54 protein-coding genes (1 of these 54 running past the window's edge) are annotated in these 57671 nt (G+C 67.1%); 28 read left to right on the forward strand and 26 right to left on the reverse strand.

The window, feature by feature from the left end:
• The coding region (locus A5622_RS22145; protein WP_066864706.1) for an SRPBCC family protein at positions 1-428 on the forward strand (428 nt) is incomplete at its 5' end.
• Positions 412-957, forward strand: coding sequence for a TetR/AcrR family transcriptional regulator (locus tag A5622_RS22150; RefSeq protein WP_066881244.1), 546 nt, complete (start codon positions 412-414; stop codon positions 955-957). The genes A5622_RS22145 and A5622_RS22150, both read left to right, overlap by 17 nt.
• Here A5622_RS22150 and A5622_RS22155 read toward each other — a convergent pair.
• The gene (locus A5622_RS22155) at positions 929-1501 is read right to left on the reverse strand and encodes a TetR/AcrR family transcriptional regulator (protein WP_066881246.1); all 573 of its coding nucleotides are present in this window, start codon (positions 1499-1501) and stop codon (positions 929-931) included. The genes A5622_RS22150 and A5622_RS22155 overlap by 29 nt on opposite strands.
• Positions 1502-1603: 102 nt before the next feature.
• On the opposite strand from A5622_RS22155, the gene A5622_RS22160 reads away from it, so the two are divergent.
• Positions 1604-2524 carry an SDR family NAD(P)-dependent oxidoreductase gene (locus A5622_RS22160; RefSeq protein WP_066864715.1) on the forward strand — a complete coding sequence of 307 codons (921 nt, stop codon included), beginning with the start codon at positions 1604-1606 and terminating at the stop codon, positions 2522-2524.
• Here the strand turns inward: A5622_RS22160 and A5622_RS22165 are convergent.
• The 3 genes from A5622_RS22165 to A5622_RS22175 form a co-directional block, all read right to left on the reverse strand.
• Positions 2521-4059 carry an NAD(P)/FAD-dependent oxidoreductase gene (locus A5622_RS22165; RefSeq protein WP_066881248.1) on the reverse strand — a complete coding sequence of 513 codons (1539 nt, stop codon included), beginning with the start codon at positions 4057-4059 and terminating at the stop codon, positions 2521-2523. The two genes, A5622_RS22160 and A5622_RS22165, sit on opposite strands and share 4 nt — an antisense overlap.
• A gap of 153 nt (positions 4060-4212) precedes the next feature.
• Positions 4213-4941: a TetR/AcrR family transcriptional regulator gene (locus tag A5622_RS22170; RefSeq protein ID WP_156748738.1), complete on the reverse strand. Its 729-nt coding sequence runs from the start codon at positions 4939-4941 to the stop codon at positions 4213-4215.
• A gap of 80 nt (positions 4942-5021) precedes the next feature.
• Positions 5022-5804, reverse strand: a complete 783-nt coding sequence (locus tag A5622_RS22175; protein ID WP_197497871.1) for a helix-turn-helix domain-containing protein — start codon at positions 5802-5804, stop codon at positions 5022-5024.
• A gap of 75 nt (positions 5805-5879) precedes the next feature.
• On the opposite strand from A5622_RS22175, the gene A5622_RS22180 reads away from it, so the two are divergent.
• Positions 5880-6347 carry a glyoxalase/bleomycin resistance/extradiol dioxygenase family protein gene (locus A5622_RS22180; RefSeq protein WP_066864725.1) on the forward strand — a complete coding sequence of 156 codons (468 nt, stop codon included), beginning with the start codon at positions 5880-5882 and terminating at the stop codon, positions 6345-6347.
• A 63-nt stretch (positions 6348-6410) separates the two neighbouring features.
• Here A5622_RS22180 and A5622_RS22185 read toward each other — a convergent pair whose 3' ends face one another.
• The 8 genes from A5622_RS22185 to A5622_RS22220 form a co-directional block, all read right to left on the reverse strand.
• Complete coding sequence (locus A5622_RS22185; protein ID WP_066881250.1) at positions 6411-7385, reverse strand: AraC family transcriptional regulator; 975 nt, start codon at positions 7383-7385, stop codon at positions 6411-6413.
• A 279-nt stretch (positions 7386-7664) separates the two neighbouring features.
• Complete coding sequence (locus A5622_RS22190) at positions 7665-10541, reverse strand: RND family transporter (protein ID WP_369829251.1); 2877 nt, start codon at positions 10539-10541, stop codon at positions 7665-7667.
• Positions 10517-10960 carry an MmpS family transport accessory protein gene (locus A5622_RS22195; protein WP_066864734.1) on the reverse strand — a complete coding sequence of 148 codons (444 nt, stop codon included), beginning with the start codon at positions 10958-10960 and terminating at the stop codon, positions 10517-10519. The genes A5622_RS22190 and A5622_RS22195 overlap by 25 nt, the downstream gene beginning before the upstream one ends.
• Positions 10961-11031: 71 nt before the next feature.
• On the reverse strand, positions 11032-11934 hold the full coding sequence (locus A5622_RS22200; protein WP_066881254.1) for an SAM-dependent methyltransferase: 903 nt from the start codon (positions 11932-11934) through the stop codon (positions 11032-11034).
• A 160-nt stretch (positions 11935-12094) separates the two neighbouring features.
• Positions 12095-14260, reverse strand: coding sequence for a class 1b ribonucleoside-diphosphate reductase subunit alpha (gene nrdE / locus A5622_RS22205; protein WP_066881256.1), 2166 nt, complete (start codon positions 14258-14260; stop codon positions 12095-12097).
• Complete coding sequence (gene nrdI, locus A5622_RS22210; RefSeq protein WP_232003020.1) at positions 14230-14751, reverse strand: class Ib ribonucleoside-diphosphate reductase assembly flavoprotein NrdI; 522 nt, start codon at positions 14749-14751, stop codon at positions 14230-14232. Before nrdI ends, nrdE begins: the two co-directional genes overlap by 31 nt.
• A 32-nt stretch (positions 14752-14783) precedes the next feature.
• Entirely contained in the window at positions 14784-15023 is a 240-nt protein-coding gene (locus A5622_RS22215; RefSeq protein WP_064877378.1) for a redoxin NrdH, read from the reverse strand.
• A gap of 505 nt (positions 15024-15528) precedes the next feature.
• Entirely contained in the window at positions 15529-16116 is a 588-nt protein-coding gene (locus A5622_RS22220; protein ID WP_066864743.1) for an NAD(P)H-dependent oxidoreductase, read from the reverse strand.
• 59 nt (positions 16117-16175) lie between these two features.
• Here A5622_RS22220 and A5622_RS22225 point away from each other — a divergent pair, with 59 nt between their 5' ends.
• Together A5622_RS22225 and A5622_RS22230 are read left to right on the forward strand one after the other, a co-directional pair.
• Positions 16176-16784 (forward strand): TetR/AcrR family transcriptional regulator, encoded by a 609-nt coding sequence (locus tag A5622_RS22225; protein WP_066864746.1) that lies wholly within the window; start codon positions 16176-16178, stop codon positions 16782-16784.
• On the forward strand, positions 16781-17818 hold the full coding sequence (locus A5622_RS22230) for a DNA polymerase IV (protein ID WP_066881334.1): 1038 nt from the start codon (positions 16781-16783) through the stop codon (positions 17816-17818). Before A5622_RS22225 ends, A5622_RS22230 begins: the two co-directional genes overlap by 4 nt.
• Here A5622_RS22230 and A5622_RS22235 read toward each other — a convergent pair.
• Both A5622_RS22235 and A5622_RS22240 read right to left on the reverse strand, forming a co-directional pair.
• Positions 17753-18682 carry an SDR family oxidoreductase gene (locus A5622_RS22235; RefSeq protein ID WP_066881258.1) on the reverse strand — a complete coding sequence of 310 codons (930 nt, stop codon included), beginning with the start codon at positions 18680-18682 and terminating at the stop codon, positions 17753-17755. The genes A5622_RS22230 and A5622_RS22235 overlap by 66 nt on opposite strands.
• 30 nt (positions 18683-18712) lie before the next feature.
• Positions 18713-19348 carry a TetR/AcrR family transcriptional regulator gene (locus tag A5622_RS22240; protein WP_066881260.1) on the reverse strand — a complete coding sequence of 212 codons (636 nt, stop codon included), beginning with the start codon at positions 19346-19348 and terminating at the stop codon, positions 18713-18715.
• Between the two features lie 114 nt (positions 19349-19462).
• On the opposite strand from A5622_RS22240, the gene A5622_RS22245 reads away from it, so the two are divergent.
• The gene (locus tag A5622_RS22245; protein ID WP_066881262.1) at positions 19463-20941 is read left to right on the forward strand and encodes a cytochrome P450; all 1479 of its coding nucleotides are present in this window, start codon (positions 19463-19465) and stop codon (positions 20939-20941) included.
• Between the two features lie 112 nt (positions 20942-21053).
• Here the strand turns inward: A5622_RS22245 and A5622_RS22250 are convergent, their stop codons facing one another.
• Positions 21054-21560 carry a homocitrate synthase gene (locus tag A5622_RS22250; RefSeq protein WP_066881263.1) on the reverse strand — a complete coding sequence of 169 codons (507 nt, stop codon included), beginning with the start codon at positions 21558-21560 and terminating at the stop codon, positions 21054-21056.
• A gap of 249 nt (positions 21561-21809) precedes the next feature.
• Between A5622_RS22250 and A5622_RS29355 the strand changes: the two genes are divergently transcribed.
• Complete coding sequence (locus tag A5622_RS29355) at positions 21810-22031, forward strand: hypothetical protein (RefSeq protein ID WP_156753051.1); 222 nt, start codon at positions 21810-21812, stop codon at positions 22029-22031.
• Between the two features lie 850 nt (positions 22032-22881).
• Here the strand turns inward: A5622_RS29355 and A5622_RS22255 are convergent.
• The 3 genes from A5622_RS22255 to A5622_RS22265 all read right to left on the reverse strand — a co-directional run bounded on the left by A5622_RS22255 (position 22882) and on the right by A5622_RS22265 (position 26689).
• Positions 22882-23874 (reverse strand): sensor histidine kinase, encoded by a 993-nt coding sequence (locus A5622_RS22255; RefSeq protein WP_066881265.1) that lies wholly within the window; start codon positions 23872-23874, stop codon positions 22882-22884.
• A gap of 141 nt (positions 23875-24015) precedes the next feature.
• The gene (locus A5622_RS22260; protein WP_066881267.1) at positions 24016-25473 is read right to left on the reverse strand and encodes a FadR/GntR family transcriptional regulator; all 1458 of its coding nucleotides are present in this window, start codon (positions 25471-25473) and stop codon (positions 24016-24018) included.
• A gap of 22 nt (positions 25474-25495) precedes the next feature.
• Complete coding sequence (locus A5622_RS22265; protein ID WP_066881269.1) at positions 25496-26689, reverse strand: thiolase family protein; 1194 nt, start codon at positions 26687-26689, stop codon at positions 25496-25498.
• A 56-nt stretch (positions 26690-26745) separates the two neighbouring features.
• Here A5622_RS22265 and A5622_RS22270 point away from each other — a divergent pair, with 56 nt between their 5' ends.
• On the forward strand, positions 26746-27081 hold the full coding sequence (locus A5622_RS22270) for a Zn-ribbon domain-containing OB-fold protein (RefSeq protein WP_066864776.1): 336 nt from the start codon (positions 26746-26748) through the stop codon (positions 27079-27081).
• A 3-nt stretch (positions 27082-27084) separates the two neighbouring features.
• Here A5622_RS22270 and A5622_RS22275 read toward each other — a convergent pair whose 3' ends face one another.
• Positions 27085-29274: an acyl-CoA dehydrogenase gene (locus A5622_RS22275; RefSeq protein WP_066881271.1), complete on the reverse strand. Its 2190-nt coding sequence runs from the start codon at positions 29272-29274 to the stop codon at positions 27085-27087.
• Positions 29275-29406: 132 nt separating this feature from the next.
• On the reverse strand, positions 29407-30174 hold the full coding sequence (locus A5622_RS22280) for an SDR family NAD(P)-dependent oxidoreductase (RefSeq protein ID WP_066864782.1): 768 nt from the start codon (positions 30172-30174) through the stop codon (positions 29407-29409).
• 112 nt (positions 30175-30286) lie between these two features.
• Between A5622_RS22280 and A5622_RS22285 the strand changes: the two genes are divergently transcribed.
• The 5 genes from A5622_RS22285 (at position 30287) to A5622_RS22305 (ending at position 36917) form a co-directional block, all read left to right on the forward strand.
• On the forward strand, positions 30287-31816 hold the full coding sequence (locus A5622_RS22285) for an ATP-dependent DNA ligase (protein ID WP_066881273.1): 1530 nt from the start codon (positions 30287-30289) through the stop codon (positions 31814-31816).
• Positions 31817-31870: 54 nt separating this feature from the next.
• Positions 31871-34132: a carbon starvation CstA family protein gene (locus A5622_RS22290; protein ID WP_066881274.1), complete on the forward strand. Its 2262-nt coding sequence runs from the start codon at positions 31871-31873 to the stop codon at positions 34130-34132.
• 101 nt (positions 34133-34233) lie between these two features.
• Positions 34234-34536 carry a hypothetical protein gene (locus A5622_RS22295; RefSeq protein WP_156753052.1) on the forward strand — a complete coding sequence of 101 codons (303 nt, stop codon included), beginning with the start codon at positions 34234-34236 and terminating at the stop codon, positions 34534-34536.
• Positions 34537-34719: 183 nt separating this feature from the next.
• Positions 34720-36237 (forward strand): Hsp70 family protein, encoded by a 1518-nt coding sequence (locus tag A5622_RS22300; RefSeq protein ID WP_066881279.1) that lies wholly within the window; start codon positions 34720-34722, stop codon positions 36235-36237.
• Between the two features lie 14 nt (positions 36238-36251).
• Complete coding sequence (locus tag A5622_RS22305) at positions 36252-36917, forward strand: nitroreductase family protein (protein ID WP_066881281.1); 666 nt, start codon at positions 36252-36254, stop codon at positions 36915-36917.
• Between the two features lie 11 nt (positions 36918-36928).
• Here A5622_RS22305 and A5622_RS22310 read toward each other — a convergent pair whose 3' ends face one another.
• Complete coding sequence (locus A5622_RS22310; RefSeq protein WP_066881283.1) at positions 36929-37885, reverse strand: LLM class F420-dependent oxidoreductase; 957 nt, start codon at positions 37883-37885, stop codon at positions 36929-36931.
• Positions 37886-37966: 81 nt separating this feature from the next.
• Here A5622_RS22310 and A5622_RS22315 point away from each other — a divergent pair, with 81 nt between their 5' ends.
• The 5 genes from A5622_RS22315 (at position 37967) to A5622_RS22335 (ending at position 44366) form a co-directional block, all read left to right on the forward strand.
• Positions 37967-39781, forward strand: a complete 1815-nt coding sequence (locus A5622_RS22315) for a glycoside hydrolase family 15 protein (protein WP_232003021.1) — start codon at positions 37967-37969, stop codon at positions 39779-39781.
• A 141-nt stretch (positions 39782-39922) separates the two neighbouring features.
• Positions 39923-41131 carry an acetyl-CoA C-acetyltransferase gene (locus tag A5622_RS22320; RefSeq protein ID WP_156753055.1) on the forward strand — a complete coding sequence of 403 codons (1209 nt, stop codon included), beginning with the start codon at positions 39923-39925 and terminating at the stop codon, positions 41129-41131.
• A 2-nt stretch (positions 41132-41133) separates the two neighbouring features.
• Positions 41134-41910, forward strand: coding sequence for an enoyl-CoA hydratase/isomerase family protein (locus tag A5622_RS22325; RefSeq protein WP_066881285.1), 777 nt, complete (start codon positions 41134-41136; stop codon positions 41908-41910).
• A complete protein-coding gene (locus A5622_RS22330; protein ID WP_066881340.1) occupies positions 41907-43049 on the forward strand; it encodes a CaiB/BaiF CoA-transferase family protein in 1143 nt (380 codons plus the stop codon). Before A5622_RS22325 ends, A5622_RS22330 begins: the two co-directional genes overlap by 4 nt.
• Positions 43050-43070: 21 nt before the next feature.
• Complete coding sequence (locus A5622_RS22335; RefSeq protein WP_066881287.1) at positions 43071-44366, forward strand: acyl-CoA dehydrogenase family protein; 1296 nt, start codon at positions 43071-43073, stop codon at positions 44364-44366.
• A gap of 13 nt (positions 44367-44379) precedes the next feature.
• On the opposite strand, the gene A5622_RS22340 is transcribed toward A5622_RS22335, so the two are convergent.
• Complete coding sequence (locus tag A5622_RS22340) at positions 44380-45063, reverse strand: MspA family porin (protein ID WP_066881289.1); 684 nt, start codon at positions 45061-45063, stop codon at positions 44380-44382.
• Positions 45064-45234: 171 nt separating this feature from the next.
• On the opposite strand from A5622_RS22340, the gene A5622_RS22345 reads away from it, so the two are divergent.
• Positions 45235-45480 carry a hypothetical protein gene (locus A5622_RS22345; protein WP_066864812.1) on the forward strand — a complete coding sequence of 82 codons (246 nt, stop codon included), beginning with the start codon at positions 45235-45237 and terminating at the stop codon, positions 45478-45480.
• A 14-nt stretch (positions 45481-45494) separates the two neighbouring features.
• On the opposite strand, the gene A5622_RS22350 is transcribed toward A5622_RS22345, so the two are convergent.
• The 4 genes from A5622_RS22350 to A5622_RS22365 are packed head-to-tail and all read right to left on the reverse strand — an operon-like array spanning position 45495 to position 48681.
• Positions 45495-46460 (reverse strand): phosphotransferase family protein, encoded by a 966-nt coding sequence (locus A5622_RS22350; RefSeq protein WP_066881290.1) that lies wholly within the window; start codon positions 46458-46460, stop codon positions 45495-45497.
• Positions 46457-47263: an SDR family NAD(P)-dependent oxidoreductase gene (locus tag A5622_RS22355; RefSeq protein WP_066881291.1), complete on the reverse strand. Its 807-nt coding sequence runs from the start codon at positions 47261-47263 to the stop codon at positions 46457-46459. Before A5622_RS22355 ends, A5622_RS22350 begins: the two co-directional genes overlap by 4 nt.
• A 60-nt stretch (positions 47264-47323) precedes the next feature.
• The gene (locus A5622_RS22360; protein ID WP_156753053.1) at positions 47324-47761 is read right to left on the reverse strand and encodes a DoxX family protein; all 438 of its coding nucleotides are present in this window, start codon (positions 47759-47761) and stop codon (positions 47324-47326) included.
• Positions 47758-48681, reverse strand: coding sequence for an alpha/beta hydrolase (locus A5622_RS22365; protein WP_066881292.1), 924 nt, complete (start codon positions 48679-48681; stop codon positions 47758-47760). Before A5622_RS22365 ends, A5622_RS22360 begins: the two co-directional genes overlap by 4 nt.
• A 57-nt stretch (positions 48682-48738) precedes the next feature.
• Between A5622_RS22365 and A5622_RS22370 the strand changes: the two genes are divergently transcribed.
• From A5622_RS22370 to A5622_RS22405, 8 genes are all read left to right on the forward strand, one after another.
• The gene (locus A5622_RS22370) at positions 48739-49062 is read left to right on the forward strand and encodes a multidrug efflux SMR transporter (RefSeq protein ID WP_082994660.1); all 324 of its coding nucleotides are present in this window, start codon (positions 48739-48741) and stop codon (positions 49060-49062) included.
• Positions 49063-49316: 254 nt separating this feature from the next.
• Positions 49317-51761 (forward strand): glycogen/starch/alpha-glucan phosphorylase, encoded by a 2445-nt coding sequence (locus A5622_RS22375; protein ID WP_066881344.1) that lies wholly within the window; start codon positions 49317-49319, stop codon positions 51759-51761.
• A gap of 176 nt (positions 51762-51937) precedes the next feature.
• The gene (locus A5622_RS22380) at positions 51938-53428 is read left to right on the forward strand and encodes a hypothetical protein (protein WP_066881296.1); all 1491 of its coding nucleotides are present in this window, start codon (positions 51938-51940) and stop codon (positions 53426-53428) included.
• Positions 53429-53459: 31 nt separating this feature from the next.
• Entirely contained in the window at positions 53460-53672 is a 213-nt protein-coding gene (locus tag A5622_RS22385; protein WP_066881298.1) for a hypothetical protein, read from the forward strand.
• A complete protein-coding gene (locus A5622_RS22390; protein ID WP_066881300.1) occupies positions 53669-54094 on the forward strand; it encodes a hypothetical protein in 426 nt (141 codons plus the stop codon). The genes A5622_RS22385 and A5622_RS22390 overlap by 4 nt, the downstream gene beginning before the upstream one ends.
• 205 nt (positions 54095-54299) lie before the next feature.
• Positions 54300-54743 (forward strand): MmpS family transport accessory protein, encoded by a 444-nt coding sequence (locus tag A5622_RS22395; RefSeq protein WP_197497969.1) that lies wholly within the window; start codon positions 54300-54302, stop codon positions 54741-54743.
• Complete coding sequence (locus tag A5622_RS22400) at positions 54740-57568, forward strand: RND family transporter (protein WP_066864837.1); 2829 nt, start codon at positions 54740-54742, stop codon at positions 57566-57568. Before A5622_RS22395 ends, A5622_RS22400 begins: the two co-directional genes overlap by 4 nt.
• 54 nt (positions 57569-57622) lie before the next feature.
• Positions 57623-57671 carry the start of a TetR/AcrR family transcriptional regulator gene (locus A5622_RS22405; RefSeq protein ID WP_066864840.1) on the forward strand. Its footprint extends 569 nt past the window's final position, so the window shows 49 of its 618 coding nt (coding positions 1-49); it begins with the start codon at positions 57623-57625; the stop codon falls past the right edge of the window.

Genomic DNA, 57671 nt, shown 5'->3' on the forward strand with positions numbered 1-57671 from the left:
TCGAGATCGACGCACCGCCCCGACTCGTCTGGGACGTCTTCACCGACGTCGAGCACTGGCCGGACTGGACCGCCTCGGTCACCTCCCTGACCGGGCTGGACGGCGCGGCCCTCGCCGTCGGCAGGCGCTTCGCGATCAAGCAGCCCGGCATGTCGAAGCTGAAGTGGCGGGTCACCGAGCTCGACCCCGGCAGGTCCTGGACCTGGGTGCAGCGCTCGCCCGGAGTGCGGGTGCGCGCACGCCACGACGTCATCGCCCAACCCGGCGGCCGCACGCTGGTGCGCCAGCAACTCGACCAGGGCGGCGCGCTGGGGGCCCTCGTCGGGCGGTTGATGATCAAGAAGACCAAGCGCTTCCTCGACCTGGAAGCCCAAGGCCTCAAGGCCCGCGCCGAGCAGCTCAGCCGCGCCGATGGCGCGCACCCCTGACACCGGGCGGCGCCAACAGCTCCTCGAGGCACTCGTCGCCGAGTTCGCCACCGGCGGCATCGGCGACCGGTCCCTGCGCGAGGTGGCCGCCGCAGTGGGCACCAGCCACCGAATGCTGTTGCACCACTTCGGCTCTCGCGAAGACCTGCTCCTGGCAATCGTCGAGGCGGTCGAGCACCGGCAGCTGGGTGTGCTGTCCGAACTGCCGACCGGCCCGGCCGAGGGCTTCGCGGCGATGTGGGCCGACCTGCGTCGACCCGAGCTGCGCCAAGCCGAGCGCTTGTTCTTCGAGTGCTACGCCCGCGCCGCCCAGGGCGAAAAGCCTTTTGCCCGAATGGTTCCCGGGGCCGTCGAGAGTTGGCTGGCCGAGGTCGACGCGATCGCCGAGGCTCCGGTCGATCCCGCCTTGGCCCGGCTCGGGTTGGCCGTCGCACGCGGCCTGCTGCTGGATCTCGTCGCGACCGACGACGAGGCCGGCGTGGATGCGGCCGCGCAGGCTTTCATCCGGCTTTTGGCAACACCGAAATAAGCGTGTCGACGAGTTCCTCGGCGCTGGTGTGCCACTTGTCCAGATCCATGTGGCCACTCAAGTCGAGGCCCGTAATGCCATGCGCGCTCGTCAAAATGAGCGCCCCGTAGCGCGGGGCCTGCTGCGGACCGGTGATGCGACCGACCATCTGAAGGAACAGCTCCTGCGTGCGTTGGGCCGCCTGCATCGCCGCGGTCGGGTCACCCGCCGGCGGGGTGAACATCAGGCGGTAGAGATGCGGGCGGGTGCGGCCGATGTCGATCAGCGACAGCAGGGCCGACCGCAGACATTCCTGCGGCGAATCTTCGCTACCCACCAACGCTTCGAGCGCGTCACCCAGTTCGCGCAGTGCGTTGGTGGCCAACTCGGCGAGCAGAGACTCCTTGTCGGCAAAGTGCCGATACGCCGCCGAGCGCGACACGCCGCTGCGGGCGCCGACCTCGCGCAGCGTCACCGCGTCGACACCGCCGAGGTCGAGCAACACCCCCGCCGCCTCGACCAACGAACGGCGCGTCGCCGCCGCGCTTTCGGCCCTTGTCGTCACCCGCAGAGCATAAGCCGGTCGTTGGGTTGACAATGTCAACTCGACTGCTAGTTTGAGATGACAGCGTCAACTCAAACTAGGTCCCCTCGATCGGAGAACCCCATGATGTCGTCGAATCGCGCCAACCGTAATGAGCTGATCGTCGTCACCGGCGCCTCGACCGGCATCGGCGCGGCCACCGCTCGAGAATTGGCCCGCAAGGGTTTTCATGTGCTGGCCGGTGTGCGCCGCGACGCGGACGCCGAGGCGCTGCGCGCACAAAACATCGAGCCGCACATCCTGGACATCACGATGGAAACGGACGTGGCCGCCATCGCCGACCGCGTCGCGCGCGATCCGCTGCGCCGTCCCCTGCGCGCGCTGGTCAACAACGCCGGCATCGCGGTCAATTCTCCAGTCGAAACGCTGCCGATCGACCAGTGGCGCCGGCAATTCGAGGTAAACCTCTTCGGCCACATCGCGATGACCCAGAAGCTGTTGCCGGCCCTGCTGCTCAGCGGAGGCACCGTCGTCAACATCAGCTCGGTCGGCGGCAAGGTGGTGTTGCCGACGTATGGCGCGTATGCCGGTTCGAAGTTCGCCCTGGAAGCCGCCAGTGACGCGTTGCGGCGGGAGGTCGCCGAACTCGGCATCAAGGTGGTCGTCGTCGAACCCGGCGCGGTCAAGACCGAGATGGCCGAGCGCGGCATCAGCACCGCCGAGGGCCTGATGGCCAGCCTGACCGAGGCGCAACTCGCCCGCTACGGCGATCTCATCGGGGCCGTCACGGCGCAAGCCCGGTCGTTCGGCGAGGAGGGCGTTTCGGCCGAACACGCCGCGAAGGTGGTCGCCAAGGCCGCGACCGCACCGCGTCCACGCACGCGCTACACCATCGGACGCGACGCCGCAATCCTGTTGTGGATCAACCGCGTGGTGTCCGACCGGGGGCTGGACCGCATCGTGCGGCAGAACCTGCGATCCTTCGCCAGGAAGTCGCAGGCCCGCGAACAACGCAGCGCCGCAACAACTTCGGTCGGCCTTTAGACCGCCGCCCGTGCGCCCGTGTTGACGCCGTAGAACTGGTATTCGTCCGGCTTGACCGAACGGGTCGCCCGCCAGTACTCCCAGGTGTAGCCGCCCCAGAGCACGGTGTTCTTGCCGTGCTCGTCCAGATACCAGCTGCTGCAGCCACCGCTGTTCCACACCGAGGGGCCCAGCCTGCGCTGCAGCTCGGCGTTGAACTTGTCCTGGGCGGCGCGGGTCGGGGCCAGCGCCTGGGCGCCCAGCTTGTCGCAGGTCGCGATCGCGTCCGCGACGTAACGGATTTGGGATTCGATCATGAACACCACCGAGTTGTGTCCCAGCCCGGTGTTGGGTCCCAGCAGGAAGAACAGGTTGGGCACGTCGGCGACGGTGATGCCGCGGTGCGCGCCGATGCCCTCGCGGTTCCAGCGGTCCACCAGGTCCTCGCCGTGCAGCCCCTTGATCTGGACGTAGGTGTAGGAGTCGGTGACGTGGAAGCCGGTGGCGTACACGATCACGTCGGCGGGCCGGTGGGTGCCGTCGGCGGTGACGATGCCGTCGGCGGTGATCCGCGAGATGTGGTCGGTGACCAGTTCGGTCTTCGGGTCCGCGACCGCGCCGTAATAGGTGGAGGAGTTCAGGATTCGCTTGCACCCAATGCGGTAATTCGGGATCAGCTTGCGCCGCAACTCCTTGTCCTTGACCGCTCGGCGAATGTTGTATTTGCAGTAGGACTCGATGAACTTGAGCAGGTTCGGCCGCTTGGTCATGCCGAAGGCCAGCGCTTCCTGCCCCCAGTAGATCGCGAGCCGCACCAGCGCGCGCAGCCCGGGCACGTTCTCCATGGCCCGGCGCACCGCCGGCGGAATCTCGGGGTTCGACCGCGGCACCACCCACGGCGGAGTGCGTTGGTAGAGCTGAAGTTCGGCGACCTTCCCGACGATCTCCGGCACGATCTGGATCGCACTGGCGCCGGTCCCGATGACGGCCACCCGCTTGCCGGTCAGGTCGACGCTGTGGTCCCACTCGGCGGAATGGAAAGCGGCGCCGGCAAACTCGTCGCGGCCTTCGATGTCGGGCATGGACGGGATGTGCAGCGCGCCCGCACCCGAGATCAGGAACTGGGCGACGTATTCGCGCCCGTCGGCGGTGAACACGTGCCAGCGGTTCTCGTCATCGTCCCAATGGGCCCGATCGACCAGCGAGTCGAACTCGATGTAGCGACGCAGCCCGTACTTCTCGGTGACGCCCTTGAGGTAGTCCCAGATCTCGGGCTGAAAGGAGAACGGGTTCTTCCAGTCGGGCTTGGGCTCGAACGAGAACGAATAGAGGTGCGACGGGATGTCGCAGGCGCACCCCGGATAGCTGTTGTCCCGCCAGGTGCCGCCGATGTCGCCGGCCTTTTCCAGGATGACGAAGCCGACGCCCTGCTTTTGCAGCGCGATCGCCATCCCCAGACCGGAGAACCCGGTCCCGATGATGAGGGCGCGCGTGTGCACGGGCTTCGAGGCGCTGGCCGCAGGGGTTGTCTCGGTTTGTGTCACGACGTCGGTCACGGTCGATCGGTCCTTCTATCCAGGCGTGTCGCGGGTCGGCGTCAGCCGGCGTCTTCGGCTGCGGCCCCGGCCGGCGCAGATACCCAGTACCCAGGGTATCGGCTTGGACGAGTGTTATCGATGGCCGCGGCGGTTGTCAACGCGGAACTGCGCTCAGCCCACGGCCGGCTTGACGGTCACCATGTCGTGAATCGGCAGGTCAGGATTCATCGTGATGCCCAGCGCCTCGGCGGTCCCGACGATGACCCCCATCATGATGGTGGTCAGGTGCGCGACGAACTGCTCGCGCGACATCAGCCGGGGGCTGTCCGGCTCGGGGCCCAGCCACCACTCCGTGGCCGACGCCGCGCAGCCGAACGCCGCGTTGCCGGCCAGTTCGACCGCCGCGTGGTCGAGTTCCATCTCGCGCAGCTCGTTGTCGAACATGTCGGCCACGGCCAGGGTGATGCCGCGTCCCTCGTCCAGGATCTGGGGGCTGGCCGCCGAGCGGCCCTGGATGAAGACGCGCAGCACGTTGGGGTGCTTGTCGACCAGGATCACGTACTCCTCGACGCTGCGCCGGATCACCTCACGGGCCGAGTCCGTTTTCAGGTCGATGGACGCGAAGATCGCGGCCCACAGCATGTCGCGTAGCCGCTCCCCGATCGCCTGGAACAGGTCCGACTTGTCGTGGAAGTGCCGGTAGATCTTCGGCTTGGCGGTGCCGGCCTCCTCGGCGATTTCCCGCACGGACAGTTCGGGGCCGAGCCGGTCGATGGCGCGGAAGGCCGCGTCGACGATTTCGCTGCGCACTTTCTTGCGGTGCTCGCGCCAGCGCTCGCTGCGCGCGTCGACCTTGGCCCCAGGCTTGACAGCCGGGTGGGGTCTAGGAGGCCGAGGAATTCTCACCACATCAAGCACTGTACCGCGCGACGGGCGCTGACCTGGGCAGACTGCCCGATCAAACGGCTGGGCGTGCCCGTTCAGGCGTATCGCTGGGCGTACTCACCGGGACTGCAGCCGAGCATCGAGCGGAAGTCGTTGGTGAAGTGGGCTTGGTCATACCAGCCGAGGCGAACCGCCAGATCGGCCAGATCGACGGATCGATCGGTCTCGATTGCCAACGCCGCCTGCTGCAGGCGGTAACGGCACAGGACCCATTTGACCGGAACCCCGACGTAGTGGCGGAAAACCCGCTGGGTGGTTCGCACGCTCCACGGTGAGCACGCCATCACGTGCTGTACTCGCTGGATGGCGTCGTCGTCACGGATCCGGTCTAGCAGCGCGTTGAGTGACGTATAGGTCGGGTCGGGGTCGGTGCGTGTCCCGATCATGGCGTCCAGTTGCGCGGTCGTGCCATCGATATCATCGTCGAAAAGCGCTGGGCTGTCGAATAAGTCGTCATCGACGCACACAACCCGGCCGGTCAGCGCGCTTGCATCGCGTCGGAATCGGGCGGTGAATCCGCCCGGCCGGAAGCGCGCGCCGACCACCGCGCCGCGTCCCGACAACTCGATGGCGAAGATCCGCTGAACCACGCCGTGCACCAAGGTGGCCGGCAGGGTGAACCCATGGCGGGGTGAGTCGGTGCCCCACTCATGGGTGAGATTGATCGATGGGAAAGTGATGACCAAGCTTTCCTGCGGGGTCCGCCCGGTCAGGTCCCAGCGCACCGACCAGAAGTGCTCGACGAATTCGGCAGCCGCCACCGAGGGCACCGTGCGGTCGAGCTCGAATATCGAGCCGGTGGCAGCCCGCCCGACCACACCGGGCTCCGGCGCTCCCGCCGGTGGCGTGTTTTTACAAGCGTCCACGCGACGAATCTAGCCAAGCTGAACGACATGAATCCCGAACCGATCCCCGAGGGCTACACGAGTTTGACCCCTTTTCTCGTTGTCGACGGAGCCGCAGCCGCCATCGAGTTCTACACCGACGTCTTCGGCGCGGCACTCGTCGAGAAGATGCTCGGGCCCGATGGCACGGTCGCGCACGCGGAGTTGGACTTCGGGCGCGGCAGGTTGCAGCTGTCCGACCCCAACCCCAGCTATCAGCTTGAAGCCCCGAGCCGCACCGAGGCGGTCACCCACTCGATCGCGCTCTACTGCGCGGACGTCGACGCCGTGCTGGCGCGGGCCCAGAACGCGGGGGCCACACTGCGGGAGGCGGCCCAGACCTTCGTCACCGGCGACCGGTTCGGGTCCATCACAGACCCGTTCGGGCAGCGGTGGTCGATCATGACGCGGGTCGAAGACATCGACTCAACCGAACGCGAACGCCGGCTGGCCAACTGGGGCGCCGAGAACCTTTGATCGGTCGCGGTCCTCGAGCATGCAGGACACGCAGCCCTCGACTTCTGTTCCGCCGATGCGTCGCTACGGCCCGCGCAGTACCTCGCTCGGTGAGCGGCCGAACTCCCGCCGGTAGTCGGCCGCGAACCGGCCGAGATTGCCGAAACCCCAGCGGTATGCGACGGCGGCCACCGTCGTCCCGTCCTCGACTGATGACTGCCTGAGCTCCGCGTGCGCTCGCGCGAGGCGGATCGACTTCAGGTGTGCCATGGGAGTCGTGTCCAGGTGCCTACGAAAGGCCTCCTGGAGGGCACGAGTGCTCAACCGTGCTGCGGCCGCGACGTCACCGATCCTGATGTCCTCAGCGGCCGCGTCCTCGAGGTAGGCGATCGCACGCCGAACGGCCGGAGGTTCGACGCGGCCACTCGGACCCGCATCGGCCGCCGGAAAAATGCCGGCGTAGGCCTCCACGATGCTCGCTATCAACATGCGACGTATCTGGGCGGACAGCAATGTCTCGGACGTGAGGAGCCCGTTCGGTCCGGCGTTGCGGAGCAGGAACTGCATCACCTTCGCAACGGCCACCGTTCCCGCCCGGGAGGCGTGCCGGTCCAACGGGAATCGGACCGCGGCCGGCTCGTCCGTGCCGGTGAATTCACCAACCGCCGCCTCGAACTCGGTGCGGCCGATCCGCACATGGAAGAGGTTGCAGTTCTCTTCCCAACGCAACTGATACGCGGTGTGCGCGTCCAGCACGACATGTTCGCCGGGCACCAGCAACCGTTCCCCACTCGCGGCACGGGCCGCAAACCGCCCGCTGATCTGCTGGGAAACCAGGACGAAGTCGTCGAACGTCGACGATTCCATCAGGGTTGTAGCCGACCCATACGAGAGGGCGTAGACGCCTAGCCCAGTGGTGCCGCCCTCGGCGTGCCGGGCCCGGAACGCCGATAACCTGCCTTTTACAGCGAGGCGATGGGGACAGTAGACAGACGCGACTTGAGTTCTCGCGTCGTCCGGATCCGAGGTGTCGATCCGGATGCGCAGGCCGTCGATCATCAGGCTGTGGCCCGTTCGTGGATCGCCGTCGCCATTTCAAGCACGCTCAAGCCCCGCCCGACGGCTGACGTCGTCGGTTTCGCCGGCAGGCGCGGAGGGCGCCGCGACGAGGGAAAGGCCGCGGAGGCCGGCGGCGCGGTCGCGCGCGCAATCGCCTGCAAGCGGTGTCACCTCGTTCACGCTCGTCGTTTGGTAAGGGCCAATCAAGCCTGCACCAGCGCAGCGCGATTCACCCATGGCTATCGAGCCGTTGTGCCCACGAAATGCGACACCCTGACGTCAAGGAACAGCCGCGTATTCGATCGGCATCACCGGACGCCCGGTGGCGGCGCGCGCCGGCCTGGAGCGGACCAGTCGGGGCCACCAGAAGAAGGGTCCGAGGAGCCGGGCAAGCGCGGGGGTGACGAACGAACGCACGATGAGAGTGTCGAGCAGCAAACCGATCCCGATCGTCGATCCCATTTCCCCCACCGAGACCAGCTTCCCGGAAACCATCGCCATCATGGTGACGGCGAAGACCAGGCCCGCGGTGGTGACCACCTTGCCCGAGTTGGCGACCGCTCTGATCAGACCGGTGTTCAGGCCCGCTCGGCTTTCTTCGAGGTAGCGGGCGATGAGCAGCAGGTTGTAGTCAGAGCCGACCGCAACCAGGATGATGAAGGTGAGCGGCAGGCCAAGCCAGCTCATCGGGATGCCGAGCACGTGCTGCCAGATCAGGACCGACAGGCCGAACGCTCCCGAGTAAGAAAACGCGACGGTTCCGATGATGACCAACGCCGCGATCACGCTTCGTGTGATGAGCAGCATCACCAGGAAGATCAACGCGAATGCTGCGGTGGCCGCGATGATCAGGTCCGTTTTGGCCGCATCCTGGATGTCCCAGTACGTCGTCGCCGCGCCGCCGAGATAGACGCGGGCGCCACTGAGGGTGGTGCCCTTCAGCGCCTCCTGCGCGGCCGCCAGATAGGTCTGGTCATGCTGGATGCCTTGCGCAGTGAGCGCCTCACCGTCGTGGTAGATCATGTATCGCGCGGCTTTGCCGTCCGGAGACACGAAGTATTTCAGGTCGATCCGGAAAGAGGGATTCGCGAAGGCGTCTGGTGGTAGGTAGAAGAATTCGTCGTTCTTCGCACTGTCGAAAGCGTAACCCAGGTCCATCATCTGGCGGCTCAGCTCGTCGAGTTGGGCCAACTGGGGTTCGATCGTGCTGTGCTCAGCCAGGATGACCCGGTGGAGTTGGTCGAGCTCATCGACGTTTCGGCTGAGTAGTTCGACCAGTTGTGGCAGCACCGAGTCCTGGATCAGTGCAGCTTGAAGATTCTTGTCCATCTGCTCGTCCAGCTGGTCGAACTTGTCGGTCGCGTCGAACAGCGATCGCAATGACCAGCAGAGCGGGATGTCGAAACAATGCTTCTCCCAGTAGAAGTAGCTTCGGACCGGACGCCAGACGTCGTCGAACTCGGCGATGTTGTCCCGCAGCGCATCCGTGACGTCTTTCATGCCCTGGGCGGCGTTGGCGGCGAGATGCGTCGCGCCGGCCTGTTGTGACGTCAATTGCTGCTGATGACGCATCAGTTCGGTCATGCGACTCGTGATGTCGGCCATGTCGGTCAGCCGGGTGTTCAGGTCGGTGAGGAACGGCACGAGCTCCTTGATCTTCGTTCCCATCGAGCCCATTGTGTAGGTGAAGGATGAATGCTCGAGCGGAGTCCCCAGCGGCCTGGTGACGCTCTGGATCAACCCCACGCCCGGAGTGTGAAAGACGCTGCGCGCCACCCGATCTAATGCGATCATATCCGTGCTGTTACGCATATCGTGATCGGACTCGACCATGAGCATGTCGCCGTTGAGCCTGCTGACCGGGAAGTGCCTGTCGCTCGCGGCATATCCCAGCTTCGACGGGCTGTCATCGGAGATGTAGATGCGGTCGTCGTAGTTGGGCCGGTAGCTGGGCAACGTCAGCGATCCCACAAGCACCACCAGGCAACTTGCCAACAGGACCCGGCCAGGCCACCGGACGGTAACCGTGCCGATCTTGCGCCAAATGCCGGCGCCTCCTTGGCGTTTCGGTTCGAATACCCCAAATCTGCTGCCGAGTGCCAGCACGGCCGGCCCGAAGGTCAGGGCGGCGCTGACCGCGGTGAGCATTGCCACGGCACAGGGGATCCCACAGGTGTTGAAGTAATTGAGCCGGGTGAATTTGAGGCAGAACGTCGCGCCGGCAACCGCAAGACCAGACCCCAGGATGACGTGCGACACGCCGTTGACTGCGGAATAGTATGCGGTTTCCCGGTCTTCGCCAGCGTGGCGTGCTTCGTGATAGCGGCCGATCAAGAAGATCGCGTAATCGGTGCCCGCGCCGAGGATGAGGGATACCAAGAGGTTCGACGCGAACTCCGATATCCCGATGAGCTTGTGGAAGGCCAACAAGGACACCAAGCCCCGCCCGCAGTTCAGTTCCAGCATCACCATGAGCAGGACGAGCAGCGCGGTCGAGACCGAGCGGTAGACGACCAGCAGCATCACGGTGATCAGGACGATGGTGACGAACATGATCATGATCAGGCTCTCGTTACCGGCTTCGAGCATATCCGCCGACAGCGGTGCCGAACCCGAGACGTAGACCTTCAGACCGGGCGGGGTTTTGTTCTGCGAGACCAGGTCTCGCACCGCCTTGATCGACTCGTCCGAGACCGCCGAGCCGAGGTTGCCGGCGGTCCGTACCAGCGTGTAGGACGCCTTTCCGTCGTTGCTCTGCACCCCCGCGGCGGTGGTTCCCTGCCCCCAGAGGTTCATCACGTATTGAACGTGTTTGTCGCGCCGTAGTTTTGCGACCAGATCGTTGTAGAACACATGGTCGCCTTCGTCCAACTTGTGTTCGCCTTCCAGCACGACCATCACCAGGCTGTTGCTGTCGGACTCTTTGAATACCTGCCCGATGTGGATGAGTGCTTGTGACGATGGCGCGTCGACCGGGACCAGCGGACCCCGGTTCGCTTCGGTGACCGGCTCCAGCTGCGGAACGACCGTGTTGAGTACAACCATGAGGGCGATCCACGCGAGCACCACGGGCACGGCGAACCTGCGAATGGCCTTGGCGAAGAACGGCCTTCGCGTGTTGTCACTATGGTTCATGCGGACAGCACCTGGCACCATACGCCGGCATGGTCACCGGTTGCCGTGTGTTCGGAACGCACCTGCCCGTCGACAGTGATACGGCAGCCGATGTTGCCGCCTGCCACCTGCGCGGCGATATCGGCGGTGGCCGTCGTCAAGACCGTTACTTCGGTGTGTGTCCACGGCAGCGCCGCGAGGTCGACCAGTACGGGGCGGGAGTTCACGTCCCAGTAGCTGGCCCTTCCCCACCCCGCGAGATCGCCGAAAATGTCGTATTCGATGCGTTTGGGATTGAACTGGGCTATCGAGAATTTGTTGCCCGGACTTCGAGTTCGGTCCTGGGAACCGAAGATCCCGTGTGCGGAGTCGATGATGAATGCCGCCAGGACAACCACGACGGCCACCAGGGCGGGCAGCCAGAGCCTGCTGACCAGCCGCCGACGTACGGACGCGACCATGAGTGTGACCCCTCCTGCGGGCCAAGGAAAGACATGCGGGGATGACAGTGAACGCAGCTGCGACGAAACCGCTAGGTGCGCAACCCGCTGAGCATCCGGGTGAAACTGGCAAGCTCGGCGAAGCCGTCCCCGGTGGGAGCGGATCGCCCGGCGGCCCGAAAGACGGTGTCGAGATCCGCACTGCTTGCCTTCCAGCCACGCTCGGCCAGATACGCCACCGGATCGGCGTGCTTTCCGGCGAAAGTCAGGTCGCGCATGTCTATTTCGGGGTCCCGCTCATTCCACATCGCATGGTGCATTCGCAGGTTATCGCCAAGCGCGTCGGCCCGGGGGCTGTCGATGTAGTCGGCCCCGAGCCGGCTGCCAGGGGCACTCAAGGCGGTGATCGCGTCGAGTATCTCGTCGTGTGTCTCGGGCGGTAGGTACCCGATGAGTAGGCCCTCGACGATCCAGACGGTCGGCTGAGCGCCATCGAAACCCGCTTGCCGCAATGCCGTTGACCAGTCCTGGCGCAAATCGATGCCTAGGCAGTGGTGCCCGTCTGCAGGCGGCCAGCCCAATCCGGTCAGGACGCTGCGCTTCCACTCGATTACCCGCGGTTGGTCGACTTCGTAGATGGACATCGCCGACGGCCAATCCAACCGGTAGGCGCGACAATCCAATCCGGCGGCCAGGATCACGGCTTGCCGAATGCCCGACTGACACGCGTCGAGGGCGAAGTCATCGAGGCTGCTACTGCGCATCCCGAAGTAGGCGGGCATCCAGGCGACATCGAGGTCGGAGAAACTGATTGTGCCGTCGACTATTTGGGTGAACAATCGTAGTCCGACCGCCCGGACCAATACCTCGGCGAACGGATCCCTGATTACCGGGTCGGTTTGCTTGCTGGCGACCGCCCGTGCCGCGGCCACCATCGTCGCCGTCGCGCCTACGCCGGTCTTGAGGTCCCAACTATCGTCACGGGTCCGTGGCATGATCGCCCCTTTGCATCATCTGGCCCCCGAACGAATCTGCGTCGCTCGGGTCGCTGTCTGATGCAAAGTTAGGGCGGCTACGACAGCCGGTCTACCCGGATTACGCGGGCGGTGGCCGGAAAACGCGGTGGCGCCCGGCTTTACACCGGGCGCCGGGGCGCTAGAGCATGCAGGACACGCAGCCCTCGACCTCTGTTCCCTCCAAAGCCATCTGGCGCAGCCGGATGTAGTACAGCGTCTTGATTCCCTTGCGCCAGGCGTAGATCTGCGCCTTGTTCACGTCGCGGGTGGTGGCCGTGTCCTTGAAGAACAGCGTCAGCGACAGGCCCTGGTCCACGTGCTGGGTGGCCGCGGCATAGGTGTCGATGATCTTCTCGTAACCGATCTCGTAGGCGTCCTGGTAGTACTCCAGGTTGTCGTTGGTCAGATACGGCGCCGGGTAGTAGACACGGCCGATCTTGCCTTCCTTGCGGATCTCGATCTTGCTCGCCACCGGGTGGATCGAGCTGGTCGAGTGGTTGATGTAGCTGATCGATCCCGTCGGCGGGACGGCCTGCAGGTTCTGGTTGTAGATGCCGTGCTGCTGCACCGACTCCTTCAGGCGCTGCCAATCCTCCTGCGTGGGAATGCGAACGCCCGCCTCGGCGAAGATCTCGCGCACCCGCGGGGTGGCCGGTTCCCACACCCGCTCGGTGTACTTGTCGAAGAACTCACCCGAGGCGTACTTCGACTTCTCGAAGCCGCCGAACTTGCTGCCCCGCTCGATCGCGATGCGGTTCGAGGCGCGCAGTGCGTGGTAGAGCACGGTGTAGAAGTAGATGTTGGTGAAGTCGATGCCTTCTTCGGAGCCATAGTGGATGCGCTCGCGGGCCAGGTAACCGTGCAGGTTCATCTGGCCGAGGCCGATCGCGTGGGACTCGTTGTTGCCCTGCTCGATTGAGGGCACCGAGGTGATGTGGGTCTGATCGCTCACCGCCGTCAGCGCCCGGATCGCGACCTCGATGGTCTGCGCGAAGTCGGGCGAGTCCATCGTCTTGGCGATGTTCAGCGACCCCAGGTTGCACGAAATGTCCTTGCCCACTTTGGCATACGACAAGTCATCGTTGAACACCGACGGCGTGGAGACCTGCAGGATCTCCGAGCACAGGTTCGAGTGGGTGATCTTGCCATCGATCGGGTTGGCCCGGTTCACCGTGTCCTCGAACATGATGTAGGGGTAGCCGGATTCGAACTGCAGCTCGGCCAGCGTCTGGAAGAACTCCCGGGCCTTGATCTTGGTCTTGCGGATGCGGGCGTCGTCGACCATCTCGTAGTACTTCTCGGTCACCGAGATGTCGGCGAACGGCAGGCCGTAGACCCGCTCGACGTCGTACGGCGAGAACAGGTACATGTCCTCGTTCTTCTTGGCCAGCTCGAAGGTGATGTCGGGAATCACCACGCCCAGGCTCAGCGTCTTGATGCGGATCTTCTCGTCGGCGTTCTCGCGCTTGGTGTCCAGGAACCGGTAGATGTCCGGGTGATGCGCATGCAGGTACACCGCGCCGGCGCCCTGCCGCGCGCCGAGCTGGTTGGCGTAGGAGAAGGAGTCCTCGAGCAACTTCATGATCGGGATGACGCCAGAGGACTGGTTCTCGATGTTCTTGATCGGGGCGCCGTGCTCGCGAATGTTGCTCAGCAGCAACGCAACTCCCCCGCCACGCTTGGACAGCTGCAGCGCGGAGTTGATCGATCGCCCGATCGACTCCATGTTGTCCTCGATGCGCAGCAGAAAGCAGCTCACCGGCTCGCCACGCTGCTTTTTGCCCGAGTTCAGAAACGTCGGGGTGGCCGGCTGGAATCGCCCGTCGATGATCTCGTCGACCAGCTTTTCGGCCAGCACGGTGTCGCCGGCGGCCAGCGTCAGCGCCACCATGACCACGCGGTCCTCGAAGCGCTCCAGGTAGCGCTTCCCGTCGAACGTCTTCAGCGTGTAGGAGGTGTAGTACTTGAACGCGCCCAGAAACGTCGGGAACCGGAACTTCTTGGCGTAGGCCCGGTCCAGCAGCGTCTTGACGAAATTGCGGCTGTACTGGTCGAGAACCGCGCGCTCGTAATAGTTCTCCTTGATCAGGTAGTCAAGCTTCTCGTCCTGATTGTGGAAGAACACCGTGTTCTGGTTGACGTGCTGCAGGAAGTACTGATGCGCGGCCTCGCGGTCCTTGTCGAACTGAATCTTGCCGTCCGCGTCGTACAGATTCAGCATCGCGTTGAGCGCGTGGTAATCCGTCTCCCCCGGCAACGCGTGGGCTCCGGTGGTTACAGGCTCTGCAGCGACGGTTGGTGGCACGTCTGTTCCTTCCAAAAATTGGCTAAGCCCGCGCGGACGGCATCCACGTCGTCCTGGGTTCCCATGAGTTCGAAGCGGTAGAGGTACGGAACGCCGCACTTGCGCGAGATCACGTTGCCCGCGTAGGCGAATTCGGCACCGAAGTTGTTGTTGCCCGCGGCGATGACGCCGCGGATCAACGACCGGTTGTGCTCATTGTTCAAAAAGGCGATGACCTGCTTGGGCACGTAACCGCCGGCGTTGAGGTCCGGGGTGGCCCGGCCGCCGCCGTAGGTGGGCAGGACGAGGACGTAGGGCTGGTCTACCTCGATGCGGCCGTGCAGCGGAATCCGCGTGGCGGGGATCCCCAGCTTCTCGACGAAGCGGTGGGTGTTCTCCGACACCGAGGAGAAATAGACCAGTGGCGATGCCGCGGACGCGGCAACCAGGTCCCGAGCCGCGCGCAGCGGGTCGCCACTCGTCCAACCTGGGTTGCGCCCCCTGCCGTCCATGGCACCGCAACCTCCTTACCTGACGTCTTGCCTTACGCGCTCAGTTCCGCCGCCGATAGCGCCTTGATGCGGTCCGGTCGGAAACCCGACCAGTGGTCGTTGCCGGCCACCACGACGGGAGCCTGCAGGTATCCCAGGGCCATCACGTAGTCACGCGCCTCGGCGTCCAGCGAGATGTCGACCTTCTCGTAGGCGATGCCCTGCTTGTCGAGCGCCTTGTAGGTGGCGCTGCACTGCACGCATGCCGGCTTGGTGTACACGGTGATGCTCATAGAATGCCGCTCCTTTGCGGAAGAGGGGGACCCAATGGACTGGCAACTACTTTTGGACTGCGTCTTTGCTAGGTTCAGCGATCCGCCAGGCCCCCTGATTCCCGTCGTACGGCGGGCGAGGTCGAACGACCTGTGGGTGCCGATTTCGGGGGGTTCGCCGAGCCTGGCTGGCTCGGCGGCCCGGGGATCTGCCGGTGCTCGAAACACTACACCTAGTGGGTGACAAGTTGTCGAGATACAAGATGTTCGGAATAACAATTTTGAAATTCCCTGGTCGTGAGCCTTGTCGCGGAAAAATCCGGACACCCGCTCGGCGTGTCGCAGATCACACGCCGGGGCGGGGGTTCCGATAGGGATTGGTATAGCAGCGGCCACCGACAACACCGCCGGCGGCGACGAACCCATCCGCAGCCAGCAAAGCCGCCAGGCGGACCTGGCGGCTTCTGCTATTCGGTTAGGGCAACCGCGCTGGTCGCCCGGCGAGCGGCTTGTTGACTTCTGCCAATCAGTCGACTTCGGCGGCCAGCTTGCCGACCACGTCGCGCACGTTCGCCGTCACCTCGGGGTGCTCGCCGGGCGCCTTGCCCGCCAAGGTCTTGAACGGCACCGACAGTTTGATCGCCTCGACCACCCGTGCGCCGGCGATGCCGAAGGACTTGCGGGTGTCGTCGTGCGCCCACACCCCGCCGTACTGGCCGAAGGATCCCCCGATGACCGCCAGGGGCTTGCCTTTCAGCGCGCCGTCGCCGAACGGGCGCGACAGCCAGTCGATCGCGTTCTTGACGACGGCCGGGTAGCTGCCGTTGTACTCGGGAGTCACCACCAGGGCGGCGTCGGCATCGGCGGCCGCGGCGCGCAGCGCGGTCACCGGGGCCAGCGGCGGCGCGCCGGTGTTCATCGCGTCGTCGATCTCTTCGTTATAGAAGGGCAGTTCCGCGAGGCCTTCGAAGATCGTGACGGTCACGTCGTCGGCGGCGACCTCCCGCGCCAGTTCGGCGATCTGGCGGTTGATCGACGCGGCCCGCAGGCTTCCCACTAACGCCAAGATTTTGATTGCCACTGTTCCCAGGTTCCCTTCGATCGTTGCGTACATCCTCGCACTGCCTAACCGGACTGTAGTCCACTTTATTCCGGCGGCGTTAAAGTGCAGGGGTGAGCGAGCGGTCCGGTGAGTTGCACGTGTGCGCGCCCCAGGTGGTGCACCAGGAACGGGGCGACGCGGCGCGCAACCGCGCCCTGCTCCTCAAGGCTGCCCGAAACCTGGTCGCCGAGCGCGGCGCCGACGCCGTCACCACCGACGACATCGCCGCGGCCGCCGGGGTGGGCAAGGGCACGCTGTTCCGCCGCTTCGGCAGCCGGGCCGGTCTGATGATGGTGCTGCTCGACGAGGACGAACAGGCCGTTCAGCAGGCGTTCCTGTTCGGTCCGCCGCCCCTGGGCCCCGGCGCGCCCCCGGCGGACCGGCTGGTCGCGTTCGGCCGCGAGCGGATCCGTTTCGCTCACGACCACTGCGAACTGCTGTCCGCCGCCAATCGCGACCCGCAGAACCGGCACAACGCACCGGCGATGGTGTTACGCACGCACGTGCGGATGCTGCTCAAGGCGGCCGATTCCACCGGCGACCTCGATGCCCAGACCGACGCATTGCTCGCGCTGCTGGACGTCGATTACGTCGAACATCAACTGGCCGAGGGCGGTCACACGCTGGCGACGTTGGGCGACGCGTGGGAGAGCCTGGCACGCAAGCTGTGCGGGCGGTGAACGCCACGGATTGGGTCCTGCACGTCGACCTCGATCAGTTCCTGGCCTCGGTCGAGTTGCGCCGCCACCCCGAATTGGCCGGGCTGCCGGTCATCGTCGGCGGCAGCGGCGACCCGAACGAACCGCGCAAGGTCGTCACCTGCGCCTCGTACGAGGCCCGGGAGTTCGGTGTGCGGGCGGGCATGCCGCTGCGCGTGGCCGCCCGCCGCTGCCCCGAGGCCACCTTCCTACCCTCGGATCCGGCCGCCTACGACGCGGCCTCCGATCAGGTGATGGGGGTGCTGCGCGATCTGGGCCATCCGGTCGAAGTGTGGGGCTGGGACGAGGCCTATGTCGCGGTGACGGCACAGGACCCCGCCGAGGTCGCCGAGCAGATCCGCAGCGTCATCTCCTCGGAAACCGGGCTGTCCTGCTCGGTCGGCATCAGCGACAATAAGCAGCGCGCCAAGGTCGCCACCGGATTCGCGAAACCGGGCGGCATTTTTGTGCTGACCGATGCGAACTGGCTGCCGGTGATGGCCGAGCGCCCCGTCGACGCGCTATGGGGCGTGGGCCCCAAGACGGCGAAAAAGCTTGCCGAACTTGACATCACGACGGTCCGGCAACTGGCCCACTGCGACGCCGAGCTGCTGACGGCGACGTTCGGCCCGCGCACCGGGCTGTGGCTGCTGCTGTTGGCCAAGGGCGGTGGCGACAGCCACGTCAGCGCCGAGCCGTGGGTGCCGCGCTCGCGCAGCCACGTCGTCACCTTCCCGCGCGATCTCACCGATCGCTCCGAAATGGACACGGCCGTAACGGATTTGGCCGAACAGGCGCTGACGGACGTGCTGGCGGCGGGCCGGGTCGTGACCCGGGTGGCGGTCACCGTACGGACCGCGACCTTCTACACGCGCACCAAGATTCGCAAGCTCGCCGCGCCCAGCACCGACCGCGACGTCATCGTGGCCGCGGCCCTGCGGGTGCTCGACCTATTCGAGCTCGACCGGCCGGTCCGCTTGCTGGGGGTGCGCCTCGAGCTGGTCATGCCGGACTAGCGGCGGGCCGGGCCGCAGCGCCTTGGTGAAGATCACGTTCACCTGGCGCATCGCCACGCTATAGGGCCACCACGCAAGCCTTTTGAAGGCGTAGAACGCGCGGATGTCGGCCGAGGTGTAGATCAGGTATCGGTTCTTGGCCACCCCGGCCAGGATCTTGTCGGCGGCCTTCTCCGGCGACACGGCATGGCCGGCGAATCGGCGCACCCACCGCGCGACGTTGGGGTCTTCGCGGTCCACGCCCGCGATCTCCACGGTGTTCACCAGCGGGGTGTTCACCGCGCCGGGCACCACCACCGACACGCCTATCCGGTGGCGGGCCAGGTCGAAGCGCAGCACCTCCGACAGGCCGCGCAGCCCGTACTTGCTGGCGCTGTAGGCGGCATGCCAGGGCAGGGCCACCAGCCCGGCCGCCGAGGACACGTTGACCAGATGCCCGCCGCGCTTGGCCGCCACCATCGGCGGGACGAACGTCTCGATGACGTGGATCGGGCCCATCAGGTTGATGGCGATCATCTTGCTCCACTGCTCGTGGGTGAGCCGGTCGACCGTGCCCCACGCCGAGACGCCGGCGATGTTCAGCACGACGTCCATGCTGGGATGTGCGGCGTGGATGTCGGCGGCGAACGCCGCCACCTGCTGGTAGTCGGCGATGTCCAGGGCCCGATGCTCGGGGACCTGAGCGCCCAGTGCGCGCGCGTCGGCGACCGTCTGCTCCAGGCCGTCGCGATCCCGGTCGGTCAGATAAAGTTCGGCGCCCTGCGCGGCCAGCCGTAACGCCGTGGCACGCCCGATGCCGCTGGCCGCACCGGTGACCAGGCACCGCTTCCCCGCGAAAGACCGCCCGGATCCCCTCTGCGCCATGGCGGTGACGATACCGGCGGTACCACCGCGCTAGGGACGGCCCGCCCACAGCGCGTGCAACCACAGCCGCTCGAGCACGCGCACCCGCCGGTCCCGATCGCTGTCGGCTCCGGCCAGCACCGGGTCGCCGGTCAACATCAGCGCGGTGGTGCCGGCCAGGGTGCGGATCAGGGTCGGCAGGTCGTCGCTGATCGGATTGGCGGTTCCGGCCTTCATCTCGGCCTCCACAATCGCGACGATCTGGCCCAACACCACCTCGAACTGCTGGTCCAGCAGGTCGCGGATCTCGACGTCGGTGTGGCGGGCCTCGTTGCAGGCGGTCATCAGCGGGTCGTTGTGCGCGTAGACCGCGGCCGCGCTGCCGACCATCCGCTTGGCGAACTCCTCGGGCGACTCCCCCGGCTGGCGTGGCGCGAAGTACTGCGTGAGCTCTTCGAGTTCCTCGGTGGCTTCGGCCATCAGTTGCGCCAGCACCGCGTATTTGGAGTCGAAATAGAAATAGAAGCCGGACCGGGCCACCCCGGCCCGCAGGCTGATGGTGCTGACCGACAGCTCCGCAAAAGGCTTTTCCTGCAGCAATTCACGCACCGCAGCCACGATCGCCTGGCGTTGCTTGTCGCCACGCCGTCGGGCGCCCGGCTCGGGAGTGGCGGGGTCGCTGGTCACTCCCTGACCTTGCACCACGCCGCCCGAAAAGCAAACTTGACAGCCGTCAAGTTTTTCAGCGAAGGTTATGAATCAGTGACGGCCGTCACCGGGAGGGCACGCAAAGGAGCGTTTATGACCGCCACCATCAGCACCCCGCAGTACCTGTTGGATCAGGCGCGGCGCCGGTTCACCCCGACACTGCAGACCATCCCGGGGATGGGGGCGATCGAGAAGCGTCTGCTGGCCCACGAGTGGCAGACCAAGATCCTGGCGGAACCGCCGGCGGGCAGCGACCTCAAACCCGTGCTGGGCGACGCCGGGCTGCCGATCCTCGGCCACATCATCGAGCTGTTCCGCGGCGGTCCGGACTATGCGTTGCACCTCTATCGAAACCACGGCCCGCTGATCTATCTGGACTCGCCGATCATGCCGGCGGTCACCGCGCTGGGACCCGACTCCACCCAGGCCGTCTTCTCCAACAGGAACAAGGACTTCTCGCAGAAGGGCTGGCACCCGGTGATCGGGCCGTTCTTCAACCGCGGCCTGATGATGCTCGACTTCGATGAGCACATGTACCACCGCCGGATCATGCAGGAGGCCTTCACCCGCAGCCGGCTGACCGGATATGTCGAGCACATCGATCGGGTGGCGACCGACATCGTCGCCAACTGGCCGACCAATGACGCGCGGTTCCTGTTCCACCCGGCGATGAAGGAGCTCACCCTCGACATCGCGTCGCTGGTGTTCATGGGTCACGAGCCGGGGTCCGACCACGACCTGGTCACCAAGGTCAATCAGGCGTTCACCACGACGACGCGCGCCGGCGGCGCCATCATCCGCCAGCCGATCCCGCCGTTCAAATGGTGGCGGGGCCTGAAGGCCCGCAAGTTGCTGGAGGACTACTTCGTTGAGCGGGTCCGAGATCGCCGCAACGCCACCGGCAACGACATGCTCACGGTGCTGTGCCACACCGAGGACGACGACGGCAACAGCTTCACCGACTCCGACATCGTCAACCACATGATCTTCTTGATGATGGCCGCCCACGACACGTCCACCTCGACGACCACCACGATGGTCTACAACATGGCGGCCAATCCGCAGTGGCAGGAGCGGGCGCGCGAGGAGTCGGCCCGCCTCGGCGACGGGCCGCTGGACATCGAGTCGCTGGAGAAGCTGGAAACGCTCGAACTCATCATGAACGAGTCGCTGCGCATGGTGACTCCGCTGCCGTTCAACATGCGGATGGCGGTGCGCGACACCGAGTTGCTGGGACACTACATCCCGGCCGGAACGAACATCACCATCTGGCCCGGCATGAACCACCGGCTGTCCGAATTGTGGACGGAGCCAGACAAATTCGACCCGGAGAGGTTCGCCGAACCGCGCTCGGAGCACAAGAGGCACCGGTATGCGTTCGCGCCGTTCGGCGGTGGCGCCCACAAGTGCATCGGCATGGTGTTCGGTCAGCTGGAGGTCAAGACCGTCGTGCACCGGCTGCTGCGCCGCTACCGGATGGAGCTGGCCCGGCCCGGCTACCAGCCGCACTGGGATTACGGCGGCATGCCGATTCCGATGGACGGCATGCCGATTGTGCTGCGCCCGCTGTAGAGCGTCCCCCGGCGGCGGTGGCCGCCGTCGGGGTAGGGACGGAGTTTCATGTGCGCTATCACCGGCGCTAGCGCACATGAAACTCGCCCCGTGATCGCCGAGAGCGGCCGCCTCACTCGAGAGCGAAAAGCCGGTTGGCGCAAGCGATCACCGCGCGCAACGCGGACTGCGTCGCATCGTCCGACCAGCCCATCGCCCATTCGGTGCGCGCCCCGTCGCCACCGCGGATGAACGTGGCGATGCCGGTCGCCGACCGCATCTGATGAAATCGGACGATCTCGACCGTCGTCCCGCACTCATGCAGCATCGCGGTCAGCGCCGCGATCGGCCCACCGGCGGCGGCGGTGAGCGTGCTGATGCGATCGCCCACGGCGATCACCGCCCGGAAGTCGCGGGCCTGCGGGCCCAGCCGGGTCGCGACGCGACCTGCGTCGGCGGCTTCCCAGTGGCCGAGCCGCAGTGGGCCGGTGTTGCGTCCGTAGGTCGCGACGAAGCCCTCCCAGGACATGGTGTCGGCCTGTTCGCGCAGGCCGCGGGGCAACGCGACGCCGAAGCGTTCGCCGAACCACGCGCTGGCGGGGTGGAAAGAGTGGCGCTGATGGCGCTCGGGAAAAGTCATCGTGCCGGTCTTCGCTGGCCTGCTGGAGCGACCGACGGCAGTAGCTTTCCGACCCACAGCGGGGGGTCGGTCAGGATCAGACCCCGCTGCGGGTGCTAGCTACTACGAAACGCTCGAAAAGACGCACGAGCGTTGACATTAGACCTCGGGGCGCCGCACCCGCAACTCCCGCCCGACCACAAACGAACCGTACAAAAAAATATAGAAATTAATCCTAAAAGTTTGGTTTACCCATGTTTAACAGGGGGTATGACGGCGATCGACAGTCAATTAGACGGCTGTTCAACTACCCCTCACATGGAAGGCACGATCATGAAGGCGAAGAGCACCAAGAAAACCCTCAAAGCTGCCGTCGCGGCCCTCGGGGTGATTGGGGCGATGGTGTTGCCGGCCGGGTGCGCGACCACGGCGGCGGGCGGTGATGGCGTCATCGGCGGTTCTGGGGCCTGCGGCAGCCTTATCTGTCTGTAGCGGGACTGCGAGAACGTCGCCTTACGCTGGGCTGGCTGGCTGCATTTCCACCGGGTGCTCGTACCACGCCGCCCACGAATCCAGATCGTCGGTTCGGGGTGGCCGAAGGTGGTCCCCCTGGCAGCCCAGCGGATAGTCGTTGTCCCCCTGCGATAACCGCCTTACGTCACGTCGGGCGATCAGGGTCGGCGGCATCACCCTTCCCTGACCGATTACTAGAAGCAACCCACTAGGCCGCCGCCTGCGCGGGAGGTTCCCAGTGGGCCGTTTGATTTACCCGTTCTGCGTGACGGATTAAATAGGCCTCGCCTTTTTCGCGCGGGCTGGATATCGCAATTGCGACTTCACTATCGCATGCACGATGTGCTCTATGCCATTTAATCGATGCCGGCATTAACGGTACATTCGACCGTTTACGATGTCTAAGCGCGCCGTCTCATATGGCAACGGCCCCTCGGAAGCTGTTGCCGCAGTACACAATTGGATTGGATATGACACTCGCCAAGCGGAACCGCGGCAATAATGAATATTTCTTTACGTCTGCCGAATGATCGTTATAGCATCTATTCGTTGGTCAACCCACAGACCAAGTATGCCCTGGATGGAAGGACCTGATATGAATTCAATGAGGACGAAAAAGGTTTTTAAAGTTGCCGCAGCTGCCGCGGGATTTGTCGTGCTGTTGTTCGGACCGACCGCATGCTTGGAGACCGCGACTACCGGAGGTGCCACCGGCGGAGCCCCGGCTGCCGGAGGCACCTGCATTTTGGTGGTGTGCCTCTGACCGAAAAACGAGCGACCCGCTGGGACTGACGTCTCGGCGGGTCGCTTTTTGCCTGGACCCCTACGGCTAGCCGGCCGGTCCTGCGGCGGGCTCGAACCGCAGATACGCCTGGATCGTCGTACCGGTCCGGGTGGTGTGGGTGCGCACCAGATCCGATATGGCGTTGACGAGGTACAGACCGCGACTCGCGGGACCGCAGGGGCCCGGGTCCAGGCGGCCCACCAGCGGGTCGTCGAGTCGTCCGGAGTCGCGCGCCTCGCAGACCAGATGGCCGTCGTCTTTCCAGAAGGCCAACCGACAGGCGCCCCCGGTGTACATCAGGCTGTTGGTGGCCAACTCGGTGGCGACCAGTTGCAGATCTTCGATGCTTTCCTGGGACAGCCCCATCCAGCCCGCGTAGTCGACGGCAAAGGACCGGGCGGGCCGAAGGTCCGCCGATTTGCGGACCATGTACGTGACGGCCCCGGGACCGGCGGCCAGCGGCCGGTTGCAGCGTTCCAGGACGTCGCCGGGGGCATACGCCGGGCTGTGCTGCAGCGCACCGGATTCCCACAGCAGCGGATGGGTCGCGCGCGCGTCCGCCAGCACCTCATCGTCGAGCTGGCTGGCGTCGTACAGGCACAGGCTGGTCGCCGGGTAGCCGTCCATGGCCTCGTTGACCAGAGCCTCGTGCTCGATACAGGCGACGAACTCCTCATCGCTGCGGCCGGGCCACGCGAGCTGGCTGACGATCCGCACGCGCTGCTCCGGGTGCTCGTCGATGAACGCGCCCTCCGTCGCCATGAACCGGCTCGGATTGCGTGCCACCTCGGTGACGTCGACCATGCGCACGCCGGCGGGCAGCTGGTCGCCGCCGTACAACGCATCGCGCAGCACCTCGAGCGGCTCGGGCGGCACGGCAAGCAACACCGCCTCGTCCAACGCCAAACCGTCGCCGACGAAGCGGCCCACCAAGTCCACAAACTCCTGCTGAGAGTGGTAAATCCCTGCGGTGTGGACGAAACCGTATTGTCTGGTTTCGTTACCCGCCGTCACTTCAGCGCTCTCGCTTTCGATCACTTACGCCAACCCCCTGCTGGATCGGCTGACGCCTTTCCCCCGTGTCAGTACCCAAGTCGGGCCTTCGCTATACCGCGCAACGGATCACATTTAGGTTCACCTCATATGGCGGGGCCGTTTCGACGGCCGCCGCCGCGGCGGCTACAGCCACCAGGAGGCGGCGGCGTCGAGATGACGGCGGAGGCGATAGCAGGCGACGCTGTCGTCGGCGGCCTCGACCGCCTCGACGATCCGCAGGTGGGCGTGGTGCACGGCGAGCACGTCGGACCAGGTCGGCAGCGCCTGTCCGGTGCTCGACCAGTGCCGCCGGAACAACTCGACGATGATCCGCAGGAACAGATCCAGCATTGCGTTGCCGGCGAGTTGCGCGAGGCCGACGTGGAAGTCGAACTCCTCCGCGATCGCCCGGCGCACCTCGTCGGCCGTCTGTCGGGAGTTGTCCGGCAACCCGTGCCGGTGGGTGGCCAGAAACGCCGCGACGTCGGATTCGCCGAGCCGCTTGACGACCTTGGTGACGTTGTCGATCTCGACGGCGTCGCGGACGCAGCGCAGGTCTTCGCGGCTCGGATCGCGGTATTGCAGGTACAGCGCGATCGTGTCGATGCTGGCCTGTGCGGCGGGTTCGGCGACGACGAGCCCGCCGCCGGGGCCGCGGCGCATGTGGGCTATCGAGTGGTATTCGAGCAGCCGTACCGCTTCGCGCAGCACCGCGCGGCTCACCCGGTAGCGCTCCAGCAGAGCCGTCTCGGTGCCGAAGACCGAACCCACCTGCCAACCGCTGGCGGCGATGTCGTCACCGATGGTGGCCGCGAGCAACTCGGCCAGTTTGCCCCGGGGCGCCTCAGAATCGAGTCGCCGGCGCGTCGCACGCCCCGGGCCGCCGTCGCCGGCGTGATGCCGCTGCAGCCAGCCGGTCACGGCCTCGACGTGTCGCTCCGACAGCGTCTTGGCGCGCGCCGAATCCCCGGCGGTGACGGCGGCGACGATCGCGGAGTGGTGGGCGTGCAGATGGTCGACCGCCTCGCTGGCCTCGGTTGCCGAATCCGTTCGCGACGCCAGGGCGTAGCGGGTGGTGAGCCGCATCAGGACGTCGATAAACAGTTGCAGCACCGGGTTTTTGGATTGCTCGGCCAGCGCGATGTGGAACTCGTCGCGCGGCGCCGGTAAGCCGGGCCGCCACTGCTGCTCGGCGTGCAGCACCGCACGCAGCCGCGCGATCCCGGCCTCGTCGATGCGCTCGGCGGCGAGCGAGGCCGCCAACGGCTCGAGCACGAGACGCGCATTGAGCAAGTCGCCCAGCGTCGTGCCGAGGTATTCGAGATAGATGACGACCGCGCGGGTGGCCGGTCCCGCGTCGGGCTCGCAGATGTACAGGCCGCCATTGGGTCCGCGGCGCATCCGCGCGACCTGATGGTGTTCGACCAGCCGCACGGCCTCGCGCAGCACCGACCGGCTCACCCCGAAGCGCTGCTGCAGGGCGTGTTCGGATCCCAGCGATTCGCCGACCGCCCAGCCGCGGCGGACGATGTCGGCCTCGATGTCGCGGGCCACCAGCGAAGCGAGTTTGTTCGCCTGGCCGGTCGCGGGCTCCTCAGTCATCCGGGCTCGATCACGCTCGCGCTCAACAGGTCAGCAGCATGCACCCGGCGACGGGCCCACCGCCGACGGAGACCACGCCCACCTCGGGGCGGCGGGCGACCTGCCGCTCCCCCGCGTCGCCGCGCAACTGCAGACACCCTTCGTGCAGCGCCCAGTAGCCGTGCATGCGGCCGGCCGAAAGTTGGCCGCCGTAGGTGTTCAGCGGCAACTGCCCGTCCCGGGCGATCCGCTCCCCACCCTCGACGAACGGGCCACCCTCGCCGTCACCGCAGATGCCGAGCGCTTCCAGCCAGGCCAGGGTGAGGTAGGTGAATCCGTCGTAGAGCTGGGCGACCTGGAGGTCGGCGGGTGTCAACGTCGTGCGCGACCACATCTGGGCCGCGGCATCCGACATCGCCATCTTGGGGTAGTCGGCGCGGTGAAACCAGCCACCGGCGCCGTCGGACCCGCCGATCGCCTCCACCTTCACCGCGCGGTGCGGACAGTCGGCGGCGTACTCCGCGTGCGACACCACCACCGCGATCGAGCCGTCGATCGGGACGTCACAGTCCAGCAGCCCGAGTGGGGTGGACACCAATCGCGCGCCCAGGTAGTCGGCCATCGTCATCGGATCCCGGTACACCGCACGGGAATTCAACGCGGCGTTGCGCCTGCCGTTGAGCGCGATCCAGCCCAGCTGTTCTTTGGTGGTCCCGTACAGCTCCATGTGACGGCGGCAGTTGAGCGCCAGCCAGTTGGCGGCCGAATAGGCATGCGCGGCAACCAGATCGTTGACGTCGTCCATCGCACCGACGGCCGGCTTCGGCTCGCCCTCGGGGGTTTCGAACATCCGCGCCAGCGGCGGGGCCGCGGCGTTCTCCTCCTGCTTGACCGGCACCGTGCCGCCGAGCATTTGTATCGTCCGGTACACGACGACGTGGCGGGCCCGGCGTTCGGCCACCGCGCGGCAGGCCGACATCACCGGCGAGAGCAGCCCGCCGGTGCCGAAGCCCGCACCGCAGTCCGCGGCGTCGATGTGCAGCTGGGCGTTGACGTCCGCGGCGGGCGTGTCGCCGAGGGTCGCGATGCCGTCGATGTCGGTCGCCGCAAGTCCGGCGTCCTCGATGGCGGCGCGCACCGCCTCCATGGTCAAGTCCAGACCGGGGATACCGGTGCGGCGGCCGATCCGGGAGATCCCGATGCCGGACAGGATCGCGTCTTTCTCGAAATGCGTCATGCACACCGCCCGTCAGACCACACCGCATCGAATCAATAGAGTGTACTGTATTCGTCGTGTCAGACGGGCCGCTGCTCATCGAGTACTGCGACGACTGTGCGCGCTGGGTGCATCCAGGCAGCGGCGTATGCCGCGAGTGCGGGGGTTCGCTGCAGGCGCGGCCGGTTTCCGGGCGGGGCACCGTGTTCACCTACACGGTCAACCATCACCCCTACAACCCGGAGATCCCCACCCCCTACGTCATCGCCATCGTCGAGCTCGCCGAACAGAGCGGTCTGCGGGTCGCCGCCAATATCGTTGACTGCGAACCGGATTCGGTGATCTGCGGCATGCCCGTCGACCTGCGGCCAAAGCGTGGCAGCGGTGGCGCGGCGCAGTTCGCGCCGGCGTGACCCCTAGTTGATCAGCGGGTCGCGGGGCATGCCGAGGATCCGCTCGGCGATCTGATTGCGCGTCACCTCCGACGTGCCGCCCGCGATCGCCATGCCGCGGGCTCCCATCATCAGCCGGCCGGCCAGGGCGCCGGGACCGTCGGTCACGGCGACCTCGGGACCCAGCAGCGCCGCCATGATCGCGGCGCCTTCCACCATGTGCTCGGCCAGCTTCAGCTTGGTGACGTTGCCTTCCGGTCCGGGGCCCGCGCCTTCCACGCTGCGCGCGGCGCGCCGCAGGTTCAGCAGCCGCAACGCGGTTTCCTCGGCGAGGTACGAGCCGACCCGAATCCGCCCGCCCGCCAACCGATCCGGGCGCTGCTCGGTCAGCTGCACCAGTTGGTCGGCCAGCCCCTCATAGAACGATCCGCTGCCGCCGATGCTGACTCGCTCGTTGCCCAGCGTCGCCCGCGCGACGGTCCATCCGGAGTTGGGCGTCCCGACGACGTCTTCGTCGGGGACGAACAGGTCGTTGAAGAAGACCTCGTTGAAGTCCGAACCGCCGGTGATCTGGCGCAGCGGCCGCACCTCGACCTCGGGCGCCTTCATGTCCACGATCACCGTGGTGATGCCGGCGTGCTTCGGGGCGTCGGGGTCGGTGCGCACCGTGGCCAGGCCGCGCGCACAGTAGTGCGCCCCGCTGGTCCACACCTTCTGGCCGTTGATCTTCCAGCCGCCGTCCACCCGGGTGGCCCGCGTCTTGATGGACGCGGCGTCCGAGCCGGCGTCGGGTTCGGAGAACAGCTGGCACCAGATCTCGTCCTTGCGCAGCGCCTTCTCCACGAATCTTTCGATCTGCCATGGCGTTCCGTGCTGGATCAGGGTCAGGATCACCCAACCGGTGATCCCGTAGTCGGGACGCTTGATGCCGGCCGCGCGGAACTCCTCCTCGATCACCAGCTGCGCGACCGCGTCGGCCGCACGTCCCCACGGCTTGGGCCAGTGCGGCATCACGTAGCCGGTCTCGATCAGCTTGTCGCGCTGGGCCTCCTTGCTCAGCCCGGCGATCTCGGCGGCGTCGGCGCGGATGCCGGCGCGCAATTCCTCGGCTTCGGGCGGCAGGTCGAGGCTGTTCTCCCGGACAGCGCCGGCGGCGGTGCGCTCGAACACGTCGGCCGCGGGCGCGTCACCGCCGAACAGCGCCGCGCTCACCACCGCCCGGCGCAGATGCAGATGCGCGTCGTGTTCCCAGGTGAAGCCGATGCCGCCGTGCACCTGGATGTTGAGTTCGGCGTTGCGGACGTAGGCGGGAAAGGCCAGCGTCGCGGCCACCGCGGCGATCAGGCGGAACTGCGCTTCGTCCTCGGATAAGTCCTCGGATGCCGCCCGGGCGGCGTCCCAGACGGCGGCGATCCCGGATTCCGCACCGACCAGCATGTTGGCGCAGTGATGCTTGACCGCTTGGAAGGTGGCGATGGTGCGTCCGAATTGCTGGCGCACCTTGGCGTAGTCGACGGCGGCGTCGACGCAGTCCGATGCCCCACCCACGGCCTCGGCGGCCAGCAGGGTGCGGGCGCGGGCCAGCGCCGATTGCCTTGCCCCCGTCAGGATGTCGTCGTCGCCGACGCGCACGTCGCGCAGGCGGACGCGTCCGGATCGCCGCGTCGGATCGAAGTTCTCCGGCACCTCGACCGAGACACCGTCGCGGCCGCGCTCGAGCACCAGCACGTCGTCGCCCGCGGCGATCAGCAACAGGTCGGCCAGCCCGGCGCCCAACACGATTCCGGCGTCACCGTCGGCTGTCCGACCGTTCGAGCCGTCGTTGATCCGCACCTGGCTGTCCGGCCCGATGCCCGCGGTGACCGTCCCGTCGATCAGGCCGGACAACAGCCGCGACTTCTGTTCGGCGGTACCGTCTTTGGCGATCACCGCGGACGCGATGACGGTGGGCACGAACGGTCCCGGCGCCACCGCGCGGCCGAGCTCTTCGATCACCACGACCAGTTCGGGCAGCCCGTACCCGGAGCCGCCGTACTCTTCCTCGACGTGCAGGCCGAGCCACCCCAGCTCGACCAGGTTCGCCCAGAACCCGGGCCGCGGCTCGTCCGAGGCGTCGAGCAGCGATCGGGCCGCCCACCGCGCCTTCTGCGAGGTCAAGAACCCGCGGGCCACCTCGGCCAGTTCACGATGGTCGTCGGTTATTGCGATACCCATCAGGGCCCTCCTCGCGCAGCATGCCGGCCGGGTGTGATCGCCCCAGAAGCTGGGTGGCCTGCCCCGCTTCGAGGGGAAGCGGGGCGGCTGCCTAAAGAGTGTACTTAATGCGGGGAGGGCCCCGACGGGGGGTTACTTGGGTGCGAACCGCTGCCCGGCGTCCAGGCGCAGGCACTGTCCGTTGAGCATCGGGTTGTCCACGATGGCGGCGGCCAGCTTCGCGTACTCCTCGGGACGGCCGAGGCGCTTGGGGAACGCCGCGTCCTTGGTGAGCTGCGTGGCGAACTCGTCCGGAATGCCCTGCGTCAGACCGGTCGCGAACAGGCTCGGGGCGATGGCCAGCACCCGGATGCCCACCGAGCCCAGGTCGCGGGCCATGGTCAGGCACATGCCGGCGATGCCCGCCTTGGCGGCGGTGTAGGCGACCTGGCCGATCTGGCCCTCGTAGGCCGCGATGGAGGCGGTGTTGATGATGACGCCGCGCTCACCGGTGTCGGGGTCCTCGGGCTCGTTCTTGGCCATGTGCGCGGCGGCCAGCCGGCTGATGTTGAACGTGGCGATCAGGTTGAGGTCGATCACGGACTGGAAGGATTCGAGGTCGTGCGGACCGGACTTGGTCAGCGTCCGCTTGGCGATGCCGCCGCCCGCGGTGGTGATCACGACGTGCAATCCGCCGAGCTTGTCGACCGCGGCCTGCAGCGTCTCCTCGGTGCCGGTGAAGTCGGTGACGTCGACGGGATAGAAGGTACCGCCGACGCCCTCGGCGACCGTCTTGCCGTCGGAGCCCTCGCGATCGAGGATGGCGACATCCGCGCCGCGTTCATGCAGCAGCTCGGCGCTGGCACGCCCCATTCCCGATGCGCCGCCGATGACGACGACCTTCTTCCCGTTGATCTCCATCCGGACGTCTCCTTCTTGGGTTGTCAGATCCTGTGCAATCTGTAACGTTACGTAGGCACGCTAGCGTGTCCGCACTCCAGGCCTGTCACCGAGCCGTGCCAAGCTGGCAACCGTGCTCCTTCTCGACGTGGCCGCGACGTCATCCGACGTCTCGAGCACGTCGTCGCGGCTGACCAAAGTCGCCCACATCGCCGACCTGCTGCGCCGCGCCGCGCCGGATGGCGCGCTGGTCGCCGTCATCGTGTCGTGGCTGTCCGGCGAGTTGCGGCAACGCCAGATCGGCGTGGGCTGGGCGGCGCTGCGCTCGCGCCCGCCCGCGGCCCCGCACGCCTCGCTGACCGTCGGCGGGGTCGACGCCACCTTCTCCCACATCGGCGCCGTGTCCGGCAAGGGCGCGCAGGCCCGGCGCGCCGCCCTGCTGAACGCGTTGTTCGCCGCCGCCACCGACACCGAGCAGGCCTTCCTGCTGCGGCTGCTCGGCGGCGAGCTGCGCCAGGGCGCGCTGGCCGGGATCATGGCCGACGCGGTCGCCAAGGCCGCGGGCCTGCCGGCCGCCGCGGTGCAGCGCGCCGCGATGCTGGGCGGCGACCTGCCTGCGGTGGCGGCGGCCGCCCTGTCCGGTGCACCCGCGGCGCTGGACCAGTTCACCCTGCGGGTCGGCCGCCCGGTCGGCCCGATGCTGGCGCAGACCGCGACGAGCGTAGCCGACGCGATCGAACGCCACGGCGGCCCAACCATTTTCGAAGCCAAGCTGGACGGGGCGCGGGTACAGATCCACCGCGCCGGTGACGAGGTCACCGTCTACACCAGGAGCCTGGACGACGTCACCGCCCGGCTGCCCGAGGTGGTGGAGGCCACGCTGGCACTGCCGGTCGATCGCCTGATCGCCGACGCCGAGGCGATCGCGCTGCGGCCCGACAACTCACCGCAGCGCTTCCAGGTCACCGCCTCCCGCTTCGGCCGCTCCGTCGACATCGCCGCAGCCCTTGCCGCACAACGACTTTCGGTGTTCTTCTTCGACGTCCTGCATCGCGACGGCGTCGACCTGCTCGACGCCCCGACCGCCGACCGGCTGGCCGCCCTGGACGCGTTGGTGCCACCGGCGCAGCGGGTCGACCGGCTGCTCACCGCCGACCCCGCGGCGGCGGGCGCCTTCCTGGACGCGACGCTGGCCGCCGGGCACGAGGGCGTGATGGCCAAGGCGCCCGACGCGCCGTATCAGGCGGGGCGCCGCGGCGCCGGCTGGCTGAAGGTCAAGCCGGTGCACACGCTGGATCTGGTGGTGCTCGCGGTGGAGTGGGGCTCGGGGCGCCGCCGCGGCAAACTCTCCAACATCCACCTGGGCGCCCGCGATCCGGGCAGCGGCGAATTCATCATGGTGGGAAAGACTTTCAAGGGCATGACCGACGCCATGCTGGAGTGGCAGACCGCCCGGTTCAGCGAACTGGCCATCGACGGTACGGACGGTTACGTCGTCGAGGTCCGGCCCGAGCAGGTCGTCGAGATCGCCCTGGACGGCGTGCAGAAGTCGTCGCGCTACCCCGGCGGCCTGGCGCTGCGGTTCGCCCGCGTGGTGCGCTATCGCGACGACAAAAGCCCCGCCGAGGCCGACACCATCGACGCCGTGCGCGCGCTGTACTGAACGAGCCGCTTTCCGACAGGCGCAGTTCGTTTTGCGCGCGTAGGGTTTCCGTCCGTGGCGATCACAGGGCACGACAGCGACGTCAGCTACATCCACACCGGCGCAGACCTGCCACCCGTCGCCATCGTCGACCGCTCCCCCATCACCGCGCGGCACAAGATCGTGTTCGCGATCATCGCGGTGCTCGGCGCGGTCGCCTGGGCGATCATCGCCTTCACGCGAGGCGAGACGGTCAACGCGGTGTGGTTCGTGGTCGCGGCGATCTGCACCTACCTCATCGGGTTCCGGTTCTACGCCCGCCTGATCGAGATGAAGATCGTCCGCCCGCGCGACGACCACGCCACGCCGGCCGAGGTTCTCGATGACGGCACCGATTACGTGCCGACGGATCGCCGGGTGTTGTTCGGCCACCACTTCGCGGCCATCGCGGGGGCCGGACCGCTCGTCGGCCCGGTGCTGGCCACCCAGATGGGCTACCTGCCGTGCAGCATCTGGATCGTCATCGGCGCGGTGTTCGCCGGCGCGGTGCAGGACTACCTGGTGTTGTGGATCTCCGCCCGGCGGCGCGGGCGCTCGCTGGGACAGATGGCCCGCGACGAACTCGGCGCCACCGGCGGGGTGGCCGCGCTGCTCGGCGCGTTCGTCATCATGGTGATCATCATCGCGGTGCTCGCGCTGGTGGTGGTGCGGGGGCTGGCCCAGAGCCCCTGGGGCGTGTTCTCCATCGCCATGACCGTTCCCATCGCCGTGTTCATGGGCTGCTACCTGCGGTTCCTGCGCCCCGGCCGGGTCGCCGAGGTTTCGCTCATCGGTGTGGCGCTGCTGCTGCTGGCCGTGGCCGGCGGCGCCTGGATCGGCGAAACCCCTTGGGGTGCATCGTGGTTGAACCTGTCGGCGGTCACGGTGTCCTGGCTGATCATCGGCTACGGGTTCGTCGCGTCGGTGCTGCCGGTGTGGTTGCTGCTCGCCCCGCGCGACTACCTGTCGACGTTCATGAAGGTCGGCGCCATCGCGCTGCTCGCGGTCGGCATCTGCATCGCCCGCCCGGTCATGCAGGCGCCCGCGGTGTCGCAGTTCGCGTCCCGCGGCGACGGGCCGGTGTTCCCCGGCGCGCTGTTCCCGTTCCTGTTCATCACCATCGCCTGTGGGGCGCTGTCCGGATTTCACGCTTTGATCTCGTCGGGGACCACGCCCAAGCTGCTGGAGAAGGAAAGCCAAATGCGGCTGATCGGTTACGGCGGCATGCTGACCGAATCGTTCGTCGCGGTCATGGCGCTGATCAGCGCGGCGGTCCTGGACCAGCACGTGTACTTCGCGCTCAACGCGCCGGCCGCGCAGACCGGCGGCACCGCGGCCACCGCCGCGCACTACGTCAACGGCCTCGGGTTGCGCGGCGCCCCGGCGACCGCGGACCAGCTCACCGCAGCCGCCGCCGGGGTGGGCGAGAAGTCGATCGTGTCGCGCACCGGCGGGGCGCCGACGCTGGCGGTCGGCATGTCCGAGGTGCTCTACCGGGTGTTCGGCGGTGCCGGCCTCAAGGCGTTCTGGTACCACTTCGCGATCATGTTCGAGGCGCTGTTCATCCTCACCGCCGTCGACGCCGGCACCCGCGTCGCCCGCTTCATGCTCTCCGACACCCTCGGAAACCTCGGCGGACCCCTGACCAAGCTGCGCAACCCGAGCTGGCGCCCGGGCGTGTGGCTGTGCAGCCTGGCTGTGGCCGCGGCCTGGGGCAGCATCCTGCTGATGGGGGTGACCGACCCGCTGGGCGGCATCAACACGCTGTTTCCGCTGTTCGGCATCGCCAATCAGTTGCTCGCCGCGATCGCGCTGACCGTCATCACGGTCATCGTCATCAAGAAGGGCCTGCTGAAGTGGGTGTGGATCCCCGGTATCCCGTTGCTGTGGGATCTCGCGGTCACGCTGACGGCGTCGTGGCAGAAGATCTTCTCTCCCGACCCGGCCGTCGGCTACTGGACGCAGCACTCGGCGTACCTGGCGGCCAGGCAGGCGGGCAAGACGGTGTTCGGTTCGGCCAAGAACGCGCACCAGCTCGACGACGTCATCCGCAACACCTTCATCCAAGGCTCGCTGTCCATCCTGTTCGCGGTGGCCGTCGTCATCGTCGTGATCGCCGGGGCCGTCGTCGCTCTCGGGGCGATCCGCGGGCCCGGCCGGCCGCTGACCGAGGACGACCCGGTGCCCTCGAAGTTCTTCGCCCCCTCGGGTCTGATCCCCACCGCCGCCGAGCGCGAATTACAGCGGCAATGGGACGAGCTGCCGAAGCGCGGGAGCGAGTCGCGCACAGATAGGTAGTCGACTACGCGTGCGTACTGGTGGGCACCGACCGTACGTTAACCGCATCAGCGGCCGAACTACCTGGTCAACGCGGCCGCAGCGCGAAGAAGGTGAACGAAATGCTGGTCACGTCAACGGGACTCCGTACCCCGCCCGATACCGTCAACAAGCCCACCGCACCACCGTCCTCGGCGGCGCCCTCGGTCGAGGCGGCCCCCGCCGAGGTACTGATCACCACCCAGCAGGTGCTCTTCGGCGCCGCCGTTGTCCAGGGGGCGCGTCGTGCCCCCCTCGCCCGCCGCATCGGCGCCGCGCTGCGGCGGATGGCCGCGAACGCGAACACGCCGCGCCATCCCCACCCCCCGAGGTACTACGGCTACATCGAGGACGCCCGCATGGCACGCGCGATGGACCGGCTGTGAACGCAACCATCAGCGTCGTCTGCGCCGGGTTGATGGTGCTGCTGGCGATGGGGACCTACAACCTGCAGTGGTGGCTCGAGCGCAACGACTACGAGCGCCATTTCGAGGACTGACTCCAACGCGGACGGCACGCCGGGCAAAAAGGTTGTGCCCAAGCCCGCGTCGCGGTCCTAAACTTGCGCGATGAGAGTCGGTATCGACTTCGGCACCACCCACACCGTCGTCGCGGCCGTCGATCGCGGCAACTATCCCGTCGTCTCCTTCGAGGGCGACGATGCGTGGCCGTCGCTGATCGCCGCCAACGCCGCCGGGCAGTTGCGCTTCGGCCCGGACGCGGCCGCCGTTCGCCACGACCCGGCATGGTCGGTGCTGCGCTCGTTCAAGCGCCTGCTCAACGACGCCGGACCGCAGACCGAAGTCAGCCTGGCCGGGCGCGCCTATCGGCTGGCCGACCTGCTCACCGGCTTCCTGTCTCAGCTGAAAACCGATCTGCAGCGCAACTCGAACGTCACCCCGTCCCCGGGCGAACCCATCGAGGCCGCGATCAGCGTGCCGGCCAACGCCTCGAGCGCCCAGCGCCTGCTTACCCTGGACGCCTACGTGGCCGCCGGTTTCCGGGTCGTCGCGCTGCTCAACGAACCGTCGGCCGCCAGCCTGGAATACGCCCACCGGTACCGCTCGACCATCACCGCCAAACGCGAATACGTGCTCATCTACGACCTCGGGGGCGGCACGTTCGACGCGTCGCTGCTGAAGATGACCGGACACGCCAACGAGGTGGTGGTCAGCGAGGGCATCCAGCGCCTCGGCGGTGACGACTTCGACGACGCGATCGTCGAGCTCGTGCTGGCCGGCGCCGGCCTGCCCGGCCTCGACCCGGCCCAGCGCGACCTGTTGGCCGAGGAGTGCGCCACCCGCAAGGAGGCCGTCGGGCCGCAGACGCGCCGCTTCCTGGTGGACCTGTCCCCGCTCGATCGGCCTCCCTTCTCCTGCCCCATCGACGACGTCTACGGCGTGTGCGCACCGCTGGTCGACCAGACGATGGCGCTGCTGCGCCGCGTCCTGCACGATCCGGCGCGCGGACGCACGGACGTGGACTGGTCGGAGGTGGCGGGCATCTACGTCGTCGGCGGGGCAGGCGGTTTCCCGCTGGTGTCGCGCATGCTGCGCAGCACCTTCGGCGAGAAGCGGGTGAAACGCTCGCCGCATCCCTTCGCCGCCACGGCCATCGGCCTTGCCGTCTTCCTCGACAAGGAGTCCGGTTTCGCACTGTCCGAACGCTTTTCGAGGAATTTCGGGGTGTTCCGGGAGGCCGAGGCGGGTGCCGGGGTCGTCTTCGACCCCATCGTGTGCAAGGACGTTTCGCTGCCGGCCGACGGGCGTTCCCCGCTGGTGGTGAAGCGCAAATACCGAGCGGCGCACAACATCGGGCACTTCCGCTTCGTGGAGTGCAGCCGGCTGGTCAACGGGCGGCCGGACGGCGACGTCACGCCGTATGACCCGGTGCTGTTTCCATTCGACCCGGCCCTGCACGACCGCGACGACCTCCGGCGTCAGCCGGTCGGCCGCTGGACCGACGGACCCGACGTGGAGGAACGCTACGTCATCGCCCCCAGCGGTGCCGTGGAGGTGACGCTGACGACGCACCCGGCGGGGTTCGAGCGCACCTTCCGCCTGGAGCGGCGCGCGTCCGCGAGTTGATGAGCCATCCCGCCATGCAGCTGTACGACGTGATGCGAACGACCTTCGCGGCACGGGAATTCACCGACGACCCGCTGCCCGACGAGGTGCTGAGCCGCATCTTCGAGCACGCCCGGTTCGCTCCCAGCGGTGGCAACCGGCAGGGCGCCCACGTCACCGTGGTGCGCGACGAGGCGATCCGCCGGCGGCTGGCCGAGCTCGGCAAGCCCGCCGCCCGCCGTTACTTCGCCCAGCTGCAGGCGGGCGAAAACCCTTGGAACTCGGTGCATCCCAGCGGCATGCCGCAAGACGTCGTCGACGCAACCGAGGTCCCCGACACGTTCGTGGCACCGATCGCCAAAGCGCCTGTCGTCCTTGTGGTTTCGGTGGACTTGGCCGTCGTCGCGGCCGTCGATCAGGATCTGGACCGGGTCGGCATCGCCGGGGGCGCGTCGGTTTACCCGCTGATCTGGAACATCTTGCTCGCCGCGCGCGGCGAGGGTTACGGCGGCACCATCACGACGATGGCCATCGCGTCCGAAGATCAAGTCCGTCGCCTGCTGGGCATCCCCGGCCAGCATGCGGTGGCCGCGGTCGTGCCGCTGGGAAAACCGGTGCGGCAGTTGACCAAGCTGCGCCGGCGGCCGGTCGCGGAGTTCATCACTCGTGATCGATTCGACGGCCCGGCGTGGTGCGGGTGATCGGCTGAGCCCTACCCGCGCACCTGGGGCAGCACGTCACGCTGCCACGCCGCGAAGAACCCGTCCATGTCGGGACCGATCTGCTGCACGTAGATCTCGTCGACGTCGGCGTCGATGTACTCGCGCACCTGCGCGACGTGCTTGTCGGGGTCCGGGCCACAGGCCACGCTCTCGCCGACGGTATCCGTAGGCACCAGCGACTGCAGCGCGGCGAAATCCTTGGGCCGGGGCAGGATTTGGGACGTCTGGCCGGGCAACCCCTCGTTGGCCCACAACCGGTGCGCGGTTTTCAGCGCGGCGTCGGCGTCGGCGTCCCAGCACACCTTCGTTCCGCCCTGCACCGGCTTGTTGCCGCCCCCGGCCTCGCGGAACTGCTTGACCAGGTCGCCGTCGGGCATGGCGATGCTGTAGCCGTCGCCGATGCGGGCGGCCAGCTCCACGGCCTGCGGGCCGAATGCCGAGACGTAGATCGGCACCGGCTGCTCGGGCCGGGTGTAGACCTGGGCCTCCTGCACCTCGTAGTGCTTGCCGTGGTGGCTGACCTCGCCGCCCTTGTGCAGCTTGCGAATGACGTCGATCGCCTCCTCGAGCATCTCGAGCCGCACACCGGCCGACGGCCAGGGATCGCCCAGGATGTGCTCGTTGAGCGCCTCGCCGCTGCCGACCCCCAGCACGAAGCGTCCGTCTAGCTGCACGGCCGCGGTGGCCGCGGCCTGCGCGATGATCGCCGGGTGGATCCGAATGGTCGGGCAGGTGACGGCGGTGCTGACCGGTAACGACGTCGCCTCCGACAACGCACCGATCACTCCCCACACGAACGGGCTCTGACCCTGCTCGTCATTCCAGGGGTGATAGTGGTCGGAGATCCACAGCGCGTCGAATCCCGCGTCCTCGGCCCGCTTGGCCTGGTCGATGAGCTCCTTCGGGCCGAATTGCTCGCAGGTGAGAAAGTATCCGATCTTGGTCATGGCGCCCGGCTACCCGCTGCGCGCCCGGTTATGCACCCACCGCGCCGTTTACCTGCGGCGTGTGGGGGAACCCGTTCCTACGTGCCGGCGCCAGAACTTGATACCGAGACCTCGGCGCCGACCGAATCTCCTTACCGCACAGCCGGTTTCGCGGCGCTGAGCAGCTATGCGGCGATCGGTGACGGCCGCACGGTGGCGCTGGTGGCCGAAGACGGCGCCATTGATTGGTTTCCGATTCCGGATTTGGATTCGCTCCCGGTATTCGCCGCGCTGCTCGACCAACCCAACGGCGGACGCCTGGACCTGACGCCGACCGTCCCGTTTCACACGCGGCGGCGTTACCTGCCGAAGACCAACGTTCTGGAAACGACCTTCGTCACCGAGTCGGGACGGGTCCGGGTCACCGACGCGCTGAACATCGGCTTCGGTGGCCGGCTGCCGTGGACCGAACTCGCCCGCCGCGTGGAGGGCCTCGACGGGACGGTGCCGATGCGCTGGCGGGTCGCGCCGGGGACCTGCTTCGACCATTCCTCGCCGTGGGCGCGGCGCACCCCGCACGGCGCGGTGCTGCGAGCCGGGTCGCTCAACGTGGGCGTGTGTGTCTCGGAGCAGTTCGACGTCGAGTGGACCGACCAGACGGCGTCCGGAACGTTCACCGCGACGGCCGGCCTGCGGAGGCTGATCGGCTTGGTCGCCTCGGAGTCCGAACCGCTGATGCTGTCGTCGGCGTCCGACATCGACGAGGGGCTGGACAAGACCATCGCGTTCTGGGGGAACTGGTCCGGGCAGTTCGAATGCCCCGAGTCGTGGGCCGAGGCGGTGCGTCGCAGTGTGTTGCTGCTCAAGCTGCTCATCTTCAGTCCGACCGGCGCCATCGCGGCGGCCGCGACCACCTCGCTGCCCGAACGGATGTCGGGCGGAAAGAATTGGGACTACCGCTTCGCATGGATCCGCGATACCGCATACACGCTGTCCGCCTTGCGCCGCTTCGGGATTCGCGAGGAGACGCACGCCGCCGTGGCTTGGCTGCTGCGAACCGTCCGCCGGCACATTCCCGATGTGGGTGTCTTCTACTGCCTCGACGGTTCACCGCCTCCCCCGGTGAGCCGGTTCGAGGCGGCCGGCTGGCGCGGAATCGGCCCGGTGGTGACCGGTAACCGCGCCGACGGGCAGCTGCAGCTGAGCATCTTCGCCGACCTCTTTGACACAGTGCGGCTCTACGTCGACAGCGGCCACGTCCTGGATACCGAAACCGGCCATCTGCTGGCGGATTTCGCAGATCGGGCGTGCGACGCCTGGCGCCACCGCGACGCCGGCATGTGGGAATTGCCGCGGCAAGAGCACTACACGACGTCCAAGCTCGGCTGCTGGCAGGCGCTGCGGTGCGCGGTCTACCTGGCCGACCAGGGCCAGATTCCCGGCGACCCCGGCCGCTGGGCCGGCGAGGCCGAGCGGATCAGCGATTGGGTGCAGCGCCACTGCTGGAACGACGAGCTGGGCAGCTACGAATGGTTTCCGGGCAGCGGTCAGCTGGACGCGTCGATTCTGCTGCACGCCGGCAGCGGGTTTGACCGTGGCGAACGGATGTCCGCCACGATCGACGCACTACGTCGCGAGTTAGGCTGCGGACCTTTACTTTTCCGGTTCAGTGGCGCGCGTGAGGAGGAACGCGAAGGGGCGTTCGTCGCATGCTCGTTCTGGGCCGTCTCGGCGCTGCACCATGTGGGTCGCACGTCCGAGGCCCGTGACCTGATGGCCGAGCTCGTCGAGCTGACCAACGACGTCGGCGTGTTGCCCGAAATGATCGATGCCGACGACCGCTCGTTCATGGGCAACCTGCCGCAGGGCCTCAGCCACCTCGCGTTGATCGGGGCGGCGCTCGACCTGGAGTCGTGACGACCTGGGGCCCCGAACGAGAACAGCTTCGCTAATTTTGAGAAGGCGGTTCTCCACTGCCGAGAGACGGATTACGATCGCTGGTGACCTGTGCCGGTCTCGTCCGAACCACAACGATCGGAGTCCCTCATCGACGCCTGGATTCTCGACGCGGTCCGCACGCCCCGCGGGCGCGGCCGCCCCGACGGCGGACTGCACGGCGTGCACCCGCAGGCCCTGCTCGCGCGGTGCCTGACCGCACTGGCCGAGCGGGTCGGCTTCGACCCGGCCGACGTCGACGACGTGATCGCGGGCAACGGCATCCTGTCCGGAGACCACGGCGACGACATCGCCCGCCTGTCGGTGCTGCTGGCCGGCTGGCCGCAGAGCGTGCCCGGGATGACGCTGAGCCGATTCTGCGGGTCGGGCCAGCAGGCGGTGACCGTGGCGGCCTCGGCCATCGCCGCCGGCAGCGAGAATCTGATGATCGCCGGCGGCGTCGAATCCATGTCACGCTGGGACGTCACCGCGGGAGTCCCGACCATCGACGGCAACAACCCGGATCTTCGTGCGCTGTATCCGACCGTCCCGCAGGGTATTTCGGCCGACCTGATCGCCACCCTGGAGGGATTCGACCGCGAGACCGTCGACGCCTACGCCGCGCAGAGCCAGCGCCGCGCCGGCGCGGCCATCGAGCAGGGCCGCTTCGAGCGGTCGCTGATCGACGTGCCCACTCCGCACGGTCGCGTCGAACGCGACGAGCATCCCCGCCCCGGTACCACCACCGAGTCGCTGGCCCGCCTCAAACCGGCCTTCGCCGCGCTGGGCGCCGCGTGCGCCGACGGCGAGCAACGCACGTTCGACGACATCTGCCTGCAGCGCTACCCGGACATCGACCGCATCGATCACGTGCACCATGCGGGCAACTCGTCCGGCGTCGTCGATGGCGCCGCGGCGGTTGCGCTGGCCTCGTCGAACTGGCTGCACACCCATCGGGTCACGCCGCGCGCGCAGATCAGGGCCACCGCGGCCATCGGCAGCGAACCCATCATCATGCTCACCGCCCCCGGCCCCGCGGCCCAGCGATGTCTTCAGCGGGCGGGCATGACCGTGGCCGACATCGATCTGTGGGAGATCAACGAGGCCTTCGCCGCCGTCCCGCTCAAGACGATGCGCGACCTCGACATCGACCCCGAGGTGGTCAACGTCAACGGCGGGGCGATCGCGCTCGGGCACCCCATCGGCGCCACCGGCGCCATGCTGATCGGCACCGTCCTGGACGAGCTCGAACGTCGTGACCTGACAACGGGTCTGGTCACCATGTGCACCGGCGGCGGAATGGGCACGGCGACGATCATCGAGCGGGTGTGAACATGGCGGACACCGTGTCCCTCGAACGGCCCTGCGACGGGGTCGCCGTCCTGCGGCTGAATCGCCCGCAGCGGCTCAACGCCATCAACGAGGCGATGCAGACCGAATTGCGCGACGGGCTCGGCGATCTGGCCGCCGACCCGGCCGTACACGCCGTGGTGCTGACCGGCGCCGGACGCGGGTTCTGCGCGGGCATCGACGTGCGCGACTTCGGCCCCTCGATGCTCGAAGCGAGCGCACCCGCGTTGGACCGGATGCGCTTCCAGGAAAGGATGGCCGCCCTCGCCGAAGCGGTGCGCGCGTTGCCGCAACCCGTCATCGCCGCGGTCAATGGCCCCTGCGTTGGCGCCGGACTCGCGCTGTGCCTGGCCGCCGACATCCGAATCTGTTCGACGGCAGCATCTTTCGCCAATGCCGCCATCCTGCTCGGGCTCTCGGGTGCCGAGATGGGCATGAGCTACCACCTGCCGCGCATCGTCGGCACCAGCGTGGCCGCCGACTGGATGCTGTCCGGTCGCACCGTTTCGGCCACCGAGGCCGACCGTCGCGGGCTGGTCAGTGAGGTCGTCGAGCCGGACCGACTGGCCGACCGCGCGGTCGAGCTGGCGTCGCTGATCGCCGGCCACGCCCCGCTGGGCGCGCAACTGACCAAGCGCGCCCTTCAAATCAACACCGACGCCGCGAGCCTTGCGTCGGCGATGGAACTGGAAAACCGCAACCAGGTGATTTCCCACGCCACCGACGAGGCGGCGCAGCGCCGCAAGAAGTGGTCGTCATGACCGGTCCGCTGCGCGGTGTGCGCATCGTCATGATGGGCGGCTTGGGGCCCGCACCGCTGTGCGGAATGCTGTTGGGCGATTTGGGCGCCGAAGTCATCCGCATCGACGCGCTGGCCGGTGTCGACGGTCCGCCGCCCGTCGACCACACGGTCCGCCGCAGCCAGCGGTCACTGGCCGCCGATGTGAAGGACCCACGCGGGCGCGACCTCGTCCACCGCCTGACCGCCGACGCCCATGCCTTCGTGGACGTGTACCGGCCTGGGGTGGCCGAACGCCTGGGCATCGGCCCGGATGCGTTGCGGACGCGCAACCCCCGGCTGGTCTATGCCCGCATGACCGGCTACGGACAGGACGGGCCCTTGGCCGGTCACGCCGGGCATGACATCAATTACCTTGCGCTCACGGGCGCCCTGCACGCCATCGGCACCGCCGAATCACCGGTGCCGCCCTTGAATCTCGTCGGCGATTACGGCGGCGGTGCAATGCTATTGGCGGTCGGGCTGCTCAGCGCGATCCTGGAGGCCCGCCAGTCGGGTCAGGGGCAGGTCCTCGACGTGGCGATGGTCGACGGCGTCGCCGCGCTGCTGGCACCGTATTTCGGCATGCTGTCGGCGGGCACGTGGCGCGACCGGCGTCAGGACAATCTGCTCGACGGCGCCGCGCACTTCTACGGCACCTACGCCACGGCCGACGGGGGCCACATGGCCGTCGGCGCCATGGAGCCGAAGTTCTACGCCGAACTGTGCGATCGGCTCGGCGTGAACGTGCCGCACGACGACGACGATCCGACGGCGTGGGCCGGCCACCGGGCCGCACTGGCCGCGCGCTTTGCCGAGAAGTCCCGCGCCGAATGGGAGCGCCTGCTGGGCACGCCGGGATGCTGTGCGACACCGGTGCTTTCGCTGACCGAGGCGCCGCGGCATCCACACAACGTCGCGCGGCGCACGTTCGTCGAACTTGACGGCCTCACCCAGCCCGCACCGGCCCCGCGCTTCTCCCGGACCCGTCCGGCCACGCCCGCGCCTCCGTCGCTTCCCGGCGATCACACCCGCGCGGTGCTGCGCGAGCTGGGCCTGGCCGCCAACGACATCACCGCGCTGGAGGATGCCGGCGTGGTGGCCCAGAGCAGTGCAAAGTGACCGATCCAGAGAGGACGACACATGTCGTGGGACTTCTCCACCGACCCGGAGTGGGCCGAACAACTGCAGTGGGTCGAAGGTTTCGTGCGCGAGGAGTGCGAGCCGATCGACTTGATTGTCACCGAATCCCACGACCTCAATGACCCGGTGCGTCAGGCGCTGATCCCGCCGCTGCAGGACATCGTGAAAAAGCGCGGGCTGTGGGCGACCCACCTGGGCCCGCACCTGGGCGGTCCGGGCTATGGGCAGGTGAAATTGGCGCTGCTCAACGAGATTCTGGGGCGCTCGGAATGCGCGCCGATCGTCTTCGGGTCACAGGCCCCCGATTCGGGCAACAGCGAAATCCTGGCGCACTACGGCACGCCCGAGCTCAAAGAGCGCTATCTGGAGCCGCTGCTGGACAACCGCATCATCTCCTGTTTCTCGATGACCGAGCCACAGGGCGGCGCCGACCCGAAGGTGTTCCGCACCACCGCCGTACAAGACGGTGATCACTGGGTCATCAACGGGGAGAAGTGGTTTTCGTCGTTCGCCTCGATGGCGTCGTTCCTGATCGTGATGGCGATGACCGATCCCGACGCGCCGCCCTACGAGCGCTACTCGATGTTCGTCGTCCCCGGCGACACCCCCGGCATCAACGTGCTGCGCGACGTCGGGCTGGGATACCAGCCGATCGGCGGTGGGCGTGAGGGTTATGTGCGCTACGACAACGTCCGGGTGCCCGCCGAGAACATGCTGGGGCCGCGCGGCGGGGCGTTCGTCGTCGCGCAGACCCGCCTGGGCGGCGGGCGGATTCACCACGCGATGCGCACCGTGGGACTGGTCCGGCGGATCTTCGACATGATCTGCGAACGGGCCGCGTCGCGCTACACCCAGGGCGAGGTGCTGGCCAACAAACAGCTGGTGCAGGAGATGGTCGCCGACTCCTGGATGGAGATCGAGGCGTTCCGGCTGCTGACGCTCCAAACAGCTTGGAAGATCGACCAATTCAACGACTACAAGGCCGTCCGGGCCGACATCTCGGCGGTCAAGGCGATGATGCAGAAGGTGCTGCACGACGTGTCATCGCGGGCGCTTCAGTTGCACGGCTCGTTGGGCACCACCCACGAGATGCCGTTCGTGCAGTATCTGGTCGAGTCGTTCGTGCTCGGGCTGGCCGACGGCCCGACCGAAGTGCACAAGGTCACGCTGGCCCGGCTGTTGCTGAAGGACCGTGAACCCGCGCCGGATCTGTTTCCCTCCGAACATCTGCTGCGGTTGCGGGCGGCCGCCGAGGCCAAGTTCGCCGACAAGCTGGCGGGCATCCCCCGGGGCTGAGCGGCGAGCCCGCTCAGACTTTCTTGGTGACGCCGACGTAGGACAGCACCACATCGGATTGGTCGGTCACTCGATTGAGCACCGCGTAGGAGCGGATGAACGACTCACCCACGCAACCGTCGATCTTGACGTGGAAGTTGCTGACCATCACCCAGGGATCCGGTGCCCTGAACTGTTTCTTGACCACCGGCACCACGACGACCAGGCCCGGCTTGAGCCCCACGTTGAGGATGCCCGCGATCGGGGCGACGACCAACGGAAGCACGTCTCCCGGCACTCCGGTCACCGGTCCGGTCACACCCGGGGTGATGCCGGCGCTGCCACCGATCGTGACGCCGTCCGACGTGCTCATGTCGATGCCACAGCCGATCTCATAGCCCACCTCGAGGACGCCCTGGGGCGGTCCCGGCCCGATGAGGGAGCCGACGAATATCCCGCTGGCGACGTATTCGCGGGACGACACCGCGGTGGTCAACGGTGCCACCGGAACCTGCTGCTCGTCGCGGGCGCCCAGACCGAGGGTCCAGCCGTCGGGGGTGTGCAGGACTGCGGGGGGATTCGAGGGAATCGCTCCCTCCGCCTCCGGCGCCGCTTCCGCAGCAACCGGGGCGGCGTCGGGATCCGCGCATGTCGACGGCGCCGTAGGCAGCGAAACGGCCAGGCAGGCGGCGGCCACCAGGGCGCGACGAACGACCACGGCAATCGGCCTCACGGGCGACACCGTACGCACCCGGCGTTTCGAGTCACGAGATTTGCTGGGCGGCCCACCGAAGTCGTTGTGGGTTTGTAACTGTTACGCGATATGCGGTCAACGGTAGAATCGGCGTTTCAGCAGCCAGCAATTCGGCCAGAAACCGAGGAGGCGGCGATGACGGTTCGCACCCGGACTCGCGCAATGCTGGTCTGCGCGACGACGGCCATCGCCCTGGCGAGCGGCGCCGGCATGGCCCACGCGGACCCGAACGTCGATCCTCGCCCCCAGCCGCCGGGCATGGACGACGTCTACAATCCGTTTCCCACCACCTGGATCAATCCGTCCAATGAAGGCCAGCCCGTGAACGATACGGGCGATGTCGGAATGATCTGCGAAAATCTTCTGGTCCGCTGCCAGTAAGGCTCCGGCGGGCACTAAGTTAGCGACGTCAGGGCGCGGTCGAGCAGCCTCGGCAAAATCGTTGCCATCGCTTCCAATTCGGCTCGCGGCGCCGCCCGGCGGCGATTGTGCTTGACGATCAACGCCCAGGTCGCCGTCGATTTGAAACACGCCAGCGCCGTGAACCACGCCAAATCGGTTATCTCGCAACCTAACTCGGATGCATAGAGCTCGGTGAGTTCGTCGATCGGCGGTACCATACCGTCGGGTGCGTCGACCCGCCGGTAGGTGTCCGGGTCGCAGTTGATCAGAAACCAGCCCGCATCGATGCGCGGATCGCCGATCGACCAAATCTCCCAGTCGATGATCGCGTTGACCCGCGCCCCGGCCGCGAGCAGGTTGCCCAGCCGGAAGTCACCGTGCACCACACGCGGCGCCATCGCACGCGGCGCGCAATCGAGCAGCGCGTCATACACTTTCGGCCAGTCGGGGGCCAGCGCCGGGTCGACGGTCCGCAGCGTGTCGGACCACCGGTGGACTTCGGCGACCGGGTCGACCACGGGTTCATCGCCCAGCCCGAGGTCCGCCGGCGCGAGCCTGTGCAGCGCGGCCATCGCGCGGCACGCGTTCCGGTATCGATCGCTCAGCCCGCCGACATGCGGGCAGCCGTCGAACAACGGTTCCACACAATCGCCTTCGATATGGCTCATCACATACAGCGGCGGTGTGCCGGGCGGGTCCCCCGCATCTTCCCACAGCACCTCCGGGACCGGAACGTGAGTTGTCTTGAGCGCCTTGATGATGCGGGCCTGGCGGAGCACGTCGCGATGCGCGACGGGTGCGACGCCCGGCGGAGCCACCTTGATCACCACCCGCCGGCCATCCCTGCTGCCCGCGAAGGTGAGGCTGGAGGCGCCGCCGGCCAGCGGGGCGACGTCGGTGACGCCCGCGCCGTCGAGTCGGCGGCGCAGCTCGGTCGGATCGAGCTCGGCTCGGCTCATCCCGTCAGCGGGCCGGTCCTCGTCCAGCCGATCTCGGCGAGGAAGGGCTGGGTGTGCGCGATGCGCCCGGTCAGGGTCTTCGGATCGCCGGTGCAGAGCCGCAAGGCCGTCTCGGTGATCAACGCGATGTCCTCGGTGTCGGTCTTGGCCAGGTCGAGCGTGCCGGCGCCCGGCGTGGCCACGGGATTGGACGGGGCGGCGGCGTTGACCGCGATTCCGTCGTCGTACAGCTCGGCCGCAAGGCTTTTCGTCAATCGGTTGAGGGCGGCCTTGGCCGTGCCGTAGATGCCGAAGCCCGCCGTGCGGTCGAACTCGGAGAACGGCGGCCCGGGTGGCAGGTCACCGCCGACCGAGGTCAGGTTCAGGATCCAGCCGCGTCCACGCTCGCGCATGGCGGGTATCGCCAGCTGACACAGATGCAGGGGCCCGAGCACATGCATCTCCATCATCAGCCGCGCTCGCCGCTCGGGAAACCCGTCGAGGGGCCGCAGGAAGGTCACCGCGGCGTTGTTGACCAGGATGTCGGGTGCGCCGACCGCGCCGGCCACCTCGGCGAAAAGCCGTTCACGGTCTTCGGTCTGGGACAGATCCGCCTGGACCGCAATGGCTTTCCCGCCCGCGGCGACGATCTCGTCGCGGGTCTGGCTCAGCGACCCCTGATACTTGGGGTCGGGGTCCATCGTGCGGGCGGTCAGGGCCACCGTGGCCCCGTGCTCGGCCAGCCGTGTGGCGATCGCCCTGCCCAGGCCCCGGCTGCTGCCGGTGACCAGGGCCACCATCCCGTCGCACCGCTGCGCGCTCATCGTCGTCCTCCTCGGCCTGCCGGCCCTGCGGAAATGGCTTCTCCGTATCAGAGAATGCCATTATCGCCGGCGGAGGGGAAGCATTCGGCGTCGCGCGTCCAGGGAGTAGCTGCCGCCGCCGGTGAAGACCAGCAGGAAAAACGCGAAGCAGAACAGAACGGCCAACGCGCCCCCGTTGCCGGCCGGCGGATCGGCGACCGGCCACAGCGCCTGGGGTTGGTGGACCGAGAAGTAGGCGACCGCCATCTCCCCCGAGGCGACGAACGCGGCGGCGCGGGTGAACAACCCGGCGGCCACCAGCAGGCCCGCGACGATCTCGATCAGTGCGGCATACCAGCCGGGCCAGGATCCGAACTCGACGACAACCGGCGAGCGGACGGGCCAATTGAACAGGCTGCGCGAACCGTACGCGGCGAAGAGCAAACCGTAGACGAGGCGAAACAGGCTCAGCACCCCCGGAGCGTGCCGGGCCAGGCGAGCGTCGAGACCATTCCTCACGAGGGACAGGCTACGGTCGCCGCCCAGGCGAGCAGGCGCCGCCACAGCCGATGCCGGCTCGACGCCATGTTGTGGCAGTGCGCGCTGCCGGCCACCAACAGGGTGGTGATGTCCGGGCTGCTCCGGTACAGCCCGGCCTCGGCGCGCGGGTCCGGCGAGACGTCGACGACGCCGTAGCCGACCAGCACCGGGACGTCGATGCGCGCCGCATGCTCGGCGACGATGCCGGGGACCATCGCCGTGCCGAACACGCGCGGGACCACCGACTTGGCGGCGCTGGCGTCGGCCGCGACGACGTCGGCGGGAACGTCGGGGAGATGGAACCAGCTCTGCAGGTACTCGCGTGGCCCCTCGAAATACGGCCTGTCGAGCGCGGACAGTATTTCGGCGGCCGCTTCGGCGCGGCCTTGCGGGGTGGCGCAACGCGCGATGAACGCCGCGTCCAGGTTCAACGGCGCGACGTGCTGGTTGGTGCAACCCAGCACCGCCAGCCCGGCATAGCCGGGAAACAGCGCTTGCTGGGTGATGGCCAGGTACCCGCCCAGCGAATGCCCGACCGCGATCGCCGGCGCCTCGATGCCGATGGTGTCCGGCAACGCGCTGACGGCTCGCGCCAGCGCGCCGGCGATATCGCTGAAGCCGAAATCGCCTGTGGGCCGCGAGCTTTCGCCGGTCCCCAGCGGGTCGATGGTCACGACGGCGTAGCCGTTCTCGGTGGCGAAGCCGGCGAAGCTGTACCCGTGGTGGCCGGGAATGGTGAGGTCCCAGTAGTCGCGGCTGTAGGTGCCGCCCGGCAGACATACCAGCAGCGCGGCCGCGTCGGCGACGTCGCGCGCGGGGTAGTACGTCGCCGCCAGCGACGCCGGCTGCCCGGCCACCTCGCCGACATCGAACGTCAATGAGCGCGGGGTGCGGGTCATACGGCGTAATCCTTGGAGGTAAACACGTACCTGTACAGGGGTATGCAAGGAGGCGTTTTGACCTATCTCTTTCTCCTCGGCGCCATATTCGCAGAGGTGATAGCGACCAGCCTGCTCAAGAGCACCGACGGTTTCAGCCGGCTGTGGCCGACCGTCGTGTGCTTAAGCGGTTATGCCGTCTCCTTCGCGCTGCTGGCGGTGTCGATCTCGCGCGGCATGCAGACCGACGTCGCCTACGCGCTGTGGTCGGCCATCGGTACGGCCCTGATCGTGCTGATCGCGGTGCTGTTCTTGGGTTCGCCGATATCGCTGACGAAGGTCGCCGGTGTCGGGCTGATCATCGCCGGGGTGGTCACGCTGAATCTGGCCGGCGCGCACTGACCGCGGGGCCATTTCGTCGCCGGCAGGTGGACTCCCGTTCACGTTTCCGACCTCTGTTGCGGGCCTGGTGTGCAAATATCGCTGCAAGACTGACGGTCTGTCGCCACCGGGCATTGCAGCGGCCCGGGGCGGTGCTGCCCGCCACCCCCTAGCGAGTAGGACTCACCATGACCGATGTCGATCAGACGCCCTCCGATGGCCTGTCCCCCGGCAACCCCACCCGGGCCGACCTGATCGAGCACTCGCGCACCGGGATGAGCGCGGCCGCACTCCAGCGCGCGATCAACGACCACCTGCGCTATTCGATCGGGCGTCCGGCGGCGGCCCTGCGCCCCGAGCACTACTACCGCGCGCTCGCCCTGGCGGTCCGTGATCGCATGCAGGACCGCCGGGTGGCCTCGACGCAGACCTCGCTGGACCTCGGTCGCAAGGTGACCTGCTACCTGTCGGCCGAGTTCTTGATGGGCCCGCAATTGGGCAACAACCTGCTGAATCTCCAGATGGAGCGGGCGGCTCGCGAGGCGCTGGCGGCGATGGGCCAAAACCTCGACACGGTGCTGGCCTGCGAGGAGGAACCCGGGCTCGGCAACGGCGGCCTCGGCAGGCTGGCCGCGTGCTACCTGGACTCGCTGGCCACCCTGGAGCGCCCGGCGATCGGCTACGGCATCCGCTACGAATTCGGCATCTTCGACCAGGAAATCCACGACGGCTGGCAGGTCGAGCAGACCGACAACTGGCTGGACAACGGAAACCCCTGGGAGATCGCCAAACCCGACGTCAGCTTCCTGGTGAAGTGGGGCGGCTACGCCGAGCACTACACCGACCCAGCTAAGGGGGCCGGCCACGACCGGGTCCGCTGGGTGCCGGGCCGGTTGCTCAAAGGCACCGCGTATGACACGCCGATCCAGGGCTACGGCGTCAACACCTGCAACGTGCTGACGCTGTGGAGCGCGCGCGCCGTCAAATCGTTTGCCCTGGAGGCCTTCAACACCGGCGACTACTACAAGGCGGTGGAGGACGAGGTCACATCCGAGACCGTTACCAAGGTGCTCTACCCCAACGACGAACCCGAGGCCGGCAAGCGGCTGCGCCTGCTGCAGCAGTACTTCTTCGTGTCCTGCTCGCTGCAACACGTGCTGCACATCATGGACGATCTCGCCGACGTGTCCGTCAAGGAGCTTCCGCAGCGGTTTGCCCTGCAGCTCAACGACACTCACCCGTCCATCGGGGTCGCCGAGCTGATGCGGCTGCTCGTCGACGAGCGCGAGCTGGACTGGGACGCGGCGTGGGACATCACCGTCGCGACGTTCGGATACACCAACCACACCCTGCTGCCCGAGGCGCTGGAAACCTGGCCGCTGGAGATGTTCGCCGAGTCGCTGCCGCGCCACCTCGAGATCATCTACGAGATCAACCGCCGGTTCCTCGACGAGGTGCGCGCCCGCTTCCCCGGCGACGAGGACCGGGTCGCCCGGATGTCGTTGATCGGGGAGAACGGCGGCAAGAATGTCCGGATGGCGCACCTGGCCACCGTCGGCAGCCACGCCGTCAACGGCGTCGCCGCCCTCCATTCGGAGCTGCTGAAAAGCAGTGTGCTGAAAGACTTTTACGAGATGTGGCCGGAACGGTTCAGCAACAAGACGAACGGCGTGACACCGCGCCGCTTCCTCGCGCTGGCCAACCCCGGGCTGCGCGAACTGCTGGACCGCACGGTCGGTGACGGCTGGTTGACCGATCTGGGCCGGCTGCGCGGGCTCGAGCCGTTCGTCGAGGACGCGGCCTTCCGGCGCGAGTGGCGCGACATCAAGCGCAACAACAAGTCCCGCCTGGCCAGATACGTCCACTCGGTGGCCGGCGTCGAACTGAACCCGGACTGGATGTTCGACGTCCAGGTCAAGCGCATCCACGAGTACAAGCGCCAGCACCTGAACGTCCTGCACGTCGTCGCGCTGTATCACCGCCTGAAGTGTGACCCCGGCCTGTCGATCCCGCCGCGGGCCTTCATCTTCGGCGGCAAGGCCGCGCCTGGATACTTCCTGGCCAAGCGGATCATCAAGCTCATCAACGCGGTCGCCGAAACCGTGAACGCCGACCCGGACGTGAACCGGTTCCTTCAGGTGGCCTTCGTGCCGAACTTCAACGTGCAAAACGCCCACCTGATCTACCCGGCGGCCGATCTGTCCGAACAGATCTCCACCGCGGGCAAGGAGGCCTCGGGCACCGGGAACATGAAGTTCATGATCAACGGGGCCCTGACCATCGGCACCCTGGACGGGGCGAACGTCGAGATGCGCGACGAGGTCGGGCCGGAGAACTTTTTCCTGTTCGGCCTCACCGAGCAGCAAGTCGGCGCGGTCAAGGCCGACGGGTATCGCCCGGGTGATTACATCGACGGCAACGACGAGCTGCGCGCTGTGCTGGATCTGATTGCCGCGGGGACGTTTTCGCGCGGGGACACCGAGGTGTTCAAGCCCGTCGTGGACAACCTGCGTTACGACGACCCCTTCCTGGTGTGCGCCGACTACGCGTCGTATGTGGACTGTCAGGAGCGGGTCGGCGCCGCGTGGCAGGATCGCGAGTCGTGGACGAAGATGTCGATCCTCAACACCGCGCGCAGCGGCAAGTTCTCGTCGGATCGCGCCATCACCGAGTACTGCGACGAGATCTGGAACGTCTGGCCGCTGACGGTCAAGATCTAGCGCCGGCCGGGTAGTCCGGCCGCGCCCGGCGGGCCATCGACCACCGCCGCGACCGGCGCCGCCCGGCCCCGCGGCAGAGCCGCCCGAAACGGGCTAGGGTGGGCGCTCACGCGCAGGGTGCACTGGGACGTTGTCGCGGCCCCGCGATCGACAGAACGACTCGTGGCAGGAGAGATGTGACCACACGCTTGCGCAGCCTTGTCCTGGTCCCGTTGACCGTGGCACTGGCCATGCTGCTGGTGCCGACCGCTTCGGCCGACACCTACACCGACCAGCTGGTGAGCAGGTTCGACGCCCAGACGCATGTGGTGGTCGATCCGGGCGCCAGACCGCCGCTGCAGAATCCCGACAAGCTGAACCAGCAGATTCTCACCAGCTCGTGGCGGTGGAGCGCGGGCCCACCGGTCTGGGTGGCGGCGGTGTCGCCCGCCCAGAGCGGGGTCACCACCGCCGACGCCGTACACACCGCCATGCTGGGCCGCAACGCCGGATTCAGCGGCGTCATCCTCGTCATCGACGCTCGCGGCTACCACGTGCGCGCCTACAACGTGCCCAAGGCGATCGCCGACAACGTCGACCAATTCATGAATCAGTCGGCGAGGGATCATCGCAACGACCCGTACGGCGCCACGAGCGCGTTCGTCGCCAGGCTGGCGAGCGCCAATGCAAGCCCCGCCGGACCGGCGACCACCTCTGAAGTCGCGCACCAAAAGCACGACGAGTGGGCGTGGCTGAAGGTCACGCTGGTCATCTTCGGCATCGCGCTGGCCATGGCCGGCCTGTTCTGGTTCGCGATCGGCCGAAATCGTAAGCACCGCAAGGACTCCGAGGCACGTGAGGAAATCAAGCAGGAATTGATCGCGGCCACGTCGAACGTCAGCGACCTGGACAACGCGGTGCTCACCACCGGCGGCGCCGATGTCAGCGCCGAGTCGCTGAAAGCCAACGCCAGCCTGTACGACGCCCGAAAGGCCTACGAGAAGGGCGATTACGGCTCCGCGCGGGCGCATCTGCGGGTGGTCGAGTCCACGGTCGCCAAGGCCAACCGGAAGCTCGACCCGCGCCAACCCGACGTCGCGGCCGTGACTTCTGTCCCGGCCGACGACCGCAAGCAGGCCACCGTGCGGGCCAAGAATCCGGACACCGGCGAAACGGTGACGATCAACAACAACAACTACAGCACCACCGCGCAGCCGGGTTACCCGCACTACTACGGCGGCGGCTACCACAACGGAATGTTCTTCTACCCCGGCTATTACCCGTACGCGTTCTGGGGTCCCGGCTGGACGTGGGCGCTGACCGACGTGCTGCTGATGGACGCGTTGCTGGACGACCATTGGGGCGGCAGCTACGAGCGCGGCTTCGAGGCCGGCCGCGACTCCGCGTTCGCCGATGCCAACAGCTACGGCTATGACGGCGGACAGGCAGCCGGCTACAACAGCCCGCCGGCCGATGTGGGGTTCACCGGCGGCTACCAGGACTCCGGTGGCGCCGACGTCGGATTCGCGGGCAACGACGCCACCTACTCCGGCGGCGGTGACGTGGGCTTCGACGGTGGCTGGGACTCCGGCGGCGGCTGGGATTCCGGCGGCTCCGATTTCGGGGGCGGATCGGACTTCGGCGGCGGCGGTTCCGATTCCGGCGGCGGTGGCGACTTCGGGTTTTGAGGTCTCGCCGTCGAGAAGTTAGGTTCCTGCAATGAGTACGGACAAGATCAATCGCGCCATCCTGCTCACCATGGTGGTGATCGGGACGGTCGCCTACTGCTTGCTGTACAGCCACGCCTCGATCGTCTTCAGGCTCCTGGTGCCGCTCGGCCTGATCGTCCTGCTCGGGCTCGTCGTCCGGGATGTGATCAGGGACCGGCAAAGTCTTCGGAAGTCCAACAGCGGAGCAAGGACTGGAAAATGAGCACGTATCTCTACGGTCTGCTGACCCTGGTCACCCTCGTCCTGGCCGTGGCGCTGGCCGCCGTCGCCGCCGTGCACGTAAATCGCTTGGAGCGCCGAACGACTGCTCCGGTCAGTGAAGAAATCGGCAGCGCCAAAGCGGTTTTGCACAAGGTCCGCAAGGGCGAACCGATGTCGCGCGACGAGGTGGACTACGCCAAGCAGGTCGTTGCCGATCGCGGTTCGTTGATGACCCTGTGCATCCCGGGCGCGTTGTTCATGCTCGGCTGCTTCTTCGTCTTCGGCAGTCTCTACCACCTGCAGGGAGCGACGCCCTCGGAGCGCACATTCCTCGGGGTGATCCCCATGTTGACCTCGACAAACCTGGCCATTCAGATTCGCCGCAGCGCGCGGTTGCGGCGGCGGCTGAAGAAGCTGGCCTGACGCACGACGAGACCGGACGTGCGGCGCCCACCGGGCGCCCGGGTGGGCCGGCCGGCCTTCGAGGTCGTGTCCGGGTTGCGCTGTCCGGAGTCTTTGCACCATGATGTGTCAATTGAGCACATGACCGTCTACTATTTGGCGGGCACGAGGGCGAGGGCGGGGGGCACGAACACGATGTCCGGACCGGGTCGCGAGAGGTGATCGAATGAGCCCTCGTTTCGTCGGTCGGACCGTCCTGGCGCGAACCTGGATGCCGTTGGTCGCCGTGGTCGCGGTCGGCGTGGGTCTGCTCTGCATGTACAAGGTGCATCAGTTCTCCGAACCGGAGCCGGTCATCACCGTCAACGGTCCGCAGGCACCCGAGGAGTTCAACATCAAGCGGATCACCTACGAGGTGTTCGGCGACGCCGGCCAGGGCGGGAAACTGGTCTACGTCGACATCGACGGTCATCCGCATCAGGTCGACATCACCACCCTGCCGTGGTCCCACACGGAGACCACCACGCTCACGGTGGCGTCCGGCAGCATCTCGGTGCACGTCCACGGCGGTCAGGTCGGTTGCCGCATGCTGGTGGACGGCGTCATCCGCGACGAGCAATCGGGCGATCATCAGGACGCGGACGTCCAGTGCAGGGTGAAGTCGGCATGACCGAGCATCGCCTCGAGGATCCCAGGGTCAAGCGTCCGTTCATCCCGAAAATGGTGCGGGCCCTGGCGATTCCGATCATCTTGTTCTGGGCCCTGCTCGCGGTCACCACCAATACCTTTATGCCCCAAGTGGAACGGGTCGCCGAAGAGCTCGCCGGGCCGATGGTTCCGCATTACGCGCCCTCGCAGCGGGCGCTGCTGCACATCGGCGAGAAGTTCCACGAATCCAACTCCACGAACCTGACCATGGTGGTCTTCGAGGCGAACCGGCGACTGGGCGACCAGGATCACCGGTACTACGACGATTTGATGCGCCGCCTGCAGAACGACACCAAGCACGTCCAGTACGTGATGGACTTGTGGGGCAAACCGTTCACCGCGGCCGGGGCGCAATCCGTCGACGGCAAGTGCACCTATGTGCTCCTTCGTCTCGCCGGTGACATCGGCCAGATCCAGGCCAACCAGTCCGTGGACGCCGTCCGCGACATCATCAAGAAGGACACGCCTCCGCCGGGCCTCAAGGTCTATGTCAGCGGTGCAGCTCCGCTGGCCTCCGACACGCTCACCATCGCCAACGCCAGCCTGAACAACGTCACCATCGTGACGATCATCCTCATCGTCGTGATGTTGCTGCTGGTGTACCGCACCCCGTCGACCCTGCTGGTGCCCCTGCTCGGCGTCCTCATCGAAATGCTTGTCGCCAAGGGCATCGTCTCGACCCTCGGGCACTACGGATACATCGAATTGTCGTCGTTCGCGGTGAACATCGTCATCGCGCTGACCCTGGGGGCCGGAACCGACTACGGCATCTTCCTGATGGGCCGCTATCACGAGGCGCGCCAGGCCGGCGAGAGCCGGGAGGACAGTTTCTACATCGCCTACAAGGGCGTGGCACCCATCATCATCGGGTCCGGACTGACGATCGCCGGCGCCTGTTACTGCCTGACGTTCGCGCGGCTCAACTACTTCCACACCATGGGGCCGGCCGTCGCGATCACCATGCTGTTCACCATCGCGGCGGCGATGACGCTGGGTCCGGCGGTGCTGACCGTGGGCAGCCTGTTCGGGATGTTCGACCCGAGAACCAACGTCCACGGGCGGCTTTATCGGCGCATCGGTGCCAGCGTGGTGCGCTGGCCGGTGCCGATTTTGGTGGCCAGTTCCGCCGTCGTCATGCTCGGCGCGATCTTCGTGCCGAGCTACCGGCAGAACTACGACGATCGGCAGTACCAACCTGCCAGTGCGCCTGCGAATCTCGGTTTCCAGGCCGCCGATCGGCACTTCCCCAAGAGCAAGCTGTTCTCCGAGATGTTGATGGTCGAGACCGATCACGACATGCGCAACTCGGCCGACTTCATCTCGCTGGACCGCGTCGCCAGGGCGCTGATCCGGCTGCATGGCGTGGCGATGGTGCAGGGCATGACGCGGCCGTTAGGCCGGGCGCTCGAACACGCCAGCATTCCCTACCTGTTCACCACGCAGGGCAGCGGCAACGGTCAACAACTCCCGTTCAACAGGGAGCAGAACTCCAACACCGATGCGCAGGCCGAGATCCAGGCGCACTCCGTGGCTGTGCTACGCAAGGAGATCGGCTTCTTCCAGAAGGTGTCCGACGAACTGCACCAGACGGTGCTCACCGTCGAGGACCTCAAACGGGTCAGCAACGAAATGAACGAGGAAGTCTCGAACCTCGACGATTTCTTCCGGCCCATCAAGAGCTACTTCTATTGGGAGAAACACTGTTTCGACATCCCGATCTGCTGGGCGTTCCGATCGCTGTGGGACACCATCGATCACATCGACCACTTGGCCGAAGATATCGACAAGGCCGAAATCTCCCTCGCGGAGGTGGACAAGGCCTTCCCGCAGATCATCGCCCAACTGAAGGCCACCGCCGATGACACCGAGGCGCTGCAGCTGAAGTTGGTCAACAGTTACGGCTCGGCCGACCTGCAGTCCATCCAGACCGAGCAGACCTTCGACGATTCGATCAACGTCGGCAACGACTTCGACAGGTCCCGCAGCGACGACTACTTCTATATCCCGCACGAGGCCTTCGACAACGAGGACCTAAAGGCGGGCATGAAGCTGATGATGTCGCCGGACGGCAAAGCCGCCCGTTTCATCGTCACCCACGAGGGTGATGCGATGGGCCCCGAAGGCGTGGAGCACGTCGAGCAGTTCCCCGACGCGATAAAGACGATCCTCAAAGAGACGTCGCTGGCCGGCGCCCGGGTGTATATCGGGGGCTCGGGGTCCAACGACAAGGACATCAAGCAATACGCGATGTCGGATCTGTTGATCGCGGCGATCGCGGCCTTCGTGCTGATCTTCCTGATCATGTTGTTCATCACGCGAAGCCTGGTGGCGGCCTTGGTGATTCCCGGCACGGTGGCCTTCTCCTACGCCGGGGCGTTCGGCCTGTCCATCCTTTTCTGGCAGCACCTGGTCGGCCTGCATCTGCACTGGCTCGTGCTGCCGCTGACGTTCATCATCCTGGTGGCCGTCGGATCGGACTACAACCTGCTGCTGATCAACCGGGTCAAAGAGGAGCTGCACGGCGGGATCCACACCGGCCTGATCCGCGCGCTCGGCAGCACCGGCGGTGTGGTGACCTCCGCCGGTTTGGTGTTCGCCTTCACCATGCTGGCCATGCTCACCAGCGATCTGAGGACCATCGGTCAGGTGGGATCGACCGTGTGCATCGGCCTGCTGCTGGACACGTTGATCGTGCGCTCGTTCGTCGTGCCCTCCATCCTGCGGATTCTGGGGCCGTGGTTCTGGTGGCCGACGCTGGTACGCCCCCGCCCGCTGCCACAGCATTGATGCGGATCTGACGAATCGTTGACCGGATTGAACACATCTCGTTAATGTGTTCACATGTCGACGACGACGCCGCGTGAGACGATCCGCGCCGTCTCACCGTCGC

Origin of the sequence: Mycobacterium sp. 1245801.1 (genome assembly GCF_001673055.1) — a bacterium.
GTDB lineage: Bacteria > Actinomycetota > Actinomycetes > Mycobacteriales > Mycobacteriaceae > Mycobacterium > Mycobacterium europaeum_A.

What these genes read in the sequence shown, in the direction of transcription:
- A5622_RS22150 (WP_066881244.1), top strand. Translation starts at nt 412, where the DNA reads ATGGCGCGCACCCCTGACACCGGGCGGCGCCAACAGCTCCTCGAGGCA.
- A5622_RS22160 (WP_066864715.1), top strand. Translation starts at nt 1,604, where the DNA reads ATGATGTCGTCGAATCGCGCCAACCGTAATGAGCTGATCGTCGTCACC.
- A5622_RS22180 (WP_066864725.1), top strand. Translation starts at nt 5,880, where the DNA reads ATGAATCCCGAACCGATCCCCGAGGGCTACACGAGTTTGACCCCTTTT.
- A5622_RS22185 (WP_066881250.1), bottom strand. Translation starts at nt 7,385, where the DNA reads ATGATCGACGGCCTGCGCATCCGGATCGACACCTCGGATCCGGACGAC.
- A5622_RS22190 (WP_369829251.1), bottom strand. Translation starts at nt 10,541, where the DNA reads ATGGTGCCAGGTGCTGTCCGCATGAACCATAGTGACAACACGCGAAGG.
- A5622_RS22195 (WP_066864734.1), bottom strand. Translation starts at nt 10,960, where the DNA reads ATGGTCGCGTCCGTACGTCGGCGGCTGGTCAGCAGGCTCTGGCTGCCC.
- A5622_RS22200 (WP_066881254.1), bottom strand. Translation starts at nt 11,934, where the DNA reads ATGCCACGGACCCGTGACGATAGTTGGGACCTCAAGACCGGCGTAGGC.
- nrdI (WP_232003020.1), bottom strand. Translation starts at nt 14,751, where the DNA reads ATGGACGGCAGGGGGCGCAACCCAGGTTGGACGAGTGGCGACCCGCTG.
- A5622_RS22215 (WP_064877378.1), bottom strand. Translation starts at nt 15,023, where the DNA reads ATGAGCATCACCGTGTACACCAAGCCGGCATGCGTGCAGTGCAGCGCC.
- A5622_RS22220 (WP_066864743.1), bottom strand. Translation starts at nt 16,116, where the DNA reads ATGTACGCAACGATCGAAGGGAACCTGGGAACAGTGGCAATCAAAATC.
- A5622_RS22235 (WP_066881258.1), bottom strand. Translation starts at nt 18,682, where the DNA reads ATGGCGCAGAGGGGATCCGGGCGGTCTTTCGCGGGGAAGCGGTGCCTG.
- A5622_RS22245 (WP_066881262.1), top strand. Translation starts at nt 19,463, where the DNA reads ATGACCGCCACCATCAGCACCCCGCAGTACCTGTTGGATCAGGCGCGG.
- A5622_RS22250 (WP_066881263.1), bottom strand. Translation starts at nt 21,560, where the DNA reads ATGACTTTTCCCGAGCGCCATCAGCGCCACTCTTTCCACCCCGCCAGC.
- A5622_RS29355 (WP_156753051.1), top strand. Translation starts at nt 21,810, where the DNA reads ATGACGGCGATCGACAGTCAATTAGACGGCTGTTCAACTACCCCTCAC.
- A5622_RS22260 (WP_066881267.1), bottom strand. Translation starts at nt 25,473, where the DNA reads ATGACTGAGGAGCCCGCGACCGGCCAGGCGAACAAACTCGCTTCGCTG.
- A5622_RS22265 (WP_066881269.1), bottom strand. Translation starts at nt 26,689, where the DNA reads ATGACGCATTTCGAGAAAGACGCGATCCTGTCCGGCATCGGGATCTCC.
- A5622_RS22275 (WP_066881271.1), bottom strand. Translation starts at nt 29,274, where the DNA reads ATGGGTATCGCAATAACCGACGACCATCGTGAACTGGCCGAGGTGGCC.
- A5622_RS22280 (WP_066864782.1), bottom strand. Translation starts at nt 30,174, where the DNA reads ATGGAGATCAACGGGAAGAAGGTCGTCGTCATCGGCGGCGCATCGGGA.
- A5622_RS22295 (WP_156753052.1), top strand. Translation starts at nt 34,234, where the DNA reads ATGCTGGTCACGTCAACGGGACTCCGTACCCCGCCCGATACCGTCAAC.
- A5622_RS22300 (WP_066881279.1), top strand. Translation starts at nt 34,720, where the DNA reads ATGAGAGTCGGTATCGACTTCGGCACCACCCACACCGTCGTCGCGGCC.
- A5622_RS22305 (WP_066881281.1), top strand. Translation starts at nt 36,252, where the DNA reads ATGCAGCTGTACGACGTGATGCGAACGACCTTCGCGGCACGGGAATTC.
- A5622_RS22310 (WP_066881283.1), bottom strand. Translation starts at nt 37,885, where the DNA reads ATGACCAAGATCGGATACTTTCTCACCTGCGAGCAATTCGGCCCGAAG.
- A5622_RS22325 (WP_066881285.1), top strand. Translation starts at nt 41,134, where the DNA reads ATGGCGGACACCGTGTCCCTCGAACGGCCCTGCGACGGGGTCGCCGTC.
- A5622_RS22330 (WP_066881340.1), top strand. Translation starts at nt 41,907, where the DNA reads ATGACCGGTCCGCTGCGCGGTGTGCGCATCGTCATGATGGGCGGCTTG.
- A5622_RS22335 (WP_066881287.1), top strand. Translation starts at nt 43,071, where the DNA reads ATGTCGTGGGACTTCTCCACCGACCCGGAGTGGGCCGAACAACTGCAG.
- A5622_RS22345 (WP_066864812.1), top strand. Translation starts at nt 45,235, where the DNA reads ATGACGGTTCGCACCCGGACTCGCGCAATGCTGGTCTGCGCGACGACG.
- A5622_RS22350 (WP_066881290.1), bottom strand. Translation starts at nt 46,460, where the DNA reads ATGAGCCGAGCCGAGCTCGATCCGACCGAGCTGCGCCGCCGACTCGAC.
- A5622_RS22355 (WP_066881291.1), bottom strand. Translation starts at nt 47,263, where the DNA reads ATGAGCGCGCAGCGGTGCGACGGGATGGTGGCCCTGGTCACCGGCAGC.
- A5622_RS22365 (WP_066881292.1), bottom strand. Translation starts at nt 48,681, where the DNA reads ATGACCCGCACCCCGCGCTCATTGACGTTCGATGTCGGCGAGGTGGCC.
- A5622_RS22375 (WP_066881344.1), top strand. Translation starts at nt 49,317, where the DNA reads ATGAGCGCGGCCGCACTCCAGCGCGCGATCAACGACCACCTGCGCTAT.
- A5622_RS22385 (WP_066881298.1), top strand. Translation starts at nt 53,460, where the DNA reads ATGAGTACGGACAAGATCAATCGCGCCATCCTGCTCACCATGGTGGTG.
- A5622_RS22390 (WP_066881300.1), top strand. Translation starts at nt 53,669, where the DNA reads ATGAGCACGTATCTCTACGGTCTGCTGACCCTGGTCACCCTCGTCCTG.
- A5622_RS22395 (WP_197497969.1), top strand. Translation starts at nt 54,300, where the DNA reads ATGAGCCCTCGTTTCGTCGGTCGGACCGTCCTGGCGCGAACCTGGATG.
- A5622_RS22400 (WP_066864837.1), top strand. Translation starts at nt 54,740, where the DNA reads ATGACCGAGCATCGCCTCGAGGATCCCAGGGTCAAGCGTCCGTTCATC.